Origin of the sequence: Flectobacillus major DSM 103 (assembly GCF_000427405.1) — a bacterium.
Lineage (GTDB): Bacteria > Bacteroidota > Bacteroidia > Cytophagales > Spirosomataceae > Flectobacillus > Flectobacillus major.
Map to the genome: position 1 here is coordinate 2,258,160 of NZ_KE386491.1, position 57,671 is coordinate 2,315,830.

The 57,671-nt window shown below is 38.9% G+C and carries 37 protein-coding genes (2 of these 37 cut by a window edge); 17 read left to right on the forward strand and 20 right to left on the reverse strand.

The genetic code is table 11. From position 1 onward, the window contains the following. The 6 genes from FLEMA_RS68380 to FLEMA_RS0112575 form a co-directional block, all read left to right on the forward strand. Positions 1-971, forward strand: partial view of a DUF5690 family protein gene (locus FLEMA_RS68380; protein ID WP_052354066.1) — the 3' portion only. Its footprint begins 340 nt before the window's first position; 971 of the gene's 1,311 nt are visible here — the last part of the coding sequence; its start codon lies off the left edge, out of view; it ends in the stop codon at positions 969-971. Between the two features lie 273 nt (positions 972-1,244). Continuing rightward, on the forward strand, positions 1,245-4,508 hold the full coding sequence (locus FLEMA_RS0112475; RefSeq protein ID WP_081681304.1) for a SusC/RagA family TonB-linked outer membrane protein: 3,264 nt from the start codon (positions 1,245-1,247) through the stop codon (positions 4,506-4,508). A gap of 83 nt (positions 4,509-4,591) precedes the next feature. Then, positions 4,592-6,064: a SusD/RagB family nutrient-binding outer membrane lipoprotein gene (locus tag FLEMA_RS68385; RefSeq protein ID WP_044171316.1), complete on the forward strand. Its 1,473-nt coding sequence runs from the start codon at positions 4,592-4,594 to the stop codon at positions 6,062-6,064. Between the two features lie 421 nt (positions 6,065-6,485). Then, complete coding sequence (locus FLEMA_RS0112555; RefSeq protein ID WP_026995565.1) at positions 6,486-7,055, forward strand: HD domain-containing protein; 570 nt, start codon at positions 6,486-6,488, stop codon at positions 7,053-7,055. A gap of 319 nt (positions 7,056-7,374) precedes the next feature. After that, on the forward strand, positions 7,375-8,454 hold the full coding sequence (locus FLEMA_RS0112565) for an alkaline phosphatase family protein (protein ID WP_026995567.1): 1,080 nt from the start codon (positions 7,375-7,377) through the stop codon (positions 8,452-8,454). Between the two features lie 102 nt (positions 8,455-8,556). Then, a complete protein-coding gene (locus tag FLEMA_RS0112575) occupies positions 8,557-9,243 on the forward strand; it encodes a response regulator transcription factor (protein ID WP_026995569.1) in 687 nt (228 codons plus the stop codon). A gap of 75 nt (positions 9,244-9,318) precedes the next feature. On the opposite strand, the gene FLEMA_RS68390 is transcribed toward FLEMA_RS0112575, so the two are convergent. Together FLEMA_RS68390 and gnd are read right to left on the reverse strand one after the other, a co-directional pair. Further along, positions 9,319-10,731: a gluconokinase gene (locus tag FLEMA_RS68390; RefSeq protein ID WP_044171318.1), complete on the reverse strand. Its 1,413-nt coding sequence runs from the start codon at positions 10,729-10,731 to the stop codon at positions 9,319-9,321. A gap of 5 nt (positions 10,732-10,736) precedes the next feature. Then, positions 10,737-11,636: a phosphogluconate dehydrogenase (NAD(+)-dependent, decarboxylating) gene (gnd, locus tag FLEMA_RS0112585; RefSeq protein WP_026995570.1), complete on the reverse strand. Its 900-nt coding sequence runs from the start codon at positions 11,634-11,636 to the stop codon at positions 10,737-10,739. A gap of 155 nt (positions 11,637-11,791) precedes the next feature. Between gnd and FLEMA_RS0112590 the strand changes: the two genes are divergently transcribed. Beyond that, complete coding sequence (locus FLEMA_RS0112590; protein WP_026997713.1) at positions 11,792-12,676, forward strand: helix-turn-helix domain-containing protein; 885 nt, start codon at positions 11,792-11,794, stop codon at positions 12,674-12,676. Positions 12,677-12,777: 101 nt separating this feature from the next. After that, complete coding sequence (locus FLEMA_RS68395; protein ID WP_044171321.1) at positions 12,778-14,292, forward strand: gluconokinase; 1,515 nt, start codon at positions 12,778-12,780, stop codon at positions 14,290-14,292. 132 nt (positions 14,293-14,424) lie between these two features. Here FLEMA_RS68395 and FLEMA_RS76965 read toward each other — a convergent pair whose 3' ends face one another. From FLEMA_RS76965 to FLEMA_RS68410, 6 genes are all read right to left on the reverse strand, one after another. Then, positions 14,425-14,583, reverse strand: coding sequence for a hypothetical protein (locus tag FLEMA_RS76965; protein WP_159102682.1), 159 nt, complete (start codon positions 14,581-14,583; stop codon positions 14,425-14,427). Positions 14,584-14,811: 228 nt separating this feature from the next. Further along, positions 14,812-17,943, reverse strand: a complete 3,132-nt coding sequence (locus FLEMA_RS0112675) for a TonB-dependent receptor (RefSeq protein WP_026997714.1) — start codon at positions 17,941-17,943, stop codon at positions 14,812-14,814. Positions 17,944-18,225: 282 nt separating this feature from the next. Beyond that, the gene (locus tag FLEMA_RS68400) at positions 18,226-19,395 is read right to left on the reverse strand and encodes a glycosyltransferase family protein (RefSeq protein ID WP_052354067.1); all 1,170 of its coding nucleotides are present in this window, start codon (positions 19,393-19,395) and stop codon (positions 18,226-18,228) included. A gap of 235 nt (positions 19,396-19,630) precedes the next feature. Next, complete coding sequence (locus FLEMA_RS68405; RefSeq protein WP_044171323.1) at positions 19,631-20,440, reverse strand: UDP-2,3-diacylglucosamine diphosphatase; 810 nt, start codon at positions 20,438-20,440, stop codon at positions 19,631-19,633. A 549-nt stretch (positions 20,441-20,989) separates the two neighbouring features. Then, positions 20,990-21,964, reverse strand: a complete 975-nt coding sequence (locus FLEMA_RS0112720) for an alpha/beta hydrolase (protein WP_026997715.1) — start codon at positions 21,962-21,964, stop codon at positions 20,990-20,992. Positions 21,965-21,991: 27 nt separating this feature from the next. After that, positions 21,992-22,990 carry a pectinesterase family protein gene (locus tag FLEMA_RS68410; protein ID WP_044171325.1) on the reverse strand — a complete coding sequence of 333 codons (999 nt, stop codon included), beginning with the start codon at positions 22,988-22,990 and terminating at the stop codon, positions 21,992-21,994. A 607-nt stretch (positions 22,991-23,597) separates the two neighbouring features. On the opposite strand from FLEMA_RS68410, the gene FLEMA_RS68415 reads away from it, so the two are divergent. After that, complete coding sequence (locus tag FLEMA_RS68415) at positions 23,598-27,410, forward strand: PAS domain S-box protein (RefSeq protein ID WP_044171327.1); 3,813 nt, start codon at positions 23,598-23,600, stop codon at positions 27,408-27,410. A 765-nt stretch (positions 27,411-28,175) separates the two neighbouring features. Here the strand turns inward: FLEMA_RS68415 and FLEMA_RS0112860 are convergent. Then, positions 28,176-30,764, reverse strand: coding sequence for a phosphocholine-specific phospholipase C (locus FLEMA_RS0112860; RefSeq protein ID WP_026995580.1), 2,589 nt, complete (start codon positions 30,762-30,764; stop codon positions 28,176-28,178). A 588-nt stretch (positions 30,765-31,352) separates the two neighbouring features. Between FLEMA_RS0112860 and FLEMA_RS68420 the strand changes: the two genes are divergently transcribed. The 4 genes from FLEMA_RS68420 (at position 31,353) to FLEMA_RS76105 (ending at position 38,506) form a co-directional block, all read left to right on the forward strand. Next, positions 31,353-31,754, forward strand: a complete 402-nt coding sequence (locus FLEMA_RS68420; RefSeq protein ID WP_044171329.1) for a nuclear transport factor 2 family protein — start codon at positions 31,353-31,355, stop codon at positions 31,752-31,754. Positions 31,755-31,813: 59 nt separating this feature from the next. After that, positions 31,814-32,407 (forward strand): GNAT family N-acetyltransferase, encoded by a 594-nt coding sequence (locus tag FLEMA_RS68425; RefSeq protein ID WP_044171331.1) that lies wholly within the window; start codon positions 31,814-31,816, stop codon positions 32,405-32,407. Between the two features lie 146 nt (positions 32,408-32,553). Next, complete coding sequence (locus FLEMA_RS68430) at positions 32,554-33,453, forward strand: carbon-nitrogen hydrolase family protein (protein ID WP_044171333.1); 900 nt, start codon at positions 32,554-32,556, stop codon at positions 33,451-33,453. A gap of 475 nt (positions 33,454-33,928) precedes the next feature. Beyond that, the gene (locus FLEMA_RS76105; protein WP_052354068.1) at positions 33,929-38,506 is read left to right on the forward strand and encodes a PAS domain-containing hybrid sensor histidine kinase/response regulator; all 4,578 of its coding nucleotides are present in this window, start codon (positions 33,929-33,931) and stop codon (positions 38,504-38,506) included. 70 nt (positions 38,507-38,576) lie between these two features. Here the strand turns inward: FLEMA_RS76105 and FLEMA_RS0113090 are convergent, their stop codons facing one another. The 9 genes from FLEMA_RS0113090 to FLEMA_RS68440 form a co-directional block, all read right to left on the reverse strand. Beyond that, positions 38,577-40,508 (reverse strand): acetoacetate--CoA ligase, encoded by a 1,932-nt coding sequence (locus FLEMA_RS0113090; protein ID WP_026997716.1) that lies wholly within the window; start codon positions 40,506-40,508, stop codon positions 38,577-38,579. Positions 40,509-40,628: 120 nt separating this feature from the next. Then, positions 40,629-41,864 (reverse strand): Glu/Leu/Phe/Val dehydrogenase dimerization domain-containing protein, encoded by a 1,236-nt coding sequence (locus tag FLEMA_RS0113095; RefSeq protein WP_026995586.1) that lies wholly within the window; start codon positions 41,862-41,864, stop codon positions 40,629-40,631. Positions 41,865-42,001: 137 nt separating this feature from the next. After that, positions 42,002-43,345, reverse strand: coding sequence for a GntP family permease (locus tag FLEMA_RS0113110; protein ID WP_026995587.1), 1,344 nt, complete (start codon positions 43,343-43,345; stop codon positions 42,002-42,004). A 205-nt stretch (positions 43,346-43,550) separates the two neighbouring features. After that, a complete protein-coding gene (locus FLEMA_RS0113125) occupies positions 43,551-44,615 on the reverse strand; it encodes an asparaginase (RefSeq protein WP_044171335.1) in 1,065 nt (354 codons plus the stop codon). Between the two features lie 119 nt (positions 44,616-44,734). Then, on the reverse strand, positions 44,735-45,514 hold the full coding sequence (locus tag FLEMA_RS0113135; protein WP_044171337.1) for a TatD family hydrolase: 780 nt from the start codon (positions 45,512-45,514) through the stop codon (positions 44,735-44,737). A gap of 36 nt (positions 45,515-45,550) precedes the next feature. Then, the gene (locus FLEMA_RS0113145; protein WP_044171339.1) at positions 45,551-46,558 is read right to left on the reverse strand and encodes a glycosyltransferase; all 1,008 of its coding nucleotides are present in this window, start codon (positions 46,556-46,558) and stop codon (positions 45,551-45,553) included. 42 nt (positions 46,559-46,600) lie between these two features. Beyond that, complete coding sequence (locus FLEMA_RS0113155) at positions 46,601-47,236, reverse strand: polysaccharide deacetylase family protein (protein ID WP_026995590.1); 636 nt, start codon at positions 47,234-47,236, stop codon at positions 46,601-46,603. A 37-nt stretch (positions 47,237-47,273) separates the two neighbouring features. Continuing rightward, on the reverse strand, positions 47,274-48,410 hold the full coding sequence (locus tag FLEMA_RS0113160; protein ID WP_026997719.1) for a glycosyltransferase family 2 protein: 1,137 nt from the start codon (positions 48,408-48,410) through the stop codon (positions 47,274-47,276). Beyond that, the gene (locus FLEMA_RS68440) at positions 48,407-49,381 is read right to left on the reverse strand and encodes a lysylphosphatidylglycerol synthase domain-containing protein (protein ID WP_159102683.1); all 975 of its coding nucleotides are present in this window, start codon (positions 49,379-49,381) and stop codon (positions 48,407-48,409) included. Before FLEMA_RS68440 ends, FLEMA_RS0113160 begins: the two co-directional genes overlap by 4 nt. A gap of 93 nt (positions 49,382-49,474) precedes the next feature. Here FLEMA_RS68440 and ruvC point away from each other — a divergent pair, with 93 nt between their 5' ends. Further along, positions 49,475-50,038: a crossover junction endodeoxyribonuclease RuvC gene (ruvC, locus tag FLEMA_RS68445; protein WP_044171343.1), complete on the forward strand. Its 564-nt coding sequence runs from the start codon at positions 49,475-49,477 to the stop codon at positions 50,036-50,038. 96 nt (positions 50,039-50,134) lie between these two features. After that, on the forward strand, positions 50,135-51,367 hold the full coding sequence (locus tag FLEMA_RS68450; protein WP_044171344.1) for a hypothetical protein: 1,233 nt from the start codon (positions 50,135-50,137) through the stop codon (positions 51,365-51,367). Positions 51,368-51,451: 84 nt separating this feature from the next. Here the strand turns inward: FLEMA_RS68450 and FLEMA_RS0113245 are convergent, their stop codons facing one another. Together FLEMA_RS0113245 and FLEMA_RS68455 are read right to left on the reverse strand one after the other, a co-directional pair. Further along, positions 51,452-53,431 carry a thioredoxin domain-containing protein gene (locus FLEMA_RS0113245; protein ID WP_026995593.1) on the reverse strand — a complete coding sequence of 660 codons (1,980 nt, stop codon included), beginning with the start codon at positions 53,429-53,431 and terminating at the stop codon, positions 51,452-51,454. Between the two features lie 247 nt (positions 53,432-53,678). Further along, positions 53,679-55,313, reverse strand: a complete 1,635-nt coding sequence (locus tag FLEMA_RS68455) for a T9SS type A sorting domain-containing protein (RefSeq protein WP_052354070.1) — start codon at positions 55,311-55,313, stop codon at positions 53,679-53,681. A 359-nt stretch (positions 55,314-55,672) separates the two neighbouring features. Here FLEMA_RS68455 and FLEMA_RS68460 point away from each other — a divergent pair, with 359 nt between their 5' ends. After that, positions 55,673-57,241, forward strand: coding sequence for an NAD(P)/FAD-dependent oxidoreductase (locus FLEMA_RS68460; RefSeq protein ID WP_044171346.1), 1,569 nt, complete (start codon positions 55,673-55,675; stop codon positions 57,239-57,241). A 329-nt stretch (positions 57,242-57,570) separates the two neighbouring features. Further along, positions 57,571-57,671: the 5' portion of an NUDIX hydrolase gene (locus FLEMA_RS0113340; protein ID WP_026997720.1), read on the forward strand. 520 nt of this gene lie beyond the right edge of the window; the window shows 101 of its 621 coding nt (coding positions 1-101); the start codon lies at positions 57,571-57,573; the stop codon falls past the right edge of the window.

Here is a 57,671-nt window from a genome sequence, read left to right on the forward strand (position 1 = left end):
TTATGTACCTCAATGGTCTTGGCTTGGGTATGATTTATGGTTTGGTATTTAGTTTTTTGGAAGGTCGTCGTATTACCGACTTGTTAGGGGCTGGTTTGGCCGTAAGCTTTATTGTGTCTTCGGGTATTATCAAAAGCATTGCTCGCTTTGCTATCAACCTAGGAATCAGCGAGTTTTGGATGCCATTTATTGTTGGCTTATGTTTTTTTCCGCTATTGGTATTATCGGTTTGGGCTATGAACCAAGTGCCAAAGCCCGACGAACAAGACAAGGCTGAACGTGTAGAACGTGTACCGATGTTTGCCAAACAACGTAAAAAGTTTATGAAAAAATATGGACTAGGAATGTCTCTTCTAGTAATTATTTACGTATTGATGACTATTTTTAGAGATATTAGAGACAATTTTGGGGTTGAAATTTGGCAAGAACTCGGTATAACCGATATTTCTGTTTTTTCTGAAACCGAAGTTATTATTGGCATTGCCATTAGTGGAATGACAGGGGCGGCATATCTTATCAAAAATCATAAAATGGCTCTTTGGTTTAATCATTTTATGATTTTTTCGGGATGTACCTTGATGCTCTTGGCTACTTTTTCTTATAATAACCATGGCTCAACGGGTTACTGGTGGATGGTACTTACGGGCTTGGGCTTGTATATGGTATATGTTCCCTTCAATGGTATGCTTTTTGACCGCCTCCTTGCAGCCTTAAAAGAACGTGGAAATGTGGGTTTTCTGTTTTATACAGCCGACTTCTGCGGTTATTTGGGCAGTGTAATTGTACTTTTGATTAAAAACTTTGGTAAAAATAACCTTTCTTGGCTGAGCTTGCTCAATGCTTTTGCTCAACTATTACCTACTCTTTGTATTATTTTAGTGATTTCGTCGTATTTCTATTTCAATCAGATATTCAATCAAAAATCTAATTCGGGCATTAATTTATTAGGAACATTAAATAGAGCCCAGTAAGCTGATTCAGCAATTTATTACCGAACTAACACAACTTTACATACACCTAACAATTTGATAACCTATTCGTAAATAAGTCGATACAATATAGGGTAAAATTTCAATCATGCTTAATATTTCCTTGAAGAAGGGGTCATATTAAGGTGGTAGGTTTGCATTGATTTTATGAAGGAACTTTTGAGCGTCAAATACATTTTGTCTTTCCAACATCATCAACAAAAGATTGGCTGCTTTTTCCACTTCAATCCTAATACATAAAACAATAAAAAACCAATGAAGAAAATTTTACCCATGCTCGAAAAGTTTCAACGAGACTTTACGTGGTTTATGACCTCGATGTTTGTTCCCGTTATGTTGCTATTGTGTTCTTTTAGTTCAATGGCTCAAATCACTGGAAAAGTTAATGCTTCAGACGACAATGCTCCGCTTCCAGGTGTTTCGGTTCGTGTAAAGGGAAGCGACAAAGGTACTACAACGGGTGCCGACGGAGCTTTCAAAATTTCGGCCAAAAGCCAAGACGTATTAGTATTTACATTTATTGGGTTTGGTAGTCAGGAAATAACCGTTGGAAACAAATCTGTTATCAACGTAAGTTTAACGCCCGATAACAAAATGCTACAAGAAGTAGTATTTACGGCTTTGGGGATTTCAAAAGACAAGCGTTCGTTGACCAACTCTATCCAGACTGTTCAGGGAGCAGAGCTTATCAAAGCCCGTGAACCCAACCCTATCAACTCGTTGTCGGGCAAAGTGGCAGGCTTAACAGTAGGTGCTTCGTCCGAACTATTGGGTCGTCCTAATTTGGTATTAAGAGGTAATTCTGATTTATTGTTTGTAGTAGATGGTGTACCTATCAACTCAGACACTTGGAATATCTCGGCCGATGATATTGAAACCTATTCGGTTTTGAAAGGGCCCAACGCAGCGGCTTTGTATGGTTTTCGTGGCAAAAACGGAGCTATTCTTATCAAAACTAAAAAAGGTTCTAAAGATAAACGTGGTTTTTCCGTTGAATTTAATTCTTCAACGATGGTAGAAAATGGCTTCAACGCTATTCCGAAAGTCCAAGATGCTTATGGACCTGGAGACCACGGAGTTTATGAGTTCGTAGATGGTCGTGGTGGCGGTAAAAATGACGGCGACTACGACATCTGGGGACCAAAATTTGAAGGCCAGTTGATTCCTCAATACGACAGCCCTGTAGTAAATGGTGTTCGCCAAGGTACACCGTGGGTGGCTCGTGGTAAAGACAATTTGACTCGTTTCTTGCGTAACGGCTTGCAGTCGAACAACAACATTGCTATTTCTTCAAGCAATGACAAATACGACCTCCGCTTCTCGCTTTCGCATAATTACCAAAAAGGGATTGTTCCAAATACCCAATTAAATTCTACCAACTTCAATATTTCGGCTGGTTATAATTTCTCACAAAAATTGCGTTTGGAAGCTAACCTCAACTACAACCGCCAGTCTACTCCTAATATCCCTGACGTAAACTATGGCCCCAACTCGCTGATTTACAACATGGTATTGTGGGGTGGTGCCGACTGGGACGTAGACCAAATGCGTAACTACTGGCAGGCAGGCAAAGAAGGTTATCAGCAGATTTATGCCGAATATCAGCGTTATAACAACCCTTATTTTGTAGCTTACGAATGGACACGAGGCCATTATAAAAATGATATTTATGGATATGCTTCGTTAAACTACAAGCTGAACGACAACCTAGAAATTACAGGACGTACTTCGTTGACAACTTATGACCTTTTCCGCAACGAAAAATTCCCATTCTCGGCTACTGTATATGGCCGTGAAGAAGCCAAAGGTGACTACCGTGAAGACAAAAGAACGTTGTTTGAAAACAATACCGATGTTCTTGTGAAATACAGCAAAGTGTTCAACGACGTATTCGATGTAAAAGTGTGGGGCGGTGGTAATATCCGTAACTTTAGCTATCAGTCGAGCTATGTAACCACCGACTACCTCAATACCCCAGGCGTATATACATTCTCGAACTCGTTGCGTCCTATCAAGGCATTTAGTTATACTTCAGACATGGAAGTACAAAGTGCCTATTATTCGGCCGACTTAGCTTACAAAGGTTTTGTGACATTCTCGACGACAGGTCGTGTTGACCGTTTGTCAACTTTACCAAAAGGCAATAACACCTTCTTCTATCCATCATTTGGTTTGAGTACTGTTATTTCTGATTATGTAAAATTGCCTGAAACTATTTCGTTCTTCAAGCTAAGAGGTTCGTATGCCAACGTAAAAGATGGTTTGACACGCTCAACTATCGGTGCAACACCAAGTGCCTCGTATCCATTGGGCTATGGTACTGAATATGCGTCTTCTTACGACGGCCCTAACTATGCCAACTCGGTAGGTTATGGTATTGCACCTGGCTATAACAACAACCCTTCGGCTGCTTATTCTGACAGATTAAATAACCCTGACCTAAAACCAAACTCGACCGAACAAATTGAAGCAGGTTTGGAATTTAGCTTGTTGAAAAACAGAATCAGTGGCGAAGTAACTTATTTTGTATCAAACGATGGCCCACGTATTTTTAGCCGTGATTTGTCGCAAACTACAGGTTATACCAACGCTATCGTAAATGGTATTAGAACCCAAAAAACAGGTTGGGAAGTTACCTTGAAAGGTACACCAGTAAAAGCCAAAAACTTTAGTTGGGATGTTGCCGTAAACTGGTCTACTTACCAAGAAACATTGAAAGAGATTTTTGGCAATATCACCTCACTTCCATCAAGCTATTTTGTAAGCGGTAACCCTTCAAATATCAATATCAAAATCGGTGATAGAATCGACCCCGTAATTGTTTCTTCTTTTGCTCGTACCCCAGACGGTCAGATTATCAATGATGCTGGTGGCCGCCCGATTGTGTTACCAAAAGGCCAGTTCCAAGGATACGCCAACCCCGACTATGTGTTTGGTATCAATAACAAATTCAACTACAAAAATTGGTCGATGAATATCTTGTTTGATGGCCGTGTTGGTGGTGTTACCGAAGACTATATCCGTCGTCAGTCGTTCAGAGGTGGCCGTCATATCGAAACCATTGAAGGAGCTTTGGGTGCAGCCCGCGAACAAGACGTAAAAGGTATTAAATCGTATGTGGGTGAAGGCGTAAAACTGGTAGAGGGTACTCCTGCTTATGACCCAGCAACAGGTGTGATTACCAATTATTCGGAACTAAAATATGCACCAAACGACATCAAAACTTTTGCTCAGGATTATATCAGCCGTTATAACTCTACAGCCGAAGGCAATATGATGAGCAAGACTTTCTCTAAAATCCGTGAAGTAACTATTTCTTATAACTTCCCAGCAGCTGTTTTAGGAAAATCATTTATCAAACAAGCTTCTGTATCGTTTGTTGGTCGTAACTTATTCTACTTCGTAGATAGCAAACATAGCGGCGTTGACCTTGACCAATACACTGGCTTGAGTACAAGCACTGGTTTACAAACACCAACGATGAAACGTTTTGGTGTAAACTTTAACTTGACTTTCTAAATAATCGCTTTTCAGAACACAAGTTATAGCTTTTATTAGGCTTGTGTTCTTTCTTGCAACAATCAATTTCAAAGAGCAATATCATGAAAAAATATATTTTATCTCTGTTTTTATTAGGTAGCTTGGCTAGTTGCAGCGACTACGAACTTCTTGAGAAAAACCCCAATTTGGCTACTTCTGTACCTTCCGAGCTTGTTTTGCGTACTGTACTAAGTAATATGAACGAAGGGGCTTGGAATACCCCAATGCGTAATGCCCAGTTCTATTGCTCAAATTATAACTATTACGACAACAACGAATACAACTGGTCGGCGGCTTCATTGCAGTTTACACTATTGAAAAATGTTGTTAAAATGGAAGAAGAAGCCAAAAGAAGTGGGGCAAAAGATATAAACCCTTATTCGGCTTTGGGTAAGTTTTTGAGAGCTTATTTCTACACAAAAATGACCCTCAATGTAGGTGATTTACCTGTTAAGGATGCCCTAAAAGGACTCACCGTTGACCAACCCAAATATGACACACAAAAAGATGTTTTTGTTCAAGTACTAAAGTGGCTCGACGAATCCAATAGCGACTTTGCTCAGTTGATTGTTAATGGCGACAAAACTTTGGCAGGTGATATTTATTTCAACGGCGATTTGAGCAAATGGCAAAAAGCTGTAAATAGCCTTAAACTGCGTGTTTTGATTCACCTAAGCAAAAAGGCCGATGATACAGATTTGAAGGTAAAACAAGAATTTGCTAATATTATCAGCAATCCTACCAAATACCCTTTAATGACTTCGGTTAGCGAAAGCTTGCAATATTCTTGGAGTGCTATCAACAAATACCCTCGCAACCCCGACAATTTCGGTAACAATGCCACGCGTGAAAACATGGCCAAAACTTATATCGACTTGTTGAAAGTAAACCATGACCCACGCCTATTTGTGGTGGCCGAGCCCGCTGAAGCCAAAATCAAAGCTGGCCTTTCGGCTACTGACTTCAATGCTTATGAAGGGGCTAGTTCGGGCGAAGACCTTGCCGATATGTCTACCAAAGTATTGAAAGGGGAATATTCTTTCCAAAGCCGTAAGCGTTATTATTCATCTTACACAGGCGAAAACACTTTTATTATTAGCTACCCAGAAATGTGTTTTAATATTGCCGAGGGTATCAACCGCGGTTGGGCTACAGGCAATGCTCAGGACTGGTACGAAAAAGGTATCAAAGGGTCAATGGAATTTTATGGGATTAGCAATACTACCGATTATTTGGCTCAGGCTACGGTTCAATACAAAGGCAATAATACACAAGGATTAACCCAAATTTTGAACCAAAAATATGTTGCATTCTTCCAAAACTCTGGATATGAGGCATTTTTCAACCAAAGAAGAACAGGTATCCCTACGTTTTTAATTGGCCCAGGAACAGGCAATAGTACTCGTATTCCAAAACGTTTTCAATATCCTCAGTCAGAATTTACAACCAACAAAACCAATGTTGAAGAAGCTCTAAAACGCCAGTTTACTGACGGAAAAGACGACATCAACTACGACTTGTGGTTGTTAAAATAGTAATATGTAATTGAGCAATCGCTAAAATAGCTTAGCCATTGAATAACTTTTCTGAATACTAGACATTGGTAGTTGCTTAGCTTTTTACCATACACATAGGGTTGTACAGGCAAAAATAATAAACATTACTTTGTACAACTTCATAAAAACCTCTGTGCAACACTATGTTGTAAATAACTAGTTATAGGATAGTTGTAAGTTTCACTCAATTACTTCAAGACGAAAATGGAATGAAATATATGGTGAATATTCATTAATCATGATGAAAAAACTGGTTAATGATGTGAATAAATAGTGAGGTTTTACCTCACTATTTTCTTTTTAAAACTAAGTATCAAAGCAAAGTTCAATAGCACTCAACACCACATAAGTTCTTGAAAAAAAATACTTAACCTCACATATCAACGCTTATTCATTTCCTATGGATTTTACTAACCAAACTACCGACCAAAAAATTAGTTATCTATTTGGGCTATTTGCCCAACATGGCCACAACGAGTATATTGGAGAGCCTGTAACTGTTTTGGAACACAGCCTACAGTCGGCACAATTGGCTGTCGATGCCCACGAAACGCCAATAGTGGTCTTGGCCGCACTTTTTCATGACATTGGCCATCTTTTACCTATGCACGAATCGGAAGATATGGCAGGCAATGGCCACCTCCGCCACGAAATAGTTGGGGCTGAATTACTGGATAATATCGGTTTTCCTAGCAATATGGGCTTGCTTGTTAGAAACCACGTTCAGGCCAAAAGGTATTTAACGTATAAGCATCCTCAATACTTTGAGCAACTCTCGGAAGCAAGCAAAATTACGCTATCTTTCCAAGGTGGAATAATGACAGCACAAGAAGCTGAGCTTTTTGAAAAACACCCTCTTTTCAAAAAAAGCCTTCAGCTAAGAGCTTGGGACGAACTAGCCAAAGAAACTAACAAAGAGGTATTGTCTATCAATTATTATTATCCAATGGCTCATGAGCTGTTTATTTAGTGATTTAGTGATTTAGTGAATTGTGATTTAGTGATTTAGTGAATTGTGATTTAGTGATTTAGTGAATTGTGATTTAGCGATTTAGTGATTTAGTGATTTAGTGATTTAGTGATTTAGTGATTTAGTGATTTAGTGATTTAGTGATTTAGTGATTTAGTGATTTAGTGATTTAGTGATTTAGTGATTTAGTGTGATTTAGTGAAAAAAGCTGACTAACAAATACATATACTCAATGTTTTCTATTTTTTTGAAGAATTCCACAAAAAACACAAATTAACAATTTACGACCTCACAACTCAAAAAACATCCACTTCCTTCCATGAAAAAACTATTGATATGCTGTATCGCTTGCTTGATTACTTCGGCAAGTATGGCACAACGCAAAACTGAAAATGTAATCCTGATTACTACCGATGGATTCCGTTGGCTAGAAGTATTTAATGGCCTAGATTCGGCCTTAGTCAACAACGACTCGTACACACGCAACAAGAAAGATTTGATAGCCAAATACGGAAGCTCCACTTCCGATTCGAGTCGCCGAAAGCTATTGCCTTTTTTATGGAATACCGTTGCCCAAAAAGGACAAATTTATGGCAATAGAGCTTTTGGCAATAAAGTGAATATTACCAACCAGCAATGGTTTTCGTACCCAGGCTATAACGAAATATTAACAGGTTTTGCCGACGATGAAAAGATTACGAGCAACGACAAAATTAATAATCCCAACGAAACGGTTTTAGAGTTTTTGCACAAAAAACCAGCTTTCAATGGCAAAATTGCAGCCTTCAGTACATGGGACTGCTTTCCGTATATTATCAATGAAGAGCGTAGCAGGATTCCTGTTAATTCAGGCAAAGAACTGGTAAAGGGAAGTATTACCCCAAAAGAAGAACTTCTGAACGAAATTCAGCAAACAACTCCTAGCCAAATTGCCGACCGCCATGATTTTGTGACGTATTATTTGATGAAAGAATATTTGGTAAAAAAACAACCGAAGGTGATGTTCTTGGCTTTTGACGAAACCGACGACTACGCCCATGCGGGTATTTACGATGCCTACCTCAATGCTGCCCATAACTTTGATACTTATCTAGCCGACCTCTGGAATACGCTACAAAGTATGCCACAATACAAAGATAAAACTACGCTGATTATTACCTCCGACCACGGTCGTGGGCAGTTTCCTAAATCAAAATGGACAGACCACGGGTTCAAAACTGCATACTCAGACCAAATTTGGTTTGCAGTAATTGGCCCAGATACCCCAGCAACTGGCGAGCAAAAAAATGAAAGTCAGCTTTACCAAAACCAATTTGCCAAAACATTAGCCAAATTGTTGGGAATCGACTACACAAGCCCCAAACCAACAGGCGAGGTAATCAAAAACGTCATGAAATAACTATCTATAAAAAAGATAATCTATAGTTAATATACCAATAACCATGAGGTAATTTCTAGGTGATAAGTTTGCCAATAAATTATAGTCCTAGATATTACTCTTATGATAGACGTTTCGCTAAAAGTTTTGTTAGTTGATGATGACCCCGATATTTTAGAATTACTACAGTACAACCTCGAAGGCGAAGGATACCAAGTAATGACCGCCGAAAATGGAAAAGTTGCTGTTGAAAAAGCTAAAATATTTCTTCCCGACCTTATTGTAATGGATATTATGATGCCCATTATGGATGGTATAGAGGCGGGGCGTATTATAAAACAACTCCCCGAATTACACAAAACTTACCTCCTATTTCTAACGGCTCGTGCCGAAGAATATTCAGAAATAGCCGCATTCGATATTGGTGCCGACGATTATATTATTAAGCCCGTTAAACCAAGAGCTTTGCTAAGCAGAATCAAGGCCATATTGAAAAGGGAATTGAACGAAGGAACAGGCATAGAGAAAATTGTGATTGAGGATCTTACCATCAACAAACAAAACTATTCTATTGCTGTAAACAACAACTCGTGGGTTTTGCCCAAAAAAGAATTTGATTTATTAATGTTTTTTGTAACAAACCCCAACAAGGTTTATTCAAGAGACGAAATTTTATCTAACGTTTGGGGACGAGGTATTCATGTTACTGAAAGAACGGTAGATGTTCATATCAGAAAGATTAGAGAAAAAATTGGTGACGACTATATTCGTACTATCAAAGGCGTTGGATACCTTTTTTCTAATGTATAGCTCTTTTTTGACTTACTTCAGAACCTACAAAACTTTTCTTGATAAAGAGGCTACCCGATGGTTAGCCTCTTTTTTCTAGGCATTGATAAAAGGATATACTTTCTTGAATTGCTGAAAATTGGCTTGATATACCGCTTTGGTGTCAGGGTTAGGGCTAATAACTTGTTCGGTTTGCTGTAAAACAGGTATTGGCTTGCCAATTGCCCCAAAGCCAATCATAACAGCCCCCCAAGCCGAGCCTTCTACTGTACCCGATACCTCTACGTTCATCTGAAATACATCGGCCACAATCTGTAGCCACAAAGCACTTTTGGCAAAACCACCACTTACCATAATACTAATTTGGTCACGCTCTTGGGCAGGCAAAAGTACTTCTGTAATATGCAAAAGCCCAAATACTATCCCCTCCATTGTAGCCCGAATTAGGTGAGCTTGCTGATGATTAATCGTAAGCCCCATAATTAGGCCTTTGGCGTTGGCATCCCAAATAGGAGCTCGCTCGCCTAACAAATAAGGTACAAATACCAAGCCTTCACTACCCGCAAGTACGCTTTCGGCCTGCTGAAACATTTCTACAAACGACATTTCTGTTTTGAGTATAGCTTCTTTGAGCCACTGTAATACAATAGCACCGTTGTTGACAGCACCTAGCTTTAGGTACTGATCTTCGCTGAAATGATAACACTGTGTACGCATTAATTCATCTACAAATGCCCCCTTGCTCGACAGCCGAACCGCTCCGCTAGTACCTATCGTAAGAGCAATTTTGCCTTTGTTCATTGCACCTGTACCCAAATTGGCCAACACTCCATCGCCACCACCCAATACCAACAATTGGCCGCTATTTTTGGCGTATGCTGTATGGTAAGAACTCACAATCGGCGAAAGTTGTGAGGCTTCTATTTCAAGAAAAGATAAAATACTTTCTTCCCATACCAAATCATGAATATTGAAAATTCCAGTACCCGAAGCCATAGACGTATCTATGCAATATTCGCCCGTTAGGTAATACCAAATGTATTCTTTGATACTAATAAACTTTGCTGCTTTTTCAAAAATGGCTGGTTCATGCTTTTTCAACCACAGTATTTTGGTCATAGGCGAAAAAGTATGAATCGGAATACCCGTTTTTTGGTAAAAATCCTTACCCAAGGCACTATTCTTTAATTCATCTGCTACATCACTGGCTCGGTTATCGGCCCAAAGAATACAGTCGGTTAGCAAGTTATGGTTTTGGTCGACAGCCAAAATACTTTGCATAGCCGAGCTAAAACTAATAAACTCGGTAACATACTGTTCTCGAACTACCTCAATACACAATAAAACGGCTGCTAAAATATCTTGGGGCTCTTGAATACTCCATTGCGGATGCGGATGAAACATAGGGTACTCTACCGAATGCTGAAAAACGACCTGTCCGACAGCATCAAAAACTACAGCCTTGGTGGCTGTAGTTCCTATGTCTATCCCAGTATAATATTGACTCATTTCGATTATTTTTTTTCTACGGCATGCCCCCCAAATTCGTTACGAAGAGCCGCAACTACTTTACCTGAAAACGTATCTTCCATCTGCGAACGGTACCGCATAATTACCGACAAGGCAATTACAGGCGTAGGTACACCCATGTCTAAGGCTGTTTCTAATGTCCATTTTCCTTCGCCCGACGAGTGCATAATTCCTTTGATACTATCTAGCTGAGGGTCTTTCGAGAAAGCATTGGCGGTTAGTTCCATCAACCAGCCTCTTACTACCGAGCCATGATTAAACATTTTGGCCGTTTTATAAAAATCAATATCAAATTGCGAGCGTTCAAATACCTCGAAGCCCTCAGCAATAGCCTGCATCATACCGTATTCAATACCGTTATGTACCATTTTGGTAAAATGCCCACTGCCTGCTTCGCCCGTGTGTAAGTACCCGTTTTCTACCGATATTTGCTTAAAAACCTCCTCTACGTAGTCAAAAACAGCTTTATCGCCCCCAATCATTGTACAAGCCCCGTTCAAAGCCCCACTTGTACCGCCCGAAGTACCACAATCTAAGAAATCTATTTGTTGTGCTTTTAAATAAGCATATCGGCGAAGAGAATCTTTGTAAAATGAGTTGCCTCCATCAATGACAATATCGGAAGGGTTTAGCAAAGGAATCAAGCTTTCAATAACCTTATCAACAATTTCGCCAGCAGGTACCATCAACCAAATTACCCGACGGCCTACTAATTTTTCGGTAAGTTCCAACAACGACGAGGCTGTCGCAATACCCTCCTCTTGGGCTATTTTCTGTACAAAATCTTGGTTTACATCGTTGGCTATTACTTCGTAACCGTTTCTTTTTAAATTAAGAGCCAAGTTATAGCCCATTTTGCCTAAGCCAATAATTCCAATTTGCATAACTGTATGTGTTTTGTAATGAGACTTCAAATTTCAAGCTTTCTATATAAATATACTTTCATTTTTTATCACTGTAGAATTATACAATATTTGTTTGATGAAAAGTACTACTTTTACGACACTTTATATACAAAAGTTGGACTGAAAACACTTGAATGAATCCCTTTGAATGGTATCAAGGAAAAACGGGCGATTTGTCGGAATTTCCTTTTATTTTGGAATTTGTTCATCAAAAAATCCAGCAAATTGAATTAAATTCTATGGTAATTGATGCCAAAAAAGGTATCAGAATTTATTTTATCAATGAAGGGCGATTTGACTGGGTGATTGATAACAAGCCTTTTTTGCTGTATCCAAACGATGCTGCTATAGCCTGCCCTTGGCAAAAGCTGGGTAGCGAAAAGGGGTATTTGGCCATCGGAACAATCACTTGCCTAACCATTTTGCCACAATGGCTAAGCGAAAACAACGAACTTACTTTGGGTGAATGGAGCCAGATTCCTGATAATGAGCAACGGATTATGGCTAGGATTTTGTGTTTGCAAAATAGGCCTGTGCTACCTCGCCTCAAACTAATTCAGCCTATTTTAGAGAATTTATATTTAGAAATTTCACAGCAACAATTGGGATACAAAACACGGGTTCGGCAGTTGATAGATGAACTACTTTTAACCATTTTTAGGGCTATGAGCAAGCAAGAAAATGACCCCCGTGATTTTCCACAGACTTTCTTAAAACTGGAACAGGCACTCCGCGAAAACCTAGAATATCAGTGGACAGTAGAAGAAATGGCTGGCCTCATGGGCTTAGGCACTACCGCTTTTTCTGAAAAGGTAAAACATTTTTCGGGATTTTCGCCCCTCAATTACCTTATCAATATCAGAATTTCGGAGGCTATTCGACTACTCAAAAGTACTACCATAAGCCTTACAGATATTGCTTTGCAAACAGGCTTTTATTCGTCACAGCATTTTTCATCAACTTTCAAAAAACTGACAGGCTATACCCCCCGTGATTTTAGGAAAAATAGCCAATCATAAGTAGGTATAAATGATGAGCAGTCTGCTACAGTAGTACTAACTTTTTGAGACTAAATAATTTATTTTGCCGATTACTTAAAAGCGTACAACCTCTTATCAATATGGAATGTATTATTACTATCGACATCAATACTTCGGCTGTGAAAGTACATGTGTACAACCTCAATGGCCAAGATTTATATAGCCGAAAAGGCACATACCCAACCTTTCACCCTCAACCCGACTGGAGCGAGCAAGACCCCGAGCAGGTATTTATCACCACGCTCTTTGTGGTCAAAAACCTATTAAATGAATTTGTATTGCCTCAGAAAATGAAGGTATCGGCGATTTGTTTGAGCGGCTCGATGCACAGTGTTTTGCCTGTGAATCAAAAAGGTGTTCCTTTGGGAAATGCTATTATTTGGGCCGACAACCGTGGCATACAACAAGTAGCACAGCTCAATAAAAGTGGCTTATCGGCTAGTATTTATCAGCATACAGGCACTCCAATTCACCCGATGTCGCCGCTAATGAAAATTGCTTGGCTTCAGCAAAATCAACAGCCTCATTCGGCCGAGATAGATAAATATATTTCGCTCAAAGAATATGTCATAAAACAGCTTACTGGCGAGTATATCGTAGACCATAGTATTGCTTCGTCGACAGGTCTTTTTGATATTCACCGTTTGAAATGGCATACCGATGCCCTTGATTTTGCAGGAATCAAACCTTCACAGTTGTCAGAAACAGCTTCGGTATTTTACCATCATCTGAAGCTAAAAAAGGAATATGCTACAACGTGGGGCATTTCAGAGCAAACTCCTATTATTTTGGGAGCAAGCGATGGCTGTTTGGCTACCCTTGGGGCGGGTATTGTTGGCGAAGGCAAAGCTACGATAACGATTGGGTCGAGTGCGGCTGTACGTGTAGCGGGCAAAAGTGTTTTGGAAGATACCCAACAACGTCTTTTTAATTATATTTTGGCCGAAGGGTATTATATCAGCGGAGGCCCCAGCAACAATGCAGGGGTAGTATTTGAATGGTTTGCCAAACAATTCGGAGATTTTTCGGGCGATTTATCCTTAGATGAAGTTATCGACGATTTATTTAAGTCAATTGCCCAAATAAAAGTTGGGTCGGAAGGGCTTATCTTTTTGCCTTATTTGTTGGGTGAACGAGCCCCCATCTGGAATGCTAATGCACGGGGTACGTATTTTGGTTTGAATATCAATCATACCCAGCAACATATTACCAGAGCTACTTTAGAAGGAATTCTTTTTGAGATTTATAGTATCGGAAAACTCCTTGAACAATTCAGAATATTTGACCACCTGTACGTAAATGGCACTTTTGCCTCACACCCAATTTGCCTTCAGATATTGGCAGATATGTTCGGCAAAAATATTGCTACCAATTTACAACACGATGGTGTTAGTACTGGTGCTGCCCTAATGACACTTACTCATTTGGGCGTGTTTTCTCATTTGGAAGAAGCCTCTAAGACCGTTCGATACGACCAAATTTGGGAAGCGAATCCTCAAAATCATCAAAAATATCAGCAATACTTTACCTTATTTCAACGCCTAACCGACAAGTTATCTGACGAATTCGACTTACTGGCTAGTATTGGTGAATAATGCTATAAAATAGATTGAGAAATGGACGATGCAGATTGCCCTCAGTAGATTAGCAGCAAAATGATAGAATAATAGTGTACCCCTATAAAACAAAAAATCCCATCTTTTCAGAAGGGTTTGCATCATTTACGCTTAGCGATGAATCCAGTCGAATGACACTCGGTCGTATTCAGTAGATTCTTTTGAACTTGTCTGGAATCGGTGTATATACCTCGGATTCTCTTGTTTTTTTGCTCTGTGCCACCGCCAGTTTGTTTGACGAGTAATAGCACTCCAACTTTGTTTTGTCATATTATTATTGTTTTATTTATATACAAAACTACTCTGTTATTGAAAAAGTTCAAAGAAGTGAAGGTTATCAAATTATTAAGGCTTTAGCAAATACTTATTTTGGCTTGGGTGTGATAATACAACCAAAGGGCAGAACATACTTGCAAAAAAGCCTGTAGTCAACAACCACAGGCTTTATTCTAACTAATTCCATTTGTTCTAACTAAATGGATTCATATTGGTGATATTTTAGAAAATATATCTTACACCTACCTGAGCCTGCCATCTTGAAGGCAAACGGGCATCGTTATAAAACGTTGATTTTTGGGCGGTATCAAAGCTGTAAGTTGGTACACCATTGGCATCGGTACTTACGCCAATGGGCTGTACCAAGCTAGTAATAGAGGCCAACTGACGTACCCCCCAATTAGAATTGATTAAGTTGCCAATATTCAGTACGTTTAGGCTCAGTTGAATTTTGTTTTTATTTGGCAATACAAAATCCTGCTGAACGCTCAAATCCCAGCTTGAATACCACGGCGTTGTACTTGCATATTTGCCTGCAATTTGTCCTCGATGTGTATTCAAATAATCGTCTTGTGCAATATAAGCCTTTAATCCTGCTTTTTGGGCAGCCTGTTCTGAGGTAGTTCCTGTAAATTGCATGGTTTCTATTTGGGCATCGGTTGGAATAAACAATAAATCATTCAGCCCCGAACCATCGTTATTCAAGTCGCCCGAATAGGTATAACTATAACGACCACCTTTTACGTATTGTGCAAACAACGAAACCGATGTAGCCATTTTACCATTGGAATATACGAATTTTTTAGATGCACTACCAACAAATCTGTGCTGATTACCAAATACCGCTGGAGCCAAAATAGGCGTATTGCTATGTACAGGATTGGCGGGGTTGCGGTCGTAGGCATCCGAAGAAATTTCGGCTTGGATAGAGGCTGCATCTTTGGCATCGAGGTAATTATAACCCAAACTAGCATATAGGCCATTCGACCACGTTTTGGTTGCCTGAAAAGTGGCATTGAACGAATACCCCAAATCGGTATTAGTAAATACATACGCATTGGTCGGATGCTCGGAAGCTTTGTAAATAGGGCGGGTGTCAGCTCCCACTAATTTACCTGTTGGAAGTTTTAAGCCATAATTACGAACCATCATGGCATTGATATCTTTGGTATAAATCAAATCGGTAGATAATACCCATCCATTAGATAGCTTTTTGTCGTACCCCAAATTACTTCTCCAAACCTGTGGAAACTTAAAGTTTGGATCAGTTACACAGTAGAAATAAGAATTGGGGTTGGCTACCTGATTGCCAATCCATACAAATGGGAAACGACCAGTAAATAGTCCAGTTCCTCCACGAAGCTGCTCTGAACGGTCGCCTTTGATGTCATAATTAAAGCCTACTCTTGGCGAAATCAATGGTTTGGTTGTAGGCAGTACCGTTTGGTCAAACTTGGTAGGAGTACCCTTTTCGTCGTAATAAGTAATACTTGGGTCGTAACAACAGTTTCGAGCAATATTTTCTTCGATACGCTGCTTGGTATTAAAATACATTGGTTTGTCCATTCTTAGCCCAACTGTTAGCGTTAATTTTGGAGTAACTTGTAATTCATCCTGAGCATAAAAGGCCAATTGCCCCACTTCTGTTTGAGCCAAAGCCCATGAATTCTTTTCGTTATTGGTTTTGTACAAATCAACCGCAGCTTTTACGTCGGCATCCAAACCACCTGCTTTTACAAAATCTACAAAACTTTGTACAGACTCGTACCCTGGCCCAAATGTACCATTATAAGCCCCTAAGTTAAACGAGTTGTCGAACGAGAATTTTTCTAACGAACCTCCCAACGTTACGGTATGTTTTCCTGCATAAATAGTAAAGTTATCGTTGATTTGGGTTACATACTGGTCTAAGCGGTTATTGATAGAAAAGGGTTCGTGTCCAGCCACAATATACCTAGTTCCGTCTTTGTTGATATTGATAATAGGAAAAGGGCTAGAAAAAGGGTCACGGGCATCATTAAATACTGAATAACCAGCCTGAAGTTTGTTGGAATATTTATTAGAAAAACTTGATTTGAGTTCTACCAACACGGTATTCAATTTGTTGTTGATTCGGTATCCAGCATTATAAAACTGCAAAGTCAAGAAATCAGGACCACGACGACCAATAGCCGAAGGGTTGGCGGGTAGATCTCGTGAGGCATCCAACATACTGTAAGTAGCCGTAAGTTTATGGATATTACTGATATTCCAATCTAGTTTGAAAATGGCTTTGGTATTGTTGGTTTTGTGCGTATAATTTTCATAAGCTCCTGTTTCATAGCCATATTTGTTTTTTAGTGTAGCCGATACCAGCTCCAAATCGGCGGCCGAAACCCTAGAAATATTACTCCCAGTAAGTCCGGGGCGAGCGGCCAAATAGCTTGACCCCAAATCAGAACGGCGTTCTATTTCCATATTGGCAAAAAAGAACAATTTATCTTTGACAATAGGCCCGCCCACGCTAAAGCCATACTGATACTGGCTCAAATCTGGCACAAAGATATCTGAACCTGCCACTTTACTACCCGTCATACTTTGGTTGCGGAAAAAGCCAAAGGCTGTTCCTGTAAATTTATTCGTTCCTGATTTGGTTACGGCATTGACCGAAGCCCCCGTAAAACCTGCCTGTGTGACATCATAAGGAGCAATCGCCACTTGAATCTGGTCGATGGCATCTAATGAAACAGGTTGAGCGTCGGTTTGTCCGCCTGGTGTGGCAGCATCTAAGCCAAAAGGGTTATTAAAAATAGCCCCATCTAGCGAGAAATTATTGAACTGCCCATTTCGCCCGCCAAACGAATTGTTATCGCCAGCCATAGGCGTAAGGCGAGTAAAGTCGGAAGCCGAACGAGTAATAGTAGGCAAAGAACGCAACTGGTCGCTGGAGATATTAGTAGCAGCACCCGTGCGGTTGTTGTTCATGATAGGGTCGGCCTTGATTACAACTTCGGCCAAGGTGGAGTTTTCGCCCATTAGTTTAAAATCTTGCGAAAGCTTTTGACCAAGATTCAAAGAAAAACCCTCAATTGTGGCTGTTTTGTAACCAACAAACGAAGCCTTTAACGAATAAGGCCCTCCTACTCTTACATTGGGCAAATTGAACCTGCCATCGGCACGGGTTTGAGCCCCATACTGCGTACCCGAAGGAAGGTGAACGGCAATTACATTTGCCCCAGGAAGAGCCTCCCCTTTTTCGTCTAAAACAATACCATTGATAGAAGAAGTAGTAACCTGAGCAGATGTTTGAAATGCGGTAATGCTTATGAAAGTGCATAGCAATACCCATACTTTTTGAAGTAGATGTTTGTTCATTGAAATGTTGTTAAGGTTGACTAAAGTGAATGCACAAATATTTGCCTTTATTTTACTGGAAATCAATAAGATAAAATAGTATTATCTGTTGCAAGCAAAAATAGAATTCTGCGTTCATATTAGTAAATTAAATTTTACTTTTCTTTAATATTACTCTAACAACCTTGCTATTACATACCTTTTATTAGTTTTTTTTGTATTTTATACAGAGCACTCATTGGGTGTTTATAAAAAAAGGTTGACTTCATCCGAAATCAACCTTTTTGAACACTATTCTAAATGCTAAAGATATTTTTGGAATAGCCCTTGCCACCAAAACTGCGGAATAGTTGCGGTATTAGGACTAAGGGTATATATCTCAGCCTGAGGCTGAGTTAAGGTTTCGAGGTAATCAAGGAAAAGGGAGTTGGTTTGGCTTTGCCAATCTTCAAACTGCTCGTGTACACTTTGATGACGAGGCAAATAATCCAGAAATTTGCTAAAATCAAAACTTGTATTGGCAATACCCGCACCTGCACGCTGAGCATCCCAAGCGTTGATTTCTTGTTCGATATGGTTGGGTACTGGCACCATCATAATGGGTTTACCTAAATACATAGCTTCGCATACCGATTCAAAACCAGCCGTACATACCAAACCCGAACAATCTTGCATCATGGTCAGGAATTTTTCGGCATTTACCTGATGAAATGTCAGGTTTTCACGGATTTGCCACTCATCCGAGAAATCGGGGTTGTTCCAAAAACAATGAATCTCAACCTCACGATGATTTTCGTGCCAATGAGCAATATCTTCGCCCAATTTATGATGGGTAATATAGGCCAAGATGTAGGGTTTTTGGGAAGGCTTTAACTGCTTGACCTCCGAACGCAACAAAGGCGGAACTACCCGAATAGCACGAGTGGGGTCGTTGGGCATATTGTCGAACGACAAAGCTAATTTTTGGGTACTACCCAATGCCGTTAGTCGGGTATTGATATTGAGCAAACAGCGGTCGAGTAGTTTATGGGGAATACTTTCAAAATCTTTGTGCAACAATAAATATTGATGAGCAATACATACACAAGGAATTGCGGGTTTATGCAATGTAAAATAAAGCCCACATACCATTTCGTAAAAGTTGATAACAATATCGGGCTGATAATGGTCTACCTGTTGGGCTAGGTACGAAATGCTTTTGAAGTAATCTTTGGCTTTGAGCAAATGGGTTTTGATGGTATCCCAAACTCGCAACGCCTTTCCTTGTCCATACACCAGCGATGGGCTTGCAAAAGTATGAATAGGAGCTTGTATTCGCTCTTGAAAAAAAGTAGGTAAAGGTAGGTTGTTGCCCTTTCCTACCAGAACAGCCACCACTTCATGGCCAGCATCGGTTAGTATTTCAGATAACGAAATAGCTTGTGTGAGGTGTCCTCGTCCTTCTCCTTGTACAACAAATAAGAATTTACTCATATTAATACATCGTTAAAATCTTGCTATTAAATCAATTTGCTATTATGCGAGCAAAGCCCAAAATTATTTTCTATAACCCACATCCAAAATCAAATATCTGACAGCTAAAACTTCATATCTCTTTGTAAAGGGCTAATAATAGATTAAGTATTTGCACAAAACAACACATATCTATAACCCTAACAATCAATCACTTACTCCAAATGCCATTTATAATCAAGGCCTATTCATAGCTTTAAACTTTGTTGGTGTAGTCAATCAATACCTCCGAAGGTTCGTCGTCATCGGCTAAAAGTGTATTGGCATTGGCATAATGAATCAACGACCAATTATGTTGGTGGTCTTCGACCAAGGCACTCAGCGACTCCACCCAATCGCCCGAATTCATATAAGTAACCTGATTGATATTTTTGATTTCGGGCTTATGAATATGCCCACAGATAATACCCTCACAGTCGTTGGCGAGGGCTAACTCGGCCAGTTTTTCTTCAAAATCAGACACATGATTCACGGCTTTCTTGACCTGCTGTTTGATTCTTTGCGAAAACGAATAATAAGGCAAGCCACGCCAAGCCCGATACTGATTATATAGCTTGTTGATACTTAGCAAAAAAGTATAACCTATATCGCCTAAATGAGCCAACCATTTCATCTGAGAGGTCACCGAATCAAAAATATCGCCATGAGTAATAAAAAACTGTTTTTTACCCGACTTCAAGACATAGTCTTTGCGAATGCTAAACTGCTTGCCCAACTGAAAAGGAATAATTTGGTCGAGAAAATCGTCATGATTTCCTCTGATATACACCACTTTAGTACCCTGTTCTTCAATCATCTTGAGAACCGCTCGAAAAAAAGCCGTATGTTTTTTTTTCCAAGAGCCTCCCTTTTTCAGTTGCCAGCCATCAATAATATCACCATTCATGATAAGGATATCGCAAGAAGTAGATTTCAAGAAAGAAACGACCTCTTTGGCCTTTGCCCCTTCCGAGCCTAAGTGTAAGTCAGAAATGACAATTGTTCTATATTGTTTGGTTACTTTCATTCAATTCTAATTCAAGCAATTTCAGAGACATAAAGTATAAGCATAAAACCAGAATATACATATCCAGCTTTTTACAGCCGAATTACATTGATACTATTGAGATGACCTATTGCTGAATCAAAATTGGAGAATTACTATAACTTAACGGTTGTGCTAGTGTTATGCTTTTGTTAAGGTTATACCGAGAATAGCATGAGAGCAGAATGCTAGAAAAAAGAAAGCTTACAGAGAGAATCTTAAAAAGATAGGTAAAAAGGAATATCTTTCAATGCCTATATGATACAGCATCAGTTTAATACTTTTGATGTTAAATAATCGTTGATGTTGACTACTATGTTTTTAATGCCACTTCGACGACTACTGATAGTCAATAGTTTACAATTATCATACATTATCACGGTTTAAGTTGTAGCAATTATTCTTTCTAGAAATACTTAATAAATAAACCGTGACAAGGGCTATTGTTATATGTTGTTTGAGGTATTGATTTCACCAATTTTATTTATCAACATTTGGCGAGTAAATTCTTATTTGGAGGTTCTTCTTTTTTTAGAATACTTTTTTCAAAAAAGTATCTATATAACCTACCGTTGGGTCAAACCACGGAGTAAATAAACAAAATGAATGTGGCGAATCGGGAAAGGTATGTACTTCTGTATAAATATGGTACTGTGCTAATTTCTTCCTATAATCATCTCTACCAGCGTGCATTCTGTCTACAGAACTATTAATAAATAATGTTGGCGGTGTATTTTTCCCTGCATAGGTTAGGGCTGATGCTTCTTGCCAAAGTTCAGGCTTTTCGTCTTTGCTGTAGCCAAACCAATAGGTGGCTGCTGAGGTAGAACGGCTGTCATCGCCCTCGCCCGACTCGGGGTGTATATAAGCCAAGATACCGTCAATATCTATTATAGCTTGTACGGCACTCGAATGATTTAGGTTACCCTGATTTCCTTCAAATTTGGGCATATTATTGGTATTACCAATCAGAGCAGCCAATTGGCCTCCTGCCGAAAAACCCAAACTGGCTATTTTGGTGGTATCTAGTCCGTAAGTTTTGGCATTGGCTCGAATCCATCGAAGGGCTGCTTTGAGGTCATTTACAGCCGCTGGATATAGGGCTTCGGTCGACAAACGGTACTCGGCCGTAAAGGTTATATAGCCCAATGAGGCTAGCTTTTGTGCCAAAGGGATATGCTGTGTGCGATTGCCCGAACGCCACCCTCCTCCATGAATAATTAAAATTGCTGGACGTAATTTTCGTGATTTTTCTTTCGGCCAAAAAGCATCTAAATACAAATCTCTTGTTGTGGTATTGGTATAGGGTATATCTCTTTTTTCGGTAATACCTCCAAAAGTATTTTCTGTTACCAACAAGGCATTGGGGTGTGTTTTGTGGGTATGCTTTAAGGCACTATAACTACTATACGAAGTATCTTTAATTCCTGTTAGTCCTTTGGTAGATTGGCCTACAGCAGCAATACTACACAATATTGTTACTAACAAAATGCAAAACGATTTCATGGTTAATGGTTGGGGTTTTGTTAAGGTTTACTTTTTCTGCCAAAATACACCAAATTTCGGAATTTGTTTACCTGAAAATATATTTTCTAGGGTGTATTCACTAGCTTCTTTGTTGGTAAGCTGATACGACCACTTGGCTCGGCTTTGAGGCTTGTAGCCACTTCCCGAACAGCGGTATTCTGCATAAAAAGTAGTTTGTTCGGTTTCGGGCCTCGACCAGTTGTCCCAGCCTACAGGTAGAATATGATTGCCCATTTCGCAATCAATAAATACGGTTTTGGCATAATCACGCCATGGACGACCTAAATAGACTTTATCTACTCCAATATCGGCAGTAAGTCGACAGTTTTTAAAAACATAACCGTATACAACCCACCGTGGCGTAGAGGCTGCCGTAATAAACGAATTTGACTTGCTGTGTATCTGACAATTTTCAAATAAAGCTGTTGACGAGCCAAAGATAAAATCAACAGTGCCTTCTATATAACAATTCAAAAAGTATTGCCTAGCGTTTTCGCCCGAAGCAAAAACGGTATCTTGATTTCCCAGTAGTTTGCAGTTGTCAATCACACATCTGTCGCCTTCTATATGCAAGGCCACAGCCTGCCCTACTCTACCCGCAGTGTTTTCGATGGTTAGGTTTTTTATCACAATATCATTCCCCATAATTCTTAGAGTATAAGAATCAAATGTTTCCATTTTACCTTTTCCCGAATAGTCATCATAGCTAATAATGGTACTATCTAGGCTTTCCCCCACAAAGCTAATATTGGTTAATGTACTAGGAATTATAATTTTTTCTTTATAAATCCCTTTTTTAATATGTACCGTAATGGCCTTGGGAAGGTATACCCGAATCGCATCGATGGCATCTTGGATATAACGAAAATCGCCCGAACCATCTTTGGCTACTACTAAATCTCGTTGTATTTTTAGAGCTTGTGCATAGGTTTTTTGAGGCAAAAGCCCAACCAAAAGAAGGGATATACACCAAGAAAAAAACAGGTTACTTTTGGTAATATTCATACATCAAATAAGGTTATCTAAAAACACTTTGTACGGATGCTCTTCTTTAGAAAAGTCCTGTTTTATAAAGGCAAAAAGAGGTTGAAACTACTTTATTTTGCTTCGACAAACGATTATTCTTTAGTTATTGCCTGAGTCATTTCTCCTCTTTCCAAGACTTACACACACTTCTATTCTTTACCAAAAACATATTTAAAACCATATTTTTCACGATTAACATGAAAATTCAAACATATACAATAATAACCCAAACAGATATTTGTTTTTTTACAGAAAAAATCCCTACTTACAAGTAAAGAAAGCTTTTGAGTTAAGACCTTGGTTAACTCTAAAAAGGTATTTATCAGCATGAACTATTCTGTTTTTTTCTTGAAAAAATCAGTAAAACATTACACCTTTATTAGCTGTTTTTATCTCATCCTTACCGCTATATCAACTTAAACTATACAAAATTTGCTCATAGTCAGCCAACACAGCCTCCCAAAGCTTAGAAGGATTGATGTTCAAGTTTTGCCATTATATGAGTCGGCATTGATGACTCTAGTTGCTTGTGTCTTTTTTAATAGTCCTATAATAAACGCCATTTTTATAGCTAAAAACTCACACTATGTCAGTTGAAATCTCTACAAATACAGGATTATTAGATTATTTCTACAATAATCCAATGCCCATGTGGATTTATGATAATTTAACTCTCGAAATCCTCGATGCCAACAGTGAGGTTGCTAAATTGCTAGGGGTATCGCAGTCCGATATCTGCGGATTAAGTATTCATGATTTTAGGCCAAAAAACGATGCCACACTACTGGAAGAATACCTGATTAACAACAATAGTTATAACCCTAAGTCGACGATTTGGTATTTACAAACCAAAAATGATGATATTATCTTAACTAATATTTATAATTACCCTATTTGTTTTCAAGGCAAATCTGCCAGTATGGTATCTATTCATAAAACCAGCGATATTCGTGCAGAAGTGCCCAATTTTCATAAAACCCGCAAAGCACTCGAATTGTCGCAATATGCTATTAATGCGGCCTCTATTATATCTATTACCGACGCTAACGGAATAATTCAATTTGTAAATACCAATTTTGAGCGAATAAGTGGCTATAATAGTCAAGAACTTATTGGTAAAAACTTCAATATTCTTAACTCGGGGAAGCATCCTTCAACTTTTTGGGATGAAATGTGGAGGAATATCAAAGCTGGAAAAACATGGCGTTCGGAGGTTTGTAACTTGTCGAAGTTTAAGAAAGCTTACTGGCTCGACACCTTTGTTATTCCAGTTTTTGACGATTTGGGAGAATTCGACAAAATTGTTTCTATATCGACCGATATTTCTGAAAAAAAGCAAAAAGAACTCAAAATACAGATCCTTAATAAACAACTAGAGCAAACCATTATTCAGCAACAAATAGCTCAAAAAGAGCTTGAAAGGCTGTCGCTTGTTGCCAAGTTCACCCAAAATATGGTAGTAATTACCAATGCTCAGGGCGATATTCTGTGGGTAAATGAGTCGTTTTGTCGAAAATCAGAATTCAGTCTTTCCGAGGTTGTAGGTAAACGCCCTAGTACCATGCTACACGGCCCACTCTCAAACCTCAATACGCTTAGGGCTATTCGTAGGGCTATCGAGCAAGGGTTGCCATTTGAGGGGGAGTCGCTTCATTATACCAAATCGGGGCTATCTTATTGGGCATTGGTCAATGGCGAGCCTGTTTTTAATAGCCAGAAAGAAGTATCTAAGTATATTATAGTGATGACCGACATTTCGGAAATCAAAAAACAGAAAGAACTTGTCCTTCGTTCAGAGTCGGAACTCAACGCTTTATTGAGTAGTACAGGGGCTTTGCACATTTTGATAAACCCAGCCTTCAAGATTATCAATTTCAATTCAAAAGCTCAGGAGTCTGCCAAGAAACTATTTGGCATAACACTTGTCAAAGGCGAAGATATTCTCAGAGGAGTCCCCTCTGAATCAAAAAGGGATTTTGATACTATGGTAAAAAAGGCACTCGAAGGCCAAGCTACCTATAATCGTGAAGTATTTGTGCCAAATACCGATATATGCTGGATGGTGAATTATCTGCCAACATTCAATCCAAGTGGCGAGATATTAGGCGTGGTATTTACAGCCCTAGATATTTCTGAAAGAAAAAAAGAGGAACTTGAGGTAATCAGAACCCAAATACTCCTCAGCCAAGCAGAATCTATTGCCAATATGGGTAGCTGGGAGCTCGATGTAGACTCAGGGCAATTGAACTGGTCAGATCAGCATTATCATATTTGTCATTTGCCTCCTCAAAGTATTATTCCTACACTTGATTTTGTAACCGAAAAAATTATCCATCCTCAAGACAAATCCTCTTTTGTCAATTTTATTGATACTATTATACATGGCAAAAAAATGCAAGAAATAGAACTGCATTTTTTGCTCGATAACCAATCTATCAAGATTATTCGACTAAAAGCACAGCCTATCTTCAATGAAAAACAAGTGGTAAAAAGAATCGTAGGCGTAGCCAAAGATATAAGCCTACAAAAAGCTACCCAAGAAAAAGAGGAAATGGAAAGGGTAAAACACTCGGCACTGGTACAAAATATGCCCGACCCTGTGTATTCGTTAGACATGAATTTGAATTTTGTTTCGTTCAACAAAGCTTTTGAACAACAAACTTCTCAACTAACTCATACTCTGCCTTTGGTAGGAATGAATGCCCATGAGTATTTTGCAAAGGGTATCCGACAAGACTATCGGCAAGTTATCGAACCGTGTTTGAAAGGGCAAAGTCTTCATTTTGAAATGTGTATGCCTATCAATAATATCACGCAATACATGGAAGTGTCGGCCAATCCAATCTTCAATGATTTGTCTGAACAGATAGGTATTATCGTTTTTTCACGAAATATCACGGCTCGAAAACAAGGTGAGATAGCTCTTCAGGAGAGTAATACCCGCTTTGAAAATGTGGCAAAGGCAACCTTCGATGCTATATGGGACTGGAACTTAGTTAATGGTGAGTTTTTTATGGGAGAAGGTTTTGAACAAATGTTGGGGCTTCCTTCGGGCAAATTCCATTTTGATGAAATCAATTTGTTTGCAAGAATACACCCAGATGACATTGTTTCTTTACAAACGTCTATTGAAGAAACCTTGGCAGGATGCCAACATACATGGTCTTTTCAGTTTAGGGCAATGCGTTCTAATGGCGAATATGCCCACGTACAAGACAAGGCTATTATTATCAGAAATGAACAAGGTGTGGCTACCAATATGATTGGAGCAATGCAGGATATTACCAGACAAGTACAAGAGGAAGCTCGCCTAAAACTCCTCGAATCGGTTATTACACATGCCAACGATGGCGTGTTGATTACTAATAGTACACAGGTGTTGGACGATAACGTCAAAATTATTTATGTGAATCAAGCCATTTGTCATATTACTGGATATACCCAAGATGAATTGGTAGGACAATCGCCGTTTCTACTTTTAGGTCATAAAATGGATAATGCTGAACTTCAACTTTTGGAACACAATTTTGGAGAGAATACGCCTGTAGAGTCGGAAATAATTCAATATCGAAAAGATGGACAAGCTATCTGGATGAGTGTGTCGGCTGTACCTGTTTTTGATGGCAATGACAATGTAACTCACTGGATTTCTATACAAAGAGATATTACTGATAAAAAAAGACGGGAAATTGAACGAGAACAACTTTTGACTGAACTGGCTCGTAACAACCAAGAACTTAAACAGTTCTCATACATTACTTCACATAATTTGCGAGCTCCATTAACCAACCTTATGGCTATTTCGAATATGCTTAATCTGGATATTATTACAGATAGCGATACCAAAATGCTATTGGAAGGCTTTAAGGGCTCGACAAAACAGCTCAACGAAACACTCAATGATTTGATGAATATCTTGATTTTCAAAGATAACTTAGATACTACTATTACGACCGTTTCGCTCCAGAAATCGCTCGATAATGTATTTATTTCTTTACAAAAAATCATCGAAATAGCAGAAGCCTCTATTTCGCTCGATACCAGTGCATTTGACAGTATAGAGTTTAATCCTACCTATTGGGAAAGCGTATTATTTCATTTGCTTTCCAATGCTATTCATTTTTCACATCCCAACAGAAAGCCTGTTGTCCAGATATCGACTCAATGGGTTGACCACAAAAAGCAGATTCTTATTCATGATAATGGCTTGGGAATGAATATCGATTTGGTCAAAACCAAGATATTTGGTTTGTATCAGAAATTCCACAAAAATTCTGGCTCAAAAGGAATTGGATTGTACTATGTAAAAATGCAACTAAACTCGCTAGGTGCTAATATCGACGTACAAAGTTCTGAAAATGAAGGCTCTACATTTACGATTACTTTTCCCGAAATATAAGCTAGTGATTTAGTTCATTAAGTGATTGAGTGAGTTAGTGATTTAGTGAGTTAGTGATTTAGTGAGTTAGTGAGTTAGTGAGTTAGTGAGTTAGTGAGTTAGTGAGTTAGTGAATTATTGATTTGTAAGTTAAGAACAAACTTCATCTCAATACTATTTTTTTAAATCACTAACTCACAACTCACGAAATCACTCAATGAACAGAATCACTAACTCACAACTCACTAATTCACTCAATGAACAGAATCACTAACTCACAACTCACTAATTCACTCAATGAACAGAATCACTAACTCACAACTCACTAATTCACTCAATGAACAGAATCACTAACTCACAACTCACTAATTCACTCAATGACCAGAATCACTAATTCACTAACTCACTAATTCACTCAATGAACAGAATCACTAACTCACAACTCACTCAATGAACAGAATCACTAACTCACAACTCACTCAATGAACAGAATCACTAACTCACAACTCACGAAATCACTCAATGACCAGAATCACTAATTCACTAACTCACTAATTCACTCAATGAACAGAATCACTAACTCACAACTCACTCAATGAACAGAATCACTAACTCACAACTCACTCAATGAACAGAATCACTAACTCACAACTCACTCAATGAACAGAATCACTAACTCACAACTCACTCAATGAACAGAATCACTAAATCACAACTCACTCAATCACTCAACGAACAGAATCACTAAATCACTAAATCACTAAATCACTCAATAAACTAACCCACTCAATGACCAGAATCCCCTACTACTTGTCCCATAGCTGGGTCGGTGTAGCTTTCTTTACCATTTTCGACATGGCCTGCATAACGTCTTTCAAATGTACTATTGCCAGCTACTTTTACTGAGAAATCGTACCAATTATGACTTTTTGATAAATCAAGCAATACCGTTTCGGTTTTTCCTTGTGCTACTTCTACCAATCTCTTGTCCGTCTGATAAGCCAAGTCTGTAACCTCAAACGAAATCGTTTGTTTACTTGTATTTTTCAATACCAATAATGCGTTACCAGTCAGCTCTTTACTCGATTTTTCAGTAGTTTGGTATTGCAACGATACCTCTACCTTAGGTTGAGAAGCATTACCTTTAAAAGATCTAAAGAAACCATTAGGGCCATAAACATCGACATGATAATTTTTATCCAAAAAGTCACTTATCAGCCAAGTATCCTCCAGTTGGTCTCCCTGCTTTACGGCATAATTACGAGTACTTACCTGCTCGTAGCCTAAGATTTCGCCTTTTTCGTTCTTTTTAGCAAACTCAGTTGGCATATAAGCCACAAAAGCACAACCCTGCGACTTTGACCCAAACACTTTGTCGGAAGCCTCGAATGTTACCTCAAAACGCTTTCCATCTTTGCTCAGGCTACCTTCTACAAACAATTCATAAGGTAAAGCACAAGCCTTTCTGATACCTTTTTCTTGCTTGGGCATTAGCTCAGACGAAGCAGGGGCTTCGTTGATTTGCTTAATTTCATCATCTTTCAAAGGTCTGAAATTAGCAGGCACTTGTTTGAACTTAGCTTTGTGAACCGACTGAATAAAAGGTTCTTTATCAACAAAAGTTGGCAAAGAAATTTTATCACCATTATAAGGCTTAAAAACTGACGTTAGGTCACCACAAACGGTTCTTCGCCATTCGGTAATATTAGTTTCTTTGATATGCTTCTTGGTTTTATGACCCAAGAATTTTTCCAAAAATTGAATCACCGAGGTATGGTCAAAAATCTCGGAACACACATTGCCTCCTCTACTCCACGGCGACGCAATTACCAAGGGAACTCTGAAGCCTAATCCTATTGGGCCTTCACGAGCTTCTTTGTCGGGATTATCGTAATCTCTTTGTTTTTCGTGTGCCAAATTTACTTGCTCAACGGAGGTATCAATACCCGACGATACTTTTCCTGTATTGGGTTTGGTATGATGTGGTGCAACAAATGGCGGAACGTGGTCAAAATAACCATCGTTTTCGTCATAGGCCAAAATAAAGATAGTCTTTTTCCAAACTTCAGGGTTTTGGGTAAGAATATCCATTACTTCCGAAACATACCAAGCACCATACCACGGAGCACCAGGGTGGTCTGAGAAATTTTCGGGAGCAACCAACCACGACACTGTCGGTAACTCATTGGCTGCTACATCTTTTCTGAACTGATGTAAAACATCGCCTTTGGGTACTTCCATTTTGCGGCTTGTACCATTATCTTCGTATTCGAGCGACATCAGTTCATGAAAATGCGGGTCGTTACGATTATTGGTAAAGGCTTTTTGATGAATATTCTTTTGGAAAGTCGTCAAATTCTCAAAATATGCTGGTTTCCATTTTTCCAAATCCGATGTTACAATATCCAAATAATTTTTTCTACGATTCAAGGTTCGGTTTACCTTTTCCCACTCCTTGCTATTAGCCTCCAATCCAGCTAACTCCTTCTCTAGCTTAGCAATTTCGATAGGTAAAGACACCTCCATTTTTTGAATATATTGGTAATATTCTGGCGAGAACTTCACATGATATTGCTCAAACCACTCGATAGGATTATCAGTAAAATTCGACAACCAAGAGTCCTCTTCGCCTTCCAAGCCCGTTGATAAACTAATTTCATTTTGGTAGATTTTCCAAGCAATACCATTCTCTTCTAATCTTTCTGGAAAAGTTTTCCATTTGGCCAATTTGTCATAATCAACATCTTCATTTTTTACATGAGCTTTAGACTCAAAAGAATGTTTCTCCCGAATTGTACCCGACCACAAATACAACCGATTAGGCGTAGTACCTGTCAGCGACGAGCAGAAGTTTTGGTCGCATACCGTAAAAGCATCGGCCAAGGCATAATAAAATGGAATATCTTCACGGTTATAATACCCCAACGTAAGGGGCATATTGCGGTATTCACGATTACCCGATTGCTTCACACTTAGCCACTTGTCATATTTACCATCGTTTCGGGCATCCACTTGGTTTTCCCAAGAATGGGGCAAGGAACTCATCCATGTAGCGTTGGAGTCTTTCAGGTTGAGCCTAAAAGGCACATAAGTTTCGCCTTTTGTATTGGCCTGAAGCCACACTTTATTTTTGCTAGGCAAGGTAATAGCCCGTGGGTCATTAAAACCCCGAACGCCCTGCAAAGTACCATAACAGTGGTCAAAAGAACGGTTTTCTTGCATCAATATTACTACATGCTCGGCATCCCAGAAGGTACTCCCCTCCGATGGATTGATAGCCATGGCCTTTTGTATTGACGGTGGTAACATTCCTAGCAAACCTGCTCCACTAGCCAATAACGACGCTTTTTTAATAAATTCTCTTCTCGACTCCATAGAATAAAAGTTGATGATGGGTAATTTAGAACGAATGGCGAAAGTGGGTAATTAAAAACAAAAAATCAACTTTCATTCATTAATTCTGGGTTAATATATTAATGCTATTTGACTGTTTTTTTGTAGTTATGAGACAACCTTTAAGATAAATCTGTTGCTCGGTTTTTATCTTGCCTCAAGGCTGTTTCAAAAGTATTTACTCTTTTATTATGAAGCTATTTTAACTTATGTGACTAGTGAATAATTTTGCAAACCAATAAAAACACTAAGACAAAAAGATAACGTATATCCAACACTAATCCTACAATCCTTTAATTATACTACAGAATAATATTGCAGCAATTTCAAACTTTTATGATACCCCAAACATAACTGATTAGTGAGCAAACTCTGTTTGTTATTGTAATGAGCATGACAAATGTTTGAATAAAAACGCCCTTTAGTATATCAACGCTTCTCCTTTGGTAATAAATGAGGCATTCAATACATCAAATGAACGAAATATATACACGATAAGTTAAATTTGAAGCTTTATGTTATAAAAAAGTATTTCTTTTTATTTTTCAACTAATTGATAAAAATAAACAAATGACTTCATTAGACCTTGTAAAACAATACTATACTTGTTTTAATAACAAAGATTGGAACGGAATGTTGGCTCTTTTACACCCCGAGGTTCGTCATGAGGCTAACCAAGGTGATGTAAGAATCGGTATAGAAAAATTTACTGAATTTTTACAAAAAATGGATGAGTCTTACGAAGAAACACTTACCGATATGGTTTTCTTTGCTGAACCTTCTGACAGCCGTGTAGCCGTTGAATTTGTGGTAAATGGTATTTACAAAAAGGGAGAAGAAGGGCTACCAGAAGCTCATAATCAAACGTATGTGTTGCCTGCGGGAGCGTTTTTGGCTGTAAAAGACGGCAAAATTAGCCGAGTAACTACGTATTATAATCTTCCTCTTTGGATAGAGCTAGTATCTAAGTAAATAGCTGTAGTCCATAGCACCTAAAGTACTGTGGACTACCGTTTAAAGCAATGTTTTTTATGGAATCGTTTTGTTTTGTAACTAAAATAGGGGCAGATATTGCCAGTGCTTTTGATGACCTAGCACAGCTTAGAATAAGCGTTTTTAGAGATTACCCTTATTTGTACGAAGGGCAAATAGATTATGAAAAAGAGTATCTACAAACATATGCTAAATCGCAACGAGCAATGTTGTTTGCGGTATATTATCAAGAACAGATGATAGGTGCTACTACTTGTATTCCCTTAGCCGACGAGGTGCCCGAAATTATTTTGCCTTTTCTGCAACAAGCAATTGATATTCAAAAGATTTTTTACTTTGGCGAGAGCTTGCTATTACCACAATTTCGTGGCTTAGGCCTTGGTCATCGCTTTTTTGATGAAAGAGAAGCTCATGCCCAAAGCTTTGGCTCTTACCAAAGTACGTATTTCTGTTCGGTCGACCGTGGCAATAATCACCCTTTAAAGCCCAACAACTATAGACCCAATGATGCTTTTTGGCTAAAAAGAGGCTACCAGCAAGTACCTACCCTTATTAGCCAATTATCATGGCCCGACATCGGTCAAAGTGAATTCACTACAAAACCCATGATTTATTGGAAAAAGGAGCTGTGAATAAGTAATTGTTATTCCGCCCAATTGCTTAATTCAAAAGTACTATCAGTATTATCCCTTTGGGGCTGTGATAGTGTTTCAACCTCTTTGTATTTTGCTGAAATAAAGTACCCAATTCATACCTTAATTTTTTCACTATCACCACCATGACCCTCAAAGTTGCCTCGGCTCAATATCCTATTACCGAACACGCTAGCTTTAGCCAATGGCGTACTCATATAGAAAAATGGGTGCAGCAAGCTGTTCAACAAAAAGCACAAGTATTAGTTTTTCCTGAATATGGAGCGATGGAACTCGTAAGTATTTTTTCGGCTGAAATACGAGCTAATCTGCGTCAACAAGTACAGGAATTAGACACCCTAAAGGCCGATTTTTGTACCGTATTTGAAGCCCTAGCCAAACAATATCAAGTTACTATTGTTGCTCCTAGTTTGCCTGTTATCGAGCAAAACAAAGCTATCAATCGAGCTTTTGTTTTTTCAGCAAAGGGCCTTGTCGGGTTTCAGGATAAGCTATTTATGACACGCTTTGAAAACGAAGAATGGGGTATTCAGAGTGGCACAAAAACGCTTCAGGTGTTTGAGGCTGATTGGGGAAACTTTGGTATTCAAATTTGTTATGATGTAGAATTTAGTGTGGGTTCTCAGCTTCTCAGCCAAGCAGGAGCTCATGTAGTATTTTCGCCAAGTTGTACCGAAACCCTCAGGGGGGCCACCCGTGTACATGTGGGTGCAAGAGCGAGGGCCCTCGAAAACCAAATATATACCATTGTTTCTCAGACTGTTGGCAACGCCCTTTGGTCGCCAGCTGTAGATATTAACTATGGCTTTGCTGCGTGTTATTGTACACCCGACAAAAACCTTCCTCAAGAAGGTATTATCGCAACCCTTACTCCTCAAAAAGAAGATTGGCTTATTGCCGAGCTTGACTTGACCTTACTAACATTGGTACGTAATGATGGGCAAGTATTTAATTTCAAAGACCACCAACACGTTACGACCAACCTTATCGAAAATCCAATACAGATTCAACGTTTTTTGGTATAATGCTACATATTGAAAGCTTTTTTTTATAAAAAAAGGCTTTCAAAACAATTGTATATCAAGGATATAATCCAAATTTTATCTATCAATCAGTAGGTTTTCCTTTTTTAAGGATAAATATCATTTGATAGTTAAGCAAAAAATACTAAATTGCTAGCAATACTTCTGAAAAATGTTATTGCCCTTCTTCAAATTATATTTTTTCAATAGGATTGAAAAAATCATCACTAAGTAGAAATTAATTTAACTCTCCCCATCATACGCCTTGGCATTTCTGTGCCTTGGCCGATAAGACATGATTTGGGGCGAGCATTTGCTAGAACTCCTCCAACCGAATAGTATGACTTATAGCGCATATTTTCAAACCCTATTTGAAAACCTAATCGATAATATGAAAGCACAACGATATAATCTGTTTCATAACAGCAGCCTATTTTCAAAGAAAACTAACCATTAACACATAAATAATTATAAACAAATGAGTTATTTAAAAAAGGAATTTAACGAGCTTATCAAGCGTGATAACCGTTTTATTGACCTCTTGACAGAAAATACATATCACGGTTTGTGGTATTGTAATTTAGAACAACCCAATGAAGTTTGGGTTAATCAAGCTTTTATAAATTTACTAGGTTATGCCAACGACGATACAACCGAACTGCAGGCTGTATGGGGACAAATTCTACAAAGTACAATCAACTCGACAAGCCCCAATCCAGTACAGAGCATAACCTTTACCCAAAAAAATGGTATAACCTTAACTTTTGTCTATCAGTATTTTACTATTCCCGAGCATCAAAGCACCCCTTCAAGGGCTTTGGTTACGTTCCACCAATCACCTAATAATCAGGCAATTAGTACTCAAAAAGCACAAATCCTAAATAGTATTATCAAAGATCGCTCAGTTTATGTTGTTACAACCGACTTGGAGGGGAATTACTCATTTGTGAATAAATACTTTTGTGATATTTTTAGTTTTAAAGAAGAGGATATTCTAGGTAAAAATGCCTTAATGAATATTATTCCCGAAGACCACCAGAAATGTATTGATACCGTAGCCTTGTGTTTTGCTCAGCCCAATGTTTCGCACAAGGTTATTTTACGAAAACCCAACAAAACCGACGATATTATTACCAATTATTGGGAATTTTCGGGGCAGACCGACGCACAAGGAAATGTATATGAGATTCTTTGTACGGGTTTTGATATTACCGAAAAAATGCGTGTTCAAAACGACCTTTCGGTACTAATTTCCAACATGAGCGACATACTACTTTGTATTACGCCAAAAGGGAAAATATCCTATTTGTCAGATAGTTGGCAGAGAACTTATGGCTATTCTACCGAAAGTACGATTGGGCAGTCTTTTCAAACATTTATTCATCCCAACGACCAAGAGTCTTTTTGGCAGGCCGTTTTGCAGGCTGTCGAAACAGGTAAACCAGCCCAAAGTATCGAACACCGTATTTGTCATCAAAATGGTACTTGGCTTTGGTGTAGAACAGCCCTCAATCTTGACCCGATTAGTGGTAATATTATTTTGACCAACCACAATATTACTGAAAGAAAAGCTACCGAAGAGAAACTCAAAGAATTGGCACTTGTGGCCTCAAAAACAACCGATTCGATTATTATTGCCAATGCCCAAGGCGAAATAACATGGGTAAATAGTGCTTACGAACGCATGACGGGCTATACCCTAGCCGAAGCTTATGGTAAAAAGCCATCACAACTACTCCATGGCCCTGAAACAGACCCTAAAACCATTCAACGTATCCGAGAGCACATTCAACGTAAAGAGAGCGTCAACGAAATTATATTGAATTATACCAAACAAGGTGTAAAATATTGGCTCGATATTACTATTAACCCTGTTTTTGACCTAAATGGGATTTGTACCAATTTTATTGCAGTAGAACGTGATATTACCGAGCGAAAAAGAGACGAAGACGAACTACGTTTTACCAAAGAAATGCTTCAACAAACCAATGAAGTGGCTTTGGTAGGTGGCTGGGAAATGAATCCTACCGATAAAACGTTGTACTGGTCGAAAGTAACCCGTGAGATATTTGAGGTTGCCCCCGATTTTGTTCCACATTTCAATAAAAGTATTTATTATTATAAAGGAGTATCACGTGAGCATGTTATTAATGCCATAGAAACAGGATTGTCGGAGGGTACTTCATTTGATATTGAGCTAGAAATTATCACCGAAAAAGGTAATTCCAAATGGATTAGGGCTATCGGTAAAGCCGAGCTACACGAAAACAAGTGTAAACGCCTTTATGGGGTTGTTCAAGATATTACAATCCTCAAACAAGCCCAAGAACAAAGCTTACAATCGGCTAATTTACTAAACAAGCTTTCCAGACAAGTACCAGGGGCATTATACCTGTTGCAGGTCAATAATAATAAAGAAGTGTCGATTCCTTTCGTTTCGGAGGGTATCAACAACATTTATGATGTATCGTCCGAAATACTGAAAGAGCATCCCGAAAAGTTCTTTGAAAGAATTCATCCAGATGATTATCCTATTGTTGTGCAAAGTATGCGAGAGGCTCTAATTGAATTTAGAAAATGGGAGCATGAGTTTCGGGTGATTTTGCCACAAAAAGGAATATGTTGGATGCGAGCAGAATCATCGCCCGAACGCCTTACCGATAGCGTACTTTGGCATGGCTATCTGCAAGATATTACCAAACGTAAGCAAAATGAGGAATCTATTATTCGTTCAGAATCAAAATTCCGTAGTTTATTCGATTTTACGACCGATGCAGCTATTTTGTACGACGTTCGTGGGCTTATTGATTGTAACCCTGCGGCATTAAAACTATTTGGTGTAGCCAATAAAGATGCTGTTCTTGGTGTAAAACCTACATATTTTTCGCCCGAATACCAGCCCGACGGCCAAACCTCCGAGGCCCTTATCAACAAAACTACTCAGCAGGTTTTAAGCGATGGCTCGTGTATTTTTGAGTTTACTCACAAACGAATAGACAATAATGCGGAGTTTCCTTGCGAGGTGCTTCTCAATACTATTTCTATCAACGGCAGTACGGTTGTCCAAGCTGTTATCCGTGATATTACACTTCGTAAAGAAGTAGAACAGGAATTGCTCCGTGCCAGAGAACAAGCCGAGGCTGCTAGCAAATCTAAATCTGAATTTTTGGCCAATATGAGCCACGAAATCAGAACACCACTCAATGGCGTAATTGGCTTTACGGATTTATTGATGAAAACCAAGCTCGATGATACCCAAAAACAGTACATGTCTACGGTATTTCAATCGGCCAATTCGCTGCTCGATATTATCAACGATATTTTGGATTTCTCCAAAATTGAAGCAGGAAAACTGGAGCTATCGCCCGAAAAAACGGATTTACTCGAATTGGGCGGTCAGGTAGCCGATATGATAAAATACCAAGCTCATAAAAAAGACCTAGAAATGCTTTTGAATATTTCGCCAAAAGTCAACCGATTTATTTTGGCAGATCCTATTCGTTTGCGTCAAATTTTGGTCAACTTACTAGGCAATGCCGTAAAATTTACCCAAGAAGGCGAAATAGAACTAAAGGTAGAAGTACTCGAAAACCAACCCAATCAGCTTACCTTGTTTAGGTTCTCGGTGCGTGATACGGGCGTGGGTATCGAACCCAAAAGTCAGCAAAAAATATTTGAAGCGTTTTCTCAAGAAGATGCCTCTACCACTCGTCGATTTGGTGGCACTGGCTTGGGGCTTACCATTGCCAATAAGCTTTTGGCTTTGATGAATAGCAAACTCCAATTGATTAGTTCGCCTGGCCAAGGAAGTACTTTTTATTTTGATGTAGCGTTCCATTCAGAACAGGGCGATCCTATTAGTATTGATAACACCATTTCTATAAAAAATGCCCTAATTGTCGACGATAACGACAATAACCGCCTTATTTTACAAGAAATGTTGGCCTTGAAAGATATTGAAACGGTTTCGGCAAAAAACGGGATTGATGCTCTCGAAAAACTCAAAGCTGGGCATCATTTCGATGTTATTCTGATGGATTATCACATGCCCTATTTAGATGGCATCGAAACTATCAGAAATATCAGACACAAACTAAACATTTCTCCTGAAAATCAACCGATTATATTACTCTACAGTTCGTCCGACGATGAATACGTCAACACAGCCTGTATAGAGTTACAAGTACAACAACGCTTAGTAAAACCTATTAAAATCCAACAGATATACGAGTCTTTGGCCAAAATAGGTCAAAATTCAACGCCCCCATTAGCCATAAATTCTATTGAGGAAATACCTATGGATACTACCAATAATTTGGACAAATCTATCAAAATACTCTTGGCCGAAGACAACCCTGTCAATATGTTATTGGCATCAACGATTTTTGGAAAAGTGGTGCCTAATGCAACGCTTTTGAAAGCTGGCAATGGTGCTGAAGCTTTAGCACTATTTAAGCAGCATCAGCCAGATATTATTTATATGGATATTCAGATGCCTGTAATGAATGGCTACGAGGCGGCAACAGCCATCAGGGCTATCGAGCAAGGTGTACGTGTACCTATTATTGCTCTTACTGCGGGTACTGTAATGGGCGAAAAAGAACGTTGTCTTGAGGCAGGAATGGACGATTATATTACCAAACCCGTATTGAAAGAAACACTCGAAAAATCGCTGGATAAATGGGTATTTCAGACCCAACAAACCATTGTACCGTTATTGCCAGAGTACAAAACCAATGAACATTTCGATTACGAGGCATTGCTCGAACGCCTCGGTAATGATGAACAACTCGTGAAGGATTTAGTTCCTTTGGCTATCAGCCAGTTTCAGCCTATGCTCAAAGACCTGAATACGCTTATTCATAACAAAGATTTTCATGCTATTAAATCTTTGGCTCATAAATTAAAAGGAACAGCCCTAACGGTAAGTTTCAATGAATTGGTAAGGTTAACCAAAAAACTTGAGGATATTGCTTTTTTTGACGAAGCCTATATCAAAGACATTCAGCAAGCGGTTGTTGATGAATGTGAGTATTTGAGCAATACCATTAAATAATTAGAATTGGCAAGAGTCGAGATTTTCAGGATTTATTCTTATCCCAAAAATCTCGACTCCTACCTGTGCGTCAACTAACTCTTTTCTGCATAAAAAAGCGTAAGCTTTCAGGGTTTCTTACTGCACCAATATTTACAGATTTTTCAAAAGGTTTGCCTTGTAATAACTTTTTGACAGGTAATTCCAGTTTTTTGCCCGAAATCGTATAGGGGATTTCAGCTACTTGAATCACTTCGTCGGGTACGTGTCTTGGCGAATAAGCTTCTTTTAGGGTTTGTTTAATCTTAGCAATCGTATCGTTAGAAAGCTCAAAACCCTCCTGCAAAACTACATACAAGGGCATATAGTCTTGGGCTTCTAAATGAATAATCAAGGAATCTTTTACAAAGTGTAATGCTTCTACGGCACGGTATATCTCGGCAGTTCCTATTCTAATACCTCCTCGATTAAGGGTAGCATCTGAACGCCCAGAAATAATAAGGGTATTGTGTTCTGTAATTTTTACCCAGTCGCCATGTCGCCACACACCTTGATATTCTTCAAAATAACTAGCGTTATAACGCTCAAAATTAGGGTCGTTCCAAAAGAAAATAGGCATTGAAGGTGTGGGTTTTGTAATTACCATTTCCCCTATTTGGTTATGCAAAGGCCGACCGTTTTCATCCCAAGCTTGTAAATCAACCCCCAAAGCAATACACTGGATTTCGCCTTCATAAACAGGCAACATAGGATTACCCCCAACAAATGCCGTACAAACATCTGTTCCTCCCGAAATAGAAGCCAACCACACATCCGATTTTACATGTTGATATATCCAGTCAAAACCTTCGGGCGACAGCGGTGAGCCAGTAGAACCAATAGAGCGTAATGCAGAAAAATCTAATATTTGATTGGGAAATATATCGGCTTTCATACAAGCATGTATAAAGGCGGCACTTGTCCCAAAATGATGTATTGGCAAATTGGCTACCAATTCCCACAGAGTATTCATACTTGGATACCCCGGGCTACCGTCATATAATACCAAGGTTGCACCTGTAAAAAGTACAGATACCGAAAAATTCCACATCATCCAGCCAGTTGTCGAAAACCAGAAATAGTTTTCTTTTTCTTTGACATCGTTATGAAAAAGCAAATACTTTTTGTGTTCAAGAAGAATCCCCCCATGTCCATGTACTATAGGCTTGGGAATACCTGTTGTTCCAGATGAATACAAAATATACAAGGGATGATTAAAAACAAGAGGCTCAAACACCAAAGGTTCTGCTAAAAAACGCATGGTATCCTCCCACAAAACGGTATTTTCAACACCCTGAATATCATTGATATATGGAATAACAATAGTAGCCTGAAGGGTTGGTAACTTCTGTATTAATTCCTCAATCACAGGTACTTTGTCAAATACCTTTCCTCCATACGAGTAGGCATTTACTGCAATCAAAACTTTAGGTTCAATTTGAGCAAAACGCTCAACAACGCTATTTGCCCCAAAGTCTGGCGAGGCACTTGACCAAATTGCCCCTATCGACGCACAAGCCAAAAAGGCCACAATAGCTTGCGGAATATTGGGAATATAAGCACAAACAGTATCGCCTTTCTGAACACCAATACTTTTTAAATAATAGGCAAAAGAAGCGGTTTGAGTAGCCAGTGTATTCCAAGAAATAGCCTGTAACGTTTCTCTTTCTGACTGAAACAGTAAAGCGGGTTGTGTGGTGGTTTGATAAGCAAAAATATGCTCGGCATAATTAAGTGTAATACCTTCAAACCATACCGTATGTGGCATTTTTCCCTGAATCACATGGTCAAAAACACCCTGATAATGAATTTGGCTATAGGCCAAGAATATTTGCCAAAAAGCCTCTGGATTGTCGATAGACCATTGCCAAAGGGCTTGATAATCATCAAACATCAGTTGCTTTTCAGACGCTAAATAATTCATAAATAGCCTTAAATTACTGTTTTCGATACATTCAAGGCTTGGATTCCATAATAATTTCATAGTCGGTTTTGGTATTTATTTAGTGATTATTGACGATTGAACAAAAATATCATTTTAGGAGCTTGTGTCCTCCAAGCTATTTAAAATTCGCAACTTACATAATCACTAATTCACAACTCACTAAACTAACTTTTCTAAGGCAATTTTATATAGTTCTTGAGCTAAATATTTTTTATCGGTATGACACAAATGTAGGTCGTTCAGAGCCTTATAGATAGTGGCAGATACATCTTCAAAAATACCCTTGTCTGTAACTTGTGCCGTGTCGGACATCAGATAAGCAAAAACCCGAGCCATTCCACAATTGGCTACAAAATCGGGTATCAGTGCAACATGGGCATCGGTATATTCCATAGTAGCCCCATAAAAAATCTCAGGGTCATTAAATGGTACATTAGCTCCACACGAAACCACTTCAAGCCCCGCAGCAATCATCTGTTCTACTTGCGGCTGTGTCACAATTCTGGAAGCCGCCGCTGGAATAAATATTTCGGCAGGTATCGACCAAATCTTAGCATTGATTTCCTCAAACGACAACATATTTTCGGAAACCAGAGCATTGTTTTTTCTGGCAAAAAACAGTTCTTTTACAGCCGCCAAATCGAGTCCTTCTTCACACAAAACCCCTCCATTTCTATCAATAATCCCCACGATTTTTACGCCCATTCTTGCCAAATTTAGCCCAGCCGCAGCCGCAACATTGCCCCAACCCTGAATAATTGCTCGTTTTTGGGTAAGTTTGCCTCCCCAAAGCGTATAATAATGCCTAACGGCCTCGGCCACTCCATAGCCAGTAATTAGGTCAGAAACCGTATATTTATGGATATTTTGGGCAGAAGTGGGTGTATAGTCCCAGTCTTCGATCATCTTAGACACACCCTGACGCAATTGCCCAATCAGTTTGATTTTTTGAGCTTCATTTGCCTTCAAATGCCCATTGACAATGCCTTCTTGTGGATGCCAAAGGCCATATTCTTCTGTAATAGGTATTACTTCGTGTATTTCATCTACATTGAGGTCGCCACCAGTGCCATAATAGTTTTTGAGTAAAGGCGAAACCGCTTTGTACCAACGCTCCAAAACACCATGTTTACGAGGGTCGTTTGGGTCAAAATTGATACCCGATTTTGCTCCACCAATTTGAGGGCCTGATACCGTAAATTTCACTTCCATTGTTTTTGCCAAAGATTCCACTTCACGCTTATCTAGTCCTTTTCTCATACGTGTACCTCCACCTGCGGCTCCGCCTCGTAAAGAATTTATTACTACCCAGCCCTCGGCTTCGGTTTCGGAATCTTTCCATTCAAATACAATTTCAGGACGTTTCTCCTCAAATTTTCTCAATATTGCTCTCATGCGTTTGTTAATTATTTTTTTGTCAGCAAATTAGTTGTTTTAACAAATATTAGCAAACAAAATTTATTTAAAAAATCACCTAACGTACTGAGAATGTTATGAGATGAATAAAAAATTTTATACCTAGACATTGTTGTTTATCGAAAAAAACAATACAAAATATAAACTCCAGCAAAAGTAATCAAAGACATCCAGCAACTCATAACAGAATACGTCCGCAAAGCCAAAGAAGTTTCTAGTTTTCCAAAACGAGAAACTACCCAAAAATAAGCATCATTGGCATGCGAAATCATCATTGAGCCTGCCCCCATTGCCAAAAGAGCGAGCTGTTTGTCCCAGTCACTCGTAAGCCCCAAACTGGGTAATAAAGGTAAACAAATAGATGTGGCCGAAATAATAGCCACTGTCGACGACCCTTGAGCCGTTTTGAAAATAACCGTTAGCACAAATGGAATAAATAAACCCATACCTAATTCGGCAACGCCTTGACCAAAAACTTTTCCTAGATCCAACATCTTGATTACTTCGCCAAATGCTCCGCCAATGGCAATAATAGCCAAAATAGGTCCTGCTTTTTCGATAGATTCCTCTAAAATCTTATTCAAAACAACTTTTTCGATTTTGGGGAATAAACTCATTGAAAACACGATACCAACACATAATGCCACTACTGGTTCGCCCAAAAAATTAGTCCAGTGGAGTATTTGAGGGGATAACACCACAGGATTCAGCAACAAAAGGGATTTCAAGGCAATAAGTATAATGGGGACAATAATAGGTAAAAAAGCGTTTAAGGGATGCGGTAAAATAGTTTTGGAAGGCACAAAATTTGTAGAATCAGTCACGATTGGGTCGTTATAACTAAAATGTGTATTGGCATATTTTGCCCAAAAATATGTACCAACTGTACTTGGAATAGCCAAAAGTGTTCCTAATAACATGGTTGTACCCAAATCTACGCCCATTTGCCCAGCGGCAGCAGTGATACCTGGGTGTGGTGGCACAAGACAATGTACAGCATACAACGCCCCTGCCAAGCATATTGTGAGTAAAATATGGGATTTTTGAACCTGCTTACTGATAGAGAACAACAAACCACTAAGTACAATAAAACCCGAATCACAGAAGATAGGTAATCCAATCACAAAGCCTATGAGGGTCATGGCTAATCCAGCGTTTTGCTCGCCTGTTTTCTGAAGAATGTAATTGGCCAAACTCAATGTAGCATGAGTTTTGTCTAAAATAATACCTAAAGTAGTACCTAAAATAATCAATAAACCGATTTTTTCTAAGGTATGTCCAAAGCCCGCTTTGATATGACCAATAACATCTTCGCCCGAAAATCCAGCAAAAAGGCCAACCAACATGGCTACCATTAATAATACAAAAAAGGTATTCCATTTATATCGCGAACTCAGCAATACAATAGTACAAATACTGACAAGTAACAAACCTGCAACCAACCAAGGATTTAGTATCATGAATAACTATTAATTATTTTCAAGATTTAAACAGTCGTCAAGATACAAGTATTTCTTTAAAAAATGGTATTTTAACAGGACAAGTAGGTGGTTTTTGAAAGAGAAAAAGCTTTCAATTGACAACCCCACTAGCCTATTTGAGCCTGAATTCATTCAGACAGAAATAGACTAAAAGGGTTATTGGCTGATATTTTGCAAGGAAGTCTTACGACATTTCTCCAGCAATAGGCTGTTTCAAAATCCTTTTTACTTCTTCCAAGTCATTACTTTGCCCAAAAGCAAACATCATTTTAGTTATTGCCGCTTCGGTTGTTAAATCAGCACCGCTTACTACGCCTATTTCTTGCAAATACTGGCTAGTCTGGTAACGGCCTTGGGTTACACGTCCACCGTTACACTGCGAAACATTATAAATCACGATACCGCTATCAAGGCTTTCTTTAATAAGTTTCAAAAACCATTCGTCGGTTGGGGCATTTCCTGCTCCGTAGGTTTCCAAAACCACCCCTTTTAGTCCTTCGATCTGTAATACTGATTTCACAACTTTTTCTGAAATACCCGGGAATAACTTTAATATTACCACATTTTCATCCAAATGTTTATGCACTTTGAGGCTAACATTTTGTTTGTAATGCCTAATAAAAGGATGATTATATTCAATTTTTACACCAGCTTCGGCCAACACTGGATAATTTTCGGCTTCGAAGGCATTGAATTGTACACTTTCGTGCTTGCGGGCTCTGTTGCCACGCAATAGTACCGAATTAAAATAAATACAAACTTCCGAAACGACAGGGCGGTTGTTTTGTTTGGCTGCTGCAATCTCTAAAGCAGTAATAAAGTTTTCTTTGGCATCGGTTCGGGCAACACCAATAGGCAACTGAGCTCCCGTAAAAATCACAGGTTTATTGAGATTTTCGAGCAAATAACTCAAAGCCGATGCCGAATAAGCCATCGTATCTGTTCCGTGCAAAATCACAAAAGAATCGAACTCATCGTATTTTTGTCCAATTATTTCTGCCAATTTAATCCATACAGAAGGTGTAATATTAGAAGAGTCTAATAACTTCTCAAAAGTTAATACCGTTATTTCAAAGTCTAATCTACCCATTTCAGGCAAATTATCGGGAATTTGAGCAAAATCGAAAGGTACTAATCCATCCGAACGGTGGTCGTACACCATTCCTAATGTACCTCCTGTGTAAATCACAAGTATTTTGGCATCGTCTTTTCCGTCGGCTTTTGTTTTAATTTTAATAGTCTTATACATAAGGTATTTTGTTGTTGTTGATGATAGTATTCTAGTTTGACATAATTTACATACACTTGATAAACAACACGTTACTTTCACTCCACAGACCCTTACGTACCATGTGGCCCTTAACTATGCTATTGCTTACTATTAAGTTTTAGGGCATTTTGGGTTGTTTGAGCTACAACCTGAGCAACATCGCAAGCCATAATATCGGCTACCTTTTGGGCAATTAACGGCAAATAGGCAGGTTCATTGCGTTTGCCACGATACGGTACTGGTGCCAAATAAGGAGCATCCGTTTCGAGTACAATATGTTCTAAAGAAATATGAGGCAAAAGTTTTTCATAGCCCCCATTTTTGAAGGTTGCTACACCACCAATTCCTAATAAGAACCCTAATTCTATGGCTTTTTGAGCATCTTCAACCGTACCCGAAAAGCAATGAAATATACCTTTTAAATAAGGGTCGGCATTTTTTTCTATTAAAGCAACCGTTTCATGAAAAGCATTTCTTGAGTGAATATCTATCCACAGTTGGTATTTTTTTGCCCACTGACATTGAATCAAAAAGGCTTCTTCTTGTTGAGCCACAAAGGTTTTGTCCCAATACAAATCCATACCTATTTCGCCAATTGCAATAAATTTTTCCTTAGCCAAATAGCTTTCTATGGCTGCTAATTCCTTTTCAAAATCTTCTTTGACATAACATGGGTGCAACCCAACCATTGGCAAGCATTGCGTAGGGTATTGCTCGGCAATAGCCAGCATACCACCGATCGACTCTAGGTTACAATTGGGCATCCATATTTCTTGAATACCAGCATTGAACGCATTTTGCAACATACTATCCCTATCTTCAGCAAAAGCCTCGTCATAAATATGTGCATGGGTTTCTATAATATTAAACTGATTCATTATATTAGTTGGTTTCTGAACAACAGGCTAGCTGTTTTATTGATAAATACGTCCTTTCCAGTTGACTGCCACAGGCGAATAATAGAAAAGAATCATGGTTATTTGCCAAAAATTGGCGTATAGTTCGTACAAAAAAAGATGTTTTATTAAGTGATATTGCCTCAAAATCAAGATAGTGGGCAGTACTGTTATGGTTTGGTTGAGCCATTTCAAGAACCAAATCAATAGGGCTATTTTCCATGAAAAAAATAGAGCAATTACCCCCAAAATAGGTAACAATAGAGCTTGTAAAAACAACAACAGAACAATCCACCAAGGACATTGCAACGCCCCAACCATCCAACGTTTGCGTTGATGCAAAAACTCTTTGAGCGTAGGCATTGGAAGCGTTTGGGCAAATACCTGACGATTAATATCATTGTTAAAACCAAAGCCCCGCTTCACTACTTCATGAAACATGGCAAAATCTTCGGTAATAGAAAAAGGTACTTGGGCATACCCTCCTGTACTTTCGTAAGCTTGTCGACTTATAGCCGAATTGTTGCCAAGACCTGTCAAGGGTAGTTTGATAGTGGCAGCTATTTTTAACAAAGTCAAAGCATGAAGCCAGTCTATCGACTGAAAATGATGCCCTATTGTTGTACCTCTAATAGCCGTAACGCCAACCTGATGCCCAATCGTAGGATTTTCCTCAAAATGCCGAATCATACCTTTAGCCCAATCAGGATTAACAACAACATCGGCATCGGTTATCAGAAAATATTTACCCGTTGATTTTTCATATAAATTAGCCAATACATTTGCTTTCCCACGTTGTCCATTAATAGTTTTGTGAATATTAATAAGTTCAAAATAAGGCTTATTAGCCACATAATCACTGACAAGCTGTGCCGTATTGTCTTCCGACTGGTCGTTGCCAATAAGCACCTGCATTTGGCTTTTGGGGTAATCCAAGGCATCTATCGCTGTCAAGCATGATAAGATATTTTCTTGCTCATTTCTTGCTGCAATCCAAATACTGATTTTTGGATATTTCTTATTCATGAACCTGCTCAATTGACTATTTTCTATAATATTTCGACAAAGCTATAAGGTTTTAAAGACAAATCCTTTTTCAGAGAAATATTCTATAAACCTTGGTAAAGCGTATCGCATATTTTTTTCAGCCTTCAAACTGTCGTGAAATACCACAATAGACCCGCTTTCGGTATATTGAATAGATTTTTGTAAAATTCGTTCGGGCGATAAATCTTTTGAAAAATCCCCTGTTAGGACATCCCACATAATAATTTCATGGGTAGGAATAATCTTTTGGGCTTGTATTTTTTTTATACGCCCATAAGGTGGCCGAAACTTGGGTTTATCTTGGTTTTGTACAAAAGAACTTGTTTTAATAATATGCTCACATTCCAGAAAATTCTGAAAATACAAAGTATCGTCGGTTTTCCAGCCATTCAAATGATTAAAGGTATGATTTCCAATCAAATGCCCATTGTCTACAACCTTCCGAAATATATCGGAATGCTTCCTGATGTTGTCGCCAATACAAAAAAAGCTTGCTTTTGCTTGATATGCAGACAAAGTCTCTAGCACAAATTCGGTTACTTCTGGAATAGGGCCATCATCGAAGGTCAAATAAATGCTTGGTGAAGTACTTGGTATACGCCAAGTCATTTCGGGATACACCGCCCGCATCAAGAAGTTGGTTTTGTAAATAAACATACCGCAAGTTGTATTGGTCAAAATTTTTACAAAAATACTATTCCAAATTTCTCCCTTTCCATTTATACCCTTTTCCTTGAGCAATTAATCCAAAAAAAGTAACATAAAATGGATATATCACCTGTACCAAAGGAATATAGGCTATTAAGCGAGCGTAGCCTAGATAAATCAGCATGGCCGATAAAAAGACTATTTCAATACCTCCTTTTAGCAAAATAGCAATGATGAGTTGCCCCAAATTGATACTTTCTAAGGCAAAAAGTACTATCGAGCCTATAAAAAAGGCATTGGCTAAAAAGATAAATATGGCTAAAGCCGTTACTTTCCAGTCGTTATAATATTTCCATTTGCTAGCCCAACGTTTGCGTTGTTGATAAAAAGCCTTTAAGGTTGGTTGTGCATTGGTTTTTACGATGGTATCGGGGTTGGTCAAAAAATAAACATCGTTAGGATATTTTTGGGCTATTTTGTGCATCAAAAACTCATCATCGCCCGAGGCCAGTTGTTCGTTACCAACAAAACCATCAACCTCCCAAAATGCCTTTTGGGAATAGGCCAAATTGGCACCATTGCACATATTGGGTCGCTTCGCCAGCATGGCACAAGCCCCTGCACCAATCAAACTGGCAAACTCAATAATTTGGATTTTGTGCCAAAGCGAATCATGCTGCTCAAAAGTTACTGCGGCACTGATTAGTTGGGCATTTTTGGCTCTATAAAATTGCTGAATGCCCAAAACCCAACGAGGCAAAACCCTACAATCGCCATCGGTTGTGATAATCAATTCGCCTGTGGCTTCGCTAATGGCTTGGGAAATAGCCCTCTTTTTGGGGGAAGTATTGGTTTGATTGCTTGAATAAAGCAACCGTAAATGATATTTTGCCTTTGCAATATAAGCCTTTACCAAAGTATCTGTACCGTCGGTAGAGGCATCGTCTACCACAATAACTTCTATCAACGATAAGGGATATTGCTGTTGATTCAAATCGGCCAATAAGTTGAGAATATTGGCGGCTTCGTTGCGTACAGGAATAATAACCGAGACTTTGGTATCTTTGGGTACACGCCTGTTTTTGGGGGAACAAAGCAGTACATATTTTGACCAAACTCCTAGCAAAACGCCATTGAGCAACGCATATAATCCAAGAATACTGATAAGAGGTATAAAAATCATTTTTTGGCAATAGTAAAAACAAATACACCCCCAACCACCACTGGCAATAAGATATTGATAAGCCACAGGCTGAGGGTTGCCGATACTACGGCAGACACATTGACATGGTAGTAAGTAAAGAAATAAACCGCCGAAAATTCTCGAATACCCAAATCGCTGATAAAGTTAAAAGCGGGAATTATGGTTTTGCTTAAAAATACCAATGATACCACAGTAAGTAGGTCTAGCAAGGGCAAATCGACATGACAAATCTTCAAAACAACCACAAACTGTACACTAAAAGTAAGATAACGCAAAAAAGCAATCCATTGAGTACTTATAATTTCTGACCATGAATATGTAGCTATGATATAAAAATATTGTTGAAGATAACTATACCAACGGGCATGGCTCAAATATTGACTCAGGGCATTGCGACTTACATATAACCCCAAAAGCACCATAAAAAATAGTCCACAACAGCCCAATACGATACCTTCTAGGTTGTTCCAAAGATGAAATTGAGCAACTAAACGCCACAATGCCACACAGCCCAATACCAGCGACACATAAAATTGTAAGGCATTGCCTAGCAATATAGCCCCAATACTAGCCGAGCGGTTTTTGTGGGTGAGTTTCCAGATTCGTCCCGCAATGTCGCCCATGTTGGCAGGCGTAATAAAGCTCAACGACAGGCCCAATAACACCGACTGATAAGCTGCCCAGAAAGACATTGGTTCTATTTTTTGGGCTAATAATTGCCATTTTCTGGCCTCTAAGCCCCAATTGACCAGCATTAATACAAAAACGGCTACAAAAGCCAAAACATTATTGAGTGTCCAAGTTTGTGACAAAGCACCTAGTAAATCGGCTATACCTTGTTGTTTTTCAGCGAATTTCTGTTGTAAAGCCCAAAGAATCCCTACGAAAACAAGGATTTTGCCTAGTCCTACTATCCATTTTTTAGGCGATTTTATCAGAGAATCTATCAATATTTTACACGGTTTAATGTTTACCTTTGTATTCATCAATCATTTACTTGGCAAGTTTTCTTTTGGATTTTAAAGAAAAATGCAACCCAAATTATGGCAGAAATATTAGAGAAAATTATTTTAGGAGTTGACCCCGGTACTCGATTTATGGGTTACGGAGTCATTTTGGTACAACGAGGCAATATATCTGTTTTACAGTATGGGGTAATTAATGTTAGCAAATATACTACCCAAGAATTGAAATTGAAGAAAATTTATGAACGAATCATAGGTATCATCGAAGAATTCACGCCCGACGAAATGGCAATTGAAGCTCCTTTTTTTGGAAAAAACGTTCAGTCGATGCTCAAGCTTGGGCGTGCTCAGGGGGTGGTTATGGCGGCGGCTTTGTCTCGACAAATTCCTATTGTTGAATACTCGCCCAAAACCGTTAAGCAGTCGGTAACGGGCAATGGTAACGCTTCAAAAGAGCAAGTAGCCAGTATGCTCGACCACCTCTTGAAAATGAAACTTGAACCTACGATGTTCGATGCCACCGATGCCCTTGGTATTGCGGTATGTCATCATTTTCATGGCAACAATATTATGCCTACCAATAAGGGTACTAAAAAAGGCTGGGGGGCATTTGTCAACGAAAACCCCGAAAGAATCAAATAATACCTCAGATTAACGATTTACAATGGTTGACGTTTTTGCCATTTACCTTGCTTCTTAGCACTTTAGGTTGTTCAATATTCAATAACCCTTTTTTCTATGCGACACCTACTATTACTTGTATGGTTGATATTGTTGGTGTCTTTTCAGTCACTAGCCCAGCTTTCGTATAAGCAAGGTATTTCGACGATTGGTATAAAACCTTCAGCCTCTTTGGTTACATTGGGTTTTCCGCAATCTATTCGCTCGGTCGATGGCTATGGGCAGCAGCCTATGGCGAATTTCCCTTATCCTTTTTTTTCGCTTCCTGCCAATTTTCGGGTCAATAAACAGGGGTCTACCGAAGTTTATGGGCTAGTAGGCTCGTTTGATTTGGGCGTTAATTATAGCAAGCTTCTCAAAAACAATCATATTTTCAAAGCAGAAATAGGGATTCATTATTCGCAATCACCGCATAGCTATTCGCTCGATAGCCCCTATCAGTTTTTTATCAAAAACAAACAAGCGGCCTCTTGGCATAATACCATCGCTACAACGGGCTACTCGGTTGGTATAATGTACACATCGGCCTCGAAAGGTCGGCGGGGTTTGGGCGAAATGCGCAACTACATAGAACTAGGGGCTAGAACGCTCAATTTATATAGCAAGTCGGCCAAAGACAATGATAGTTGGGTTTTTAACGGACAAGGGTTTAGTATTGAAAGCCATATCACACAGCCCAAAAGTAATATGATTACGCTTGAACTAGGCAAAACCTTTTGGCGACCAGCCGACGATATGCGGTCGTTGTCGTTTGGTATCAGAATTGGGATTCCGTTCGATAAAATGGTTGAAAATACCATTATTGGCTACCAAGGGAATAATCCTACTGGTGCAAATATTATTACCGAAGATGTTGGCTACCTTGGTTTTCAAATGAGTTATAACTTACCGATAAAGCAAATTTCACGCCCAATCAGAGAACACAAAACCCAAAGGCAATTTTGTGATATGCAACGCGAGGTATTGGTAAAAAAACAATTTGTAGTTCATTCGTTGGTATTACCGCTAGAATTATTTGACCACGAAAATGAAGATGGAGATATTGTTTCGGTATGTTTTAATGGGAAATATATTTTAGAAAAACATCTATTAACCAACAAGCCTAAGCTACTAGATATTTCTTTGGAAAGCGATAGCAAGAATATTCTGACCATTTTTGCCAACAATACAGGCAAAGAAGGAGCAAATACCACTGCTTTAAGGTTCAAAATCAATGACAAAGTAGAACAGATTATTTTGTATGCCGACAAGAAATCATCAGAAGCAATAGAGTTTGTTTACATTCCCTAAAATGCCTTTACCCACTTTTACACATACTTACACAAAATCCCAGTCATTTTCTTTGTGCAATTTCGTGTAAGTATGTGTCTACTATTAGCCCAAAATTTGTAGCCAAGCTTCCTCTACTGTTTGTACAGGCAGCTTACAAGTTTTGTTATAGCAAACGTAAATATTGGTTTGTTCTGACAATGCTACGCGGTTTTCTAGTAAAGGTAAATCACTTTTGAGTTTTGTACCTGACAACACTTTATTAGGATAATAGCGTTCTTCTAGCTTTGCCCGCACTTTGAGGCAATTCACCCCTACAATTGCTATTTCGGCTGTTGGAGTTACCATTTGCGTAGCCAAACAAGCCCAATTAGATAAGTAATCGGCATTTTTGAATACCAAGCTCTTTACCTTTGCCAGCATCAGATAAGCTATATCTACAAAATCCTGTCTATCCAAAATCAACCCTAGTGTATATAAATTACGAGCCATCATTGAATTAGAACTTGGAATAACGTTGTCAAAAAGCTCTTTTTTACGAGCAATCAAAGCCTCGGCATTTTGGTCGGTAAAGAAAAATAATTCATCTTCTTCATCCCAAAAATTCTGGTACACATAAATCATAAGTTTTTCGGCAATATGTAACCACTTTTCATCAAAAGTTACCTGATACAAACTGGTATAGGCATCTATAACGGCTGCATAGTCTTCTAAAAATCCTTGTATTTTGGCTTCACCATTTTTGTAAGAATGCCATAACTGGCTATCCAACAACATTTTGTCTTTAATAAAATGAGCATTTTTTAGGGCTAATACCAAGAAGTCTTCTTCTCCAAAAACACGATACGCATCTACCAACCCTTTGAGAGCCAAGCCATTCCATGAGCAGAGGATTTTATCATCGAGCCCTGGGCGAATTCTCTGTTCACGTGCTGCTAGTAATTTGGCATTTTGTTCCTTGAAATCGGAATTCAGAAAAGTGTGATTTTTCCAAAGAATATTTACCCCATGCTCCCAATTGCCTGTATCTGTAACCTGATATGCACGGCAATATTGTACCGAATCAGCCCCAAGAATAGCATCAATTTCGGCCTTAGTCCATACATAATATTTACCCTCTTCGCCTTCTGAGTCGGCATCTAAAGCTGAATAAAATCCGCCTTCTGGACTTGTCATTTCTCGGGATAGCCACCCGATTGTTTCGTATACAGTTTGCTGATAAATAGGCAATTGTGTAAGTAAATATGCTTCGGCATAAACACTCAACAATTGGCCATTGTCATATAGCATTTTTTCAAAATGCGGACAAAACCATTCACCATCTACCGAGTATCGGGCAAAGCCACCACCTATCTGGTCGTAAATGCCCCCCATGGTAATCTTATTGAGCGTAAGCGTAAGGTGTTCTAAGGCTTTTTCTTTGGCACTAGGATTGTCATGAATATAACGCATCAAAAATAACCAAATAGAAGGCATCGGAAACTTGGGTGAACGCTCAAAACCTCCCCAAGTGGGGTCGAAAGAATGAGCTAATTTTTGGTACATAATATCCAATTCTTCACTTTCAAAAGCTGGACTTTCGGCTACCAAACCATATTTTTCTGTTTCTAAAGAAATCATATTACTGGTAAACCCCTCTGCCGACTTCTGAATATCGGGCAAGTGATTCTGAAACCCTTCACTTACAGCGTATAAAAGACGTTTCCAGTTTTGAGGAGGAAAATATGTTCCTCCATAAAAAGGCTTTCCGTCGGGCATCAAAAATACATTTAAAGGCCAGCCACCATTCACTCCCATTGCTTGAACGGCATCCATATAAATGGCATCTACATCGGGGCGTTCTTCTCTATCTACCTTAATATTGACAAAATGTTCGTTCATGATTTGAGCCAACTCTTCATTTTCAAAACTCTCACGCTCCATTACATGGCACCAATGACACGCCGAATAGCCAATACTTACTAAAATAGGCTTATTTTCAGCCCGAGCTTTACTAAATGCCTCTTGTCCCCAAGCATACCAATCCACTGGATTATGAGCATGCTGAAGCAGGTACGGAGAGGTTTCCTTTCCTAAATGATTCATATCTTTGATGTTTTATATAAATGAATGGTTAATTTTCTGTTTAAGGCAACGAGGTGTTCAGTATTACAAGCATTAAGTTTGTAATGTACAAAAGTTGAAGTAATTGGCTGTTTAGGTAAATGGATAAAAGGGCTGTAGTATTCATAAAATCTACGCCCATAGTCAAGAATCCTCAACTTTTGTAATGCTTTATTTATCAAAAAAATCTTATTTTATGCTAGTGTTTATGACTAAAATATACACTCAATTATTTGGTAACACTAATTTTCTGAGAAATGGTCTGATACGGCCCCACAAATTTCAAAATATAGTTGCCTGTGGGTAATCCTAACGTTAATTCTCTTCGATTTTTCACAAAAGTAGGATTGGGTAACTTCTGAATATTCTCATGGAATAGTTCTATCCCTCGGTAATCAAATACCTTGATTTCGCCCTCAAATGCCTCTTTCCCTGTATACTCCACCCAGAAACTCCCTTGGTTAGGATTCGGGAAAACGATTAGTTTTTCGCTGGTATCATCAAGAGGAAAAGCCTGTAAGAAGGTTTCTTTTCCTTTCAAACTAATTCTTTTCGACCAATTACCATAACGCACTGTCAATTCGGTAGTTTGGGTATCATCGGCAAATTCATTGATAGCAGCTATCAAAATCTGGTTGTCTTTGACCACGCCACGCCAAAGCGGGTCGCGGTCGAGAAAATGCTGATGAGCCGTTTTGGGAATATGTAATTGATAATTTCCCACAAAAAAATCTTTGTATTGCGACAGGCGATATAGGGCGTTTATGTAGCGTTCATAAACAGAAAAATTGATAGTATCGGGACGAGCAATAGGCCCTTCCCACAAAAATATACCTTTAGCACCTGAAAAAAAAGGTAAAATAGCCTGAGCGTCTACCAAATAGTTAGGAATATTTTGTTGATAATTATAATTAGAGGCTTGGCATTTATTATAATTGAGCCATTCAAACAAAATAATATCTTTATTGCTTCGGGCTTTGTTGGCTTCTACCTGAAACAACTGATAAGCTACATTGCCGTACTCTTTGAACACACTATATTCATAACAAAAATAGGCCGAAGGTGTCAAAATAGTATTTTGCTGATAAAAAGGCCCTCCTACCTCTTGAGTTAGAGAATCTTTCATATAATAGTTTAATGGACTAGCCTCATTTAGTATTGTTTTCCAAGAATAAGCAGCAGGATATTCCTTATTTTTGATAGGGGCATCGCTATAAGAGGCAATTTTGATAGAGCTAGGCAAACCCTTGGCAGCAAGATGGCTTACTGGCGAGGCATAGAGTGTGGTTAGGTCACGCTTATATCTTTCCAAAAAAGCTTCGTCGCTGAGTTGTTGATAAGCCTTTGGGGTATCGCTATCATTTCTCAATGTCCGAATACTGGCATCAGAGGGGCGTTCTCGTTCAATATCCAATACCAAAATATCAATATTGGGCATATCCTTGCCCTGTGTATCGGCAAATATTCCTGCAAAGCCACGCATACTATTTTCCCAATGCGAGCGATATACGGCCAAATTATTGTTCCAAGGGCTTTCTTTTTCGTACCAAGGCTGTCCAGCAATACTGGCTACTCCATACCAAATAATAGCCCTATTTTGGAGGGGCAATTGGCTATCAAATTGGTTAAAATTAGACAAATGACTAAACCCATGTTTCAAAGGCTCTTGGTTGGGGTCTTGAAACCTTGGGCCATTATAAATCAACGTAAAAGGTAATGAAAACGCTGGAAACTGCTGCCAATTGATAACGCCCTTTTGCGTAGAAGATTTAAATTCAAAAGTACTTGTATTCTGAGCCTTGAGCGGCCATATACTTAGTAAATATATTAGGCTTAAATAATAAAAAGTATAACGGTTTTTCATGCTATTTTTTCTCTTTTGTATGCAAGGTTTTGGGTATAGGCACACCATTTTTTATCCAAAATAATGCAACACCACTTCTATCAAAATCATTTCAAAACGGGTGTATTTCAGGCAATTTTTATCTAAGAAACGTTCATTTCTATTTTTTATACTTTCTATTTTCGCATTTTTTCCTAAAAACCCAACCATAAAGTTACATATTGGATGTATAAAAGCCTATTATCATGGTATTCTTGGATACTCTACCAGAATTGCCTTTATAACCTGGCCTTGGGGAAATGTTCCACGAAAAAGTGGAGGTTTCATGCTAAGTTTTTTGTTATTTTGTAAAAAATTTAAGGATAAAAACCTTACTAAGCATGAAAAAACAGCTTTCTTTAGTATTAGAGCCTGAAATTGCCTTTGACCAAGAGCTATTTCAGCAAAGTGTAAAAAAAACGTTAGCGATTCCTAGCGAAGCTCCTGCCCATATTAGGGCTATCAAACGTTCAATTGATGCCCGTGGCCGACAAGTAAAGGTCAATGTCGAGGCTGAGGTTTTTATTGACAAAAAACCAACCCCACTTATTGCTTATCAACGCAATTACAAAAACGTTTCGCATGCTCCCCAAGCTATTATTATTGGAGCGGGGCCAGCAGGGATGTTTGCGGCTTTGCGTTTGATTGAACTGGGTGTAAAACCTATCTTGATTGAGCGTGGCAAGGATGTTCGTGCCAGACGGCGAGATTTGGCCGCTATCAACAAAGAGCATCTGGTAAATCCTGAGTCAAATTATTGTTTTGGCGAAGGCGGTGCAGGGACTTATTCGGATGGAAAACTCTATACTCGTAGTAAAAAAAGAGGTGATATCCGACGTATTCTCGAAATCTTTGTAGCACACGGGGCTACCGAAGAGATTCTGGTAGATGCTCACCCACATATTGGAACCAACAAGCTTCCCAAAATTGTAGCAGAACAACGTGAAAGTATTTTGCAAGCTGGTGGCGAAGTACATTTCGATACCAAAGTGGTAGACTTTATCATGGAAAACCACATGATGAAAGGAGTTATATTAAACGACGGTCGTGAAATATCGGGTATTGGGGTAATCTTGGCTACAGGGCATTCGGCACGTGATATTTTTGAGTTATGCCTTGAACGCAATATTTATATTGAAGCCAAGCCTTTTGCCATGGGTGTACGTATCGAACACCAACAAAGCCTGATTGACTCGCTACAGTATCATCGTCCCGAGCGGGGGCCTTACTTACCAGCAGCCTCATATAGTTTGGTAGCACAAACATACTTTAAGGGTATTCAGCGTGGGGTGTTTTCGTTTTGTATGTGTCCAGGCGGATTTATTGTACCTGCTGCCACAGCCCCTGGCGAATTGGTGGTAAACGGAATGTCGCCTTCTCGTCGAGATTCAAAATTTGCCAATTCGGGCATGGTAGTTGCAGTGAATGAGGTGGATTTAGCTCCTTACAAACAATTTGGGCCTTTGGCTGGTTTGCAATTACAAAAAGAACAAGAACAAAGGGCTTGTCAAATGATGGGAGGAAGTCAGGTAGCACCTGCACAATTGGTTGGTGATTTTGTACAAAACAAAGTATCAAAATCTTTGTTAGAAACCTCTTATCAGCCTGGCCTTCGGTCGTCGGATATGTACGACGTGCTATTTCCACATATTGCTAAACCTTTGCAGGAAGGACTCAAGCAATTTGGCCAAAAAATGAAAGGATATACCAGCAACCAAGCCCAGATTATTGGTATTGAAAGCCGTACCTCGTCGCCAGTACGAGTACCACGCGACAAAGAAAGTCTGGAACACGTTCAGGTAAAACGCCTTTTTCCTTGTGGTGAAGGGGCAGGTTATGCTGGTGGTATTATGTCGGCAGCGATGGACGGCGAGCGTTGTGCCGAAAAACTAGTGGAATTGTACGGCTAACAGCTTGCAATAAAAGCATTGAAATAAGCGATAATAGGCTAGATTGAAACCTGAATCTTAATAGCCTATTACACCAATCATCAACCTTTGTGGTATTCTAATTGGCTGGCAAGTAAATTGGCCAGCTAATTAGAACAACTTATTCGAGCAAGCCACAATGTAGACAAAACATCCGTTTTTATTGTTTTGGGAATAGCCTTGTAACTTATTCAAAGTTAGATAAACAGTATTGATAAAAACTAAAAATCATATTGAGACATTTGTTTTAACGCATCAATAATTCTAATTTAAGCCTATATTAAATTTCTCCATTAAGTTAAGCACTCGTTATGACCGAATTCATGTCCTTTATTGAACACTTGCAAAATCGTCTTCTGCTGCCATTGCCCGGTGAAGAAGCCCACAAACGCATGGCATCTAGTTCGAGGCT

Coding starts and splice junctions, on each gene's coding strand:
- FLEMA_RS0112475 (WP_081681304.1), top strand. CDS start 1,245: ATGAAGAAAATTTTACCCATGCTCGAAAAGTTTCAACGAGACTTTACG.
- FLEMA_RS68385 (WP_044171316.1), top strand. CDS start 4,592: ATGAAAAAATATATTTTATCTCTGTTTTTATTAGGTAGCTTGGCTAGT.
- FLEMA_RS0112555 (WP_026995565.1), top strand. CDS start 6,486: ATGGATTTTACTAACCAAACTACCGACCAAAAAATTAGTTATCTATTT.
- FLEMA_RS0112565 (WP_026995567.1), top strand. CDS start 7,375: ATGAAAAAACTATTGATATGCTGTATCGCTTGCTTGATTACTTCGGCA.
- FLEMA_RS0112575 (WP_026995569.1), top strand. CDS start 8,557: ATGATAGACGTTTCGCTAAAAGTTTTGTTAGTTGATGATGACCCCGAT.
- FLEMA_RS68390 (WP_044171318.1), bottom strand. CDS start 10,731: ATGAGTCAATATTATACTGGGATAGACATAGGAACTACAGCCACCAAG.
- gnd (WP_026995570.1), bottom strand. CDS start 11,636: ATGCAAATTGGAATTATTGGCTTAGGCAAAATGGGCTATAACTTGGCT.
- FLEMA_RS0112590 (WP_026997713.1), top strand. CDS start 11,792: ATGAATCCCTTTGAATGGTATCAAGGAAAAACGGGCGATTTGTCGGAA.
- FLEMA_RS68395 (WP_044171321.1), top strand. CDS start 12,778: ATGGAATGTATTATTACTATCGACATCAATACTTCGGCTGTGAAAGTA.
- FLEMA_RS76965 (WP_159102682.1), bottom strand. CDS start 14,583: ATGACAAAACAAAGTTGGAGTGCTATTACTCGTCAAACAAACTGGCGG.
- FLEMA_RS0112675 (WP_026997714.1), bottom strand. CDS start 17,943: ATGAACAAACATCTACTTCAAAAAGTATGGGTATTGCTATGCACTTTC.
- FLEMA_RS68400 (WP_052354067.1), bottom strand. CDS start 19,395: ATGAGTAAATTCTTATTTGTTGTACAAGGAGAAGGACGAGGACACCTC.
- FLEMA_RS68405 (WP_044171323.1), bottom strand. CDS start 20,440: ATGAAAGTAACCAAACAATATAGAACAATTGTCATTTCTGACTTACAC.
- FLEMA_RS0112720 (WP_026997715.1), bottom strand. CDS start 21,964: ATGAAATCGTTTTGCATTTTGTTAGTAACAATATTGTGTAGTATTGCT.
- FLEMA_RS68410 (WP_044171325.1), bottom strand. CDS start 22,990: ATGAATATTACCAAAAGTAACCTGTTTTTTTCTTGGTGTATATCCCTT.
- FLEMA_RS68415 (WP_044171327.1), top strand. CDS start 23,598: ATGTCAGTTGAAATCTCTACAAATACAGGATTATTAGATTATTTCTAC.
- FLEMA_RS0112860 (WP_026995580.1), bottom strand. CDS start 30,764: ATGGAGTCGAGAAGAGAATTTATTAAAAAAGCGTCGTTATTGGCTAGT.
- FLEMA_RS68420 (WP_044171329.1), top strand. CDS start 31,353: ATGACTTCATTAGACCTTGTAAAACAATACTATACTTGTTTTAATAAC.
- FLEMA_RS68425 (WP_044171331.1), top strand. CDS start 31,814: ATGGAATCGTTTTGTTTTGTAACTAAAATAGGGGCAGATATTGCCAGT.
- FLEMA_RS68430 (WP_044171333.1), top strand. CDS start 32,554: ATGACCCTCAAAGTTGCCTCGGCTCAATATCCTATTACCGAACACGCT.
- FLEMA_RS76105 (WP_052354068.1), top strand. CDS start 33,929: ATGAGTTATTTAAAAAAGGAATTTAACGAGCTTATCAAGCGTGATAAC.
- FLEMA_RS0113090 (WP_026997716.1), bottom strand. CDS start 40,508: ATGAAATTATTATGGAATCCAAGCCTTGAATGTATCGAAAACAGTAAT.
- FLEMA_RS0113095 (WP_026995586.1), bottom strand. CDS start 41,864: ATGAGAGCAATATTGAGAAAATTTGAGGAGAAACGTCCTGAAATTGTA.
- FLEMA_RS0113110 (WP_026995587.1), bottom strand. CDS start 43,345: ATGATACTAAATCCTTGGTTGGTTGCAGGTTTGTTACTTGTCAGTATT.
- FLEMA_RS0113125 (WP_044171335.1), bottom strand. CDS start 44,615: ATGTATAAGACTATTAAAATTAAAACAAAAGCCGACGGAAAAGACGAT.
- FLEMA_RS0113135 (WP_044171337.1), bottom strand. CDS start 45,514: ATGAATCAGTTTAATATTATAGAAACCCATGCACATATTTATGACGAG.
- FLEMA_RS0113145 (WP_044171339.1), bottom strand. CDS start 46,558: ATGAATAAGAAATATCCAAAAATCAGTATTTGGATTGCAGCAAGAAAT.
- FLEMA_RS0113155 (WP_026995590.1), bottom strand. CDS start 47,236: ATGTTTATTTACAAAACCAACTTCTTGATGCGGGCGGTGTATCCCGAA.
- FLEMA_RS0113160 (WP_026997719.1), bottom strand. CDS start 48,410: ATGATTTTTATACCTCTTATCAGTATTCTTGGATTATATGCGTTGCTC.
- ruvC (WP_044171343.1), top strand. CDS start 49,475: ATGGCAGAAATATTAGAGAAAATTATTTTAGGAGTTGACCCCGGTACT.
- FLEMA_RS68450 (WP_044171344.1), top strand. CDS start 50,135: ATGCGACACCTACTATTACTTGTATGGTTGATATTGTTGGTGTCTTTT.
- FLEMA_RS0113245 (WP_026995593.1), bottom strand. CDS start 53,431: ATGAATCATTTAGGAAAGGAAACCTCTCCGTACCTGCTTCAGCATGCT.
- FLEMA_RS68455 (WP_052354070.1), bottom strand. CDS start 55,313: ATGAAAAACCGTTATACTTTTTATTATTTAAGCCTAATATATTTACTA.
- FLEMA_RS68460 (WP_044171346.1), top strand. CDS start 55,673: ATGAAAAAACAGCTTTCTTTAGTATTAGAGCCTGAAATTGCCTTTGAC.